Origin of the sequence: Oceanobacillus sp. J11TS1, from assembly GCF_018333215.1 — a bacterium.
Taxonomy (GTDB): domain Bacteria; phylum Bacillota; class Bacilli; order Bacillales; family Amphibacillaceae; genus Oceanobacillus.
Genome location: NZ_BORO01000011.1, coordinates 1 through 57,671 on the forward strand (window position 1 = coordinate 1; position 57,671 = coordinate 57,671).

Annotated in this window: 55 protein-coding genes, 4 pseudogenes, 1 riboswitch and 1 other annotated feature; of the genes and pseudogenes, 9 read left to right on the forward strand and 50 right to left on the reverse strand. The window is 37.7% G+C overall.

Going from position 1 to position 57,671, the window contains the following annotated elements:
• Positions 1–682: 682 nt before the first annotated feature.
• From KI343_RS20700 to KI343_RS10260, 7 genes and pseudogenes are all read right to left on the reverse strand, one after another.
• On the reverse strand, positions 683–877 hold the full coding sequence (locus KI343_RS20700; RefSeq protein ID WP_483874249.1) for a transposase: 195 nt from the start codon (positions 875–877) through the stop codon (positions 683–685).
• Positions 878–1,080: 203 nt separating this feature from the next.
• Positions 1,081–2,726 (reverse strand): annotated as a pseudogene (gene metG / locus KI343_RS10230) (methionine--tRNA ligase).
• A gap of 108 nt (positions 2,727–2,834) precedes the next feature.
• Positions 2,835–3,099: a binding site (T-box leader), on the reverse strand.
• Between the two features lie 96 nt (positions 3,100–3,195).
• Entirely contained in the window at positions 3,196–4,698 is a 1,503-nt protein-coding gene (gene glpK, locus KI343_RS10235; RefSeq protein WP_212926325.1) for a glycerol kinase GlpK, read from the reverse strand.
• Between the two features lie 98 nt (positions 4,699–4,796).
• Positions 4,797–5,609: an MIP/aquaporin family protein gene (locus KI343_RS10240; RefSeq protein WP_212926326.1), complete on the reverse strand. Its 813-nt coding sequence runs from the start codon at positions 5,607–5,609 to the stop codon at positions 4,797–4,799.
• Between the two features lie 439 nt (positions 5,610–6,048).
• Positions 6,049–7,233 carry an AI-2E family transporter gene (locus tag KI343_RS10245; protein ID WP_212926327.1) on the reverse strand — a complete coding sequence of 395 codons (1,185 nt, stop codon included), beginning with the start codon at positions 7,231–7,233 and terminating at the stop codon, positions 6,049–6,051.
• Between the two features lie 83 nt (positions 7,234–7,316).
• A pseudogene (gene abc-f / locus KI343_RS10250) lies at positions 7,317–9,223 on the reverse strand (ribosomal protection-like ABC-F family protein).
• A 113-nt stretch (positions 9,224–9,336) separates the two neighbouring features.
• Positions 9,337–9,495, reverse strand: coding sequence for an RAxF-45 family protein (locus KI343_RS10260; protein WP_212926330.1), 159 nt, complete (start codon positions 9,493–9,495; stop codon positions 9,337–9,339).
• 374 nt (positions 9,496–9,869) lie between these two features.
• Here KI343_RS10260 and KI343_RS10265 point away from each other — a divergent pair, with 374 nt between their 5' ends.
• The gene (locus KI343_RS10265; protein WP_212926331.1) at positions 9,870–10,271 is read left to right on the forward strand and encodes a DUF3592 domain-containing protein; all 402 of its coding nucleotides are present in this window, start codon (positions 9,870–9,872) and stop codon (positions 10,269–10,271) included.
• Positions 10,272–10,381: 110 nt separating this feature from the next.
• A complete protein-coding gene (locus tag KI343_RS10270; RefSeq protein ID WP_212926332.1) occupies positions 10,382–11,224 on the forward strand; it encodes an aldo/keto reductase in 843 nt (280 codons plus the stop codon).
• Between the two features lie 72 nt (positions 11,225–11,296).
• On the opposite strand, the gene KI343_RS10275 is transcribed toward KI343_RS10270, so the two are convergent.
• The 13 genes and pseudogenes from KI343_RS10275 to KI343_RS10335 all read right to left on the reverse strand — a co-directional run bounded on the left by KI343_RS10275 (position 11,297) and on the right by KI343_RS10335 (position 24,196).
• On the reverse strand, positions 11,297–12,238 hold the full coding sequence (locus KI343_RS10275; protein WP_212926333.1) for an AEC family transporter: 942 nt from the start codon (positions 12,236–12,238) through the stop codon (positions 11,297–11,299).
• Between the two features lie 74 nt (positions 12,239–12,312).
• Positions 12,313–13,818, reverse strand: a complete 1,506-nt coding sequence (xylB, locus tag KI343_RS10280) for a xylulokinase (RefSeq protein WP_212926334.1) — start codon at positions 13,816–13,818, stop codon at positions 12,313–12,315.
• A gap of 89 nt (positions 13,819–13,907) precedes the next feature.
• A complete protein-coding gene (gene nadE, locus KI343_RS10285) occupies positions 13,908–14,735 on the reverse strand; it encodes an ammonia-dependent NAD(+) synthetase (RefSeq protein ID WP_212926335.1) in 828 nt (275 codons plus the stop codon).
• Positions 14,736–14,856: 121 nt separating this feature from the next.
• Complete coding sequence (locus KI343_RS10290) at positions 14,857–16,317, reverse strand: nicotinate phosphoribosyltransferase (RefSeq protein WP_212926336.1); 1,461 nt, start codon at positions 16,315–16,317, stop codon at positions 14,857–14,859.
• 39 nt (positions 16,318–16,356) lie between these two features.
• Positions 16,357–17,133, reverse strand: a complete 777-nt coding sequence (locus tag KI343_RS10295; protein ID WP_212926337.1) for an NUDIX domain-containing protein — start codon at positions 17,131–17,133, stop codon at positions 16,357–16,359.
• Between the two features lie 596 nt (positions 17,134–17,729).
• Positions 17,730–18,368: a hypothetical protein gene (locus tag KI343_RS10300; RefSeq protein ID WP_212926338.1), complete on the reverse strand. Its 639-nt coding sequence runs from the start codon at positions 18,366–18,368 to the stop codon at positions 17,730–17,732.
• 120 nt (positions 18,369–18,488) lie between these two features.
• Complete coding sequence (locus KI343_RS10305) at positions 18,489–19,250, reverse strand: MerR family transcriptional regulator (RefSeq protein WP_212926339.1); 762 nt, start codon at positions 19,248–19,250, stop codon at positions 18,489–18,491.
• A 120-nt stretch (positions 19,251–19,370) separates the two neighbouring features.
• On the reverse strand, positions 19,371–19,709 hold the full coding sequence (locus KI343_RS10310; RefSeq protein ID WP_212926340.1) for a hypothetical protein: 339 nt from the start codon (positions 19,707–19,709) through the stop codon (positions 19,371–19,373).
• A gap of 261 nt (positions 19,710–19,970) precedes the next feature.
• Entirely contained in the window at positions 19,971–20,423 is a 453-nt protein-coding gene (locus KI343_RS10315; protein WP_212926341.1) for a GNAT family N-acetyltransferase, read from the reverse strand.
• A 338-nt stretch (positions 20,424–20,761) separates the two neighbouring features.
• Positions 20,762–21,652 carry a cupin domain-containing protein gene (locus KI343_RS10320; protein ID WP_244856883.1) on the reverse strand — a complete coding sequence of 297 codons (891 nt, stop codon included), beginning with the start codon at positions 21,650–21,652 and terminating at the stop codon, positions 20,762–20,764.
• A gap of 271 nt (positions 21,653–21,923) precedes the next feature.
• Positions 21,924–22,682: pseudogene (locus KI343_RS10325) on the reverse strand (class I SAM-dependent methyltransferase).
• A gap of 219 nt (positions 22,683–22,901) precedes the next feature.
• On the reverse strand, positions 22,902–23,420 hold the full coding sequence (locus tag KI343_RS10330) for a GNAT family N-acetyltransferase (RefSeq protein ID WP_212926342.1): 519 nt from the start codon (positions 23,418–23,420) through the stop codon (positions 22,902–22,904).
• A gap of 110 nt (positions 23,421–23,530) precedes the next feature.
• Positions 23,531–24,196 carry a flagellar brake protein gene (locus KI343_RS10335; protein WP_212926343.1) on the reverse strand — a complete coding sequence of 222 codons (666 nt, stop codon included), beginning with the start codon at positions 24,194–24,196 and terminating at the stop codon, positions 23,531–23,533.
• 298 nt (positions 24,197–24,494) lie between these two features.
• Here KI343_RS10335 and KI343_RS10340 point away from each other — a divergent pair, with 298 nt between their 5' ends.
• Entirely contained in the window at positions 24,495–24,698 is a 204-nt protein-coding gene (locus KI343_RS10340) for a hypothetical protein (RefSeq protein ID WP_212926344.1), read from the forward strand.
• 25 nt (positions 24,699–24,723) lie between these two features.
• On the opposite strand, the gene KI343_RS10345 is transcribed toward KI343_RS10340, so the two are convergent.
• The 7 genes from KI343_RS10345 to KI343_RS10375 form a co-directional block, all read right to left on the reverse strand.
• On the reverse strand, positions 24,724–25,425 hold the full coding sequence (locus KI343_RS10345; protein ID WP_212926345.1) for a LutC/YkgG family protein: 702 nt from the start codon (positions 25,423–25,425) through the stop codon (positions 24,724–24,726).
• Complete coding sequence (locus KI343_RS10350; protein ID WP_212926346.1) at positions 25,425–26,849, reverse strand: LutB/LldF family L-lactate oxidation iron-sulfur protein; 1,425 nt, start codon at positions 26,847–26,849, stop codon at positions 25,425–25,427. Before KI343_RS10350 ends, KI343_RS10345 begins: the two co-directional genes overlap by 1 nt.
• On the reverse strand, positions 26,846–27,589 hold the full coding sequence (locus KI343_RS10355; protein WP_212926347.1) for a (Fe-S)-binding protein: 744 nt from the start codon (positions 27,587–27,589) through the stop codon (positions 26,846–26,848). Before KI343_RS10355 ends, KI343_RS10350 begins: the two co-directional genes overlap by 4 nt.
• Before the next feature lie 40 nt (positions 27,590–27,629).
• Positions 27,630–28,343 (reverse strand): FadR/GntR family transcriptional regulator, encoded by a 714-nt coding sequence (locus KI343_RS10360; protein ID WP_212926348.1) that lies wholly within the window; start codon positions 28,341–28,343, stop codon positions 27,630–27,632.
• An 80-nt stretch (positions 28,344–28,423) separates the two neighbouring features.
• Complete coding sequence (locus KI343_RS10365) at positions 28,424–30,013, reverse strand: L-lactate permease (RefSeq protein ID WP_212926349.1); 1,590 nt, start codon at positions 30,011–30,013, stop codon at positions 28,424–28,426.
• 315 nt (positions 30,014–30,328) lie between these two features.
• Positions 30,329–32,134 (reverse strand): methyl-accepting chemotaxis protein, encoded by a 1,806-nt coding sequence (locus KI343_RS10370; protein WP_212926350.1) that lies wholly within the window; start codon positions 32,132–32,134, stop codon positions 30,329–30,331.
• On the reverse strand, positions 32,121–34,193 hold the full coding sequence (locus tag KI343_RS10375) for an efflux RND transporter permease subunit (RefSeq protein WP_212926351.1): 2,073 nt from the start codon (positions 34,191–34,193) through the stop codon (positions 32,121–32,123). The genes KI343_RS10370 and KI343_RS10375 overlap by 14 nt, the downstream gene beginning before the upstream one ends.
• Before the next feature lie 215 nt (positions 34,194–34,408).
• Between KI343_RS10375 and KI343_RS10380 the strand changes: the two genes are divergently transcribed.
• Positions 34,409–34,987, forward strand: coding sequence for a TetR/AcrR family transcriptional regulator (locus tag KI343_RS10380; protein WP_212926352.1), 579 nt, complete (start codon positions 34,409–34,411; stop codon positions 34,985–34,987).
• Positions 34,988–34,993: 6 nt separating this feature from the next.
• A pseudogene (locus KI343_RS20595) lies at positions 34,994–35,118 on the forward strand (acetoin reductase); the annotation flags it as partial.
• Positions 35,119–35,241: 123 nt separating this feature from the next.
• Here the strand turns inward: KI343_RS20595 and KI343_RS10385 are convergent.
• From KI343_RS10385 to KI343_RS10405, 5 genes are all read right to left on the reverse strand, one after another.
• Positions 35,242–35,565, reverse strand: a complete 324-nt coding sequence (locus tag KI343_RS10385; RefSeq protein WP_212926353.1) for a cytochrome C biogenesis protein — start codon at positions 35,563–35,565, stop codon at positions 35,242–35,244.
• Between the two features lie 93 nt (positions 35,566–35,658).
• Positions 35,659–36,243, reverse strand: coding sequence for a histidine phosphatase family protein (locus KI343_RS10390; RefSeq protein WP_212926354.1), 585 nt, complete (start codon positions 36,241–36,243; stop codon positions 35,659–35,661).
• A 380-nt stretch (positions 36,244–36,623) separates the two neighbouring features.
• Positions 36,624–37,733 carry a 5-methyltetrahydropteroyltriglutamate--homocysteine S-methyltransferase gene (locus KI343_RS10395; RefSeq protein WP_212926355.1) on the reverse strand — a complete coding sequence of 370 codons (1,110 nt, stop codon included), beginning with the start codon at positions 37,731–37,733 and terminating at the stop codon, positions 36,624–36,626.
• Positions 37,734–37,785: 52 nt separating this feature from the next.
• Positions 37,786–38,535 (reverse strand): cyclase family protein, encoded by a 750-nt coding sequence (locus KI343_RS10400; RefSeq protein ID WP_212926356.1) that lies wholly within the window; start codon positions 38,533–38,535, stop codon positions 37,786–37,788.
• Positions 38,536–38,559: 24 nt separating this feature from the next.
• Positions 38,560–39,612, reverse strand: coding sequence for a homocysteine S-methyltransferase family protein (locus KI343_RS10405; protein WP_212926357.1), 1,053 nt, complete (start codon positions 39,610–39,612; stop codon positions 38,560–38,562).
• Positions 39,613–39,725: 113 nt separating this feature from the next.
• Positions 39,726–39,827: riboswitch (SAM riboswitch) on the reverse strand.
• A gap of 552 nt (positions 39,828–40,379) precedes the next feature.
• On the opposite strand from KI343_RS10405, the gene KI343_RS10410 reads away from it, so the two are divergent.
• Entirely contained in the window at positions 40,380–40,682 is a 303-nt protein-coding gene (locus tag KI343_RS10410; RefSeq protein ID WP_212926358.1) for a hypothetical protein, read from the forward strand.
• Positions 40,683–40,936: 254 nt separating this feature from the next.
• On the opposite strand, the gene KI343_RS10415 is transcribed toward KI343_RS10410, so the two are convergent.
• From KI343_RS10415 to KI343_RS10440, 6 genes are all read right to left on the reverse strand, one after another.
• On the reverse strand, positions 40,937–41,800 hold the full coding sequence (locus tag KI343_RS10415; RefSeq protein ID WP_212926359.1) for a YitT family protein: 864 nt from the start codon (positions 41,798–41,800) through the stop codon (positions 40,937–40,939).
• Between the two features lie 269 nt (positions 41,801–42,069).
• A complete protein-coding gene (locus KI343_RS10420; RefSeq protein ID WP_212926433.1) occupies positions 42,070–42,441 on the reverse strand; it encodes a GNAT family N-acetyltransferase in 372 nt (123 codons plus the stop codon).
• Between the two features lie 86 nt (positions 42,442–42,527).
• Complete coding sequence (locus KI343_RS10425) at positions 42,528–43,175, reverse strand: uridine kinase family protein (protein ID WP_212926360.1); 648 nt, start codon at positions 43,173–43,175, stop codon at positions 42,528–42,530.
• 85 nt (positions 43,176–43,260) lie between these two features.
• Positions 43,261–43,779 (reverse strand): GNAT family N-acetyltransferase, encoded by a 519-nt coding sequence (locus tag KI343_RS10430; protein WP_212926361.1) that lies wholly within the window; start codon positions 43,777–43,779, stop codon positions 43,261–43,263.
• A 25-nt stretch (positions 43,780–43,804) separates the two neighbouring features.
• Positions 43,805–44,239, reverse strand: a complete 435-nt coding sequence (gene aac(6') / locus KI343_RS10435; RefSeq protein WP_212926362.1) for an aminoglycoside 6'-N-acetyltransferase — start codon at positions 44,237–44,239, stop codon at positions 43,805–43,807.
• 15 nt (positions 44,240–44,254) lie between these two features.
• On the reverse strand, positions 44,255–44,470 hold the full coding sequence (locus KI343_RS10440) for a DUF6366 family protein (RefSeq protein WP_212926363.1): 216 nt from the start codon (positions 44,468–44,470) through the stop codon (positions 44,255–44,257).
• 156 nt (positions 44,471–44,626) lie between these two features.
• Between KI343_RS10440 and KI343_RS10445 the strand changes: the two genes are divergently transcribed.
• A complete protein-coding gene (locus KI343_RS10445) occupies positions 44,627–44,833 on the forward strand; it encodes a zinc ribbon domain-containing protein (RefSeq protein WP_212926364.1) in 207 nt (68 codons plus the stop codon).
• A 261-nt stretch (positions 44,834–45,094) separates the two neighbouring features.
• Positions 45,095–46,330 (forward strand): CynX/NimT family MFS transporter, encoded by a 1,236-nt coding sequence (locus KI343_RS10450; RefSeq protein WP_212926365.1) that lies wholly within the window; start codon positions 45,095–45,097, stop codon positions 46,328–46,330.
• A 211-nt stretch (positions 46,331–46,541) separates the two neighbouring features.
• On the opposite strand, the gene KI343_RS10455 is transcribed toward KI343_RS10450, so the two are convergent.
• From KI343_RS10455 to gabR, 12 genes are all read right to left on the reverse strand, one after another.
• Complete coding sequence (locus tag KI343_RS10455; RefSeq protein WP_212926366.1) at positions 46,542–47,096, reverse strand: DUF1648 domain-containing protein; 555 nt, start codon at positions 47,094–47,096, stop codon at positions 46,542–46,544.
• Positions 47,097–47,562: 466 nt separating this feature from the next.
• On the reverse strand, positions 47,563–47,949 hold the full coding sequence (locus KI343_RS10460) for a hypothetical protein (protein ID WP_212926367.1): 387 nt from the start codon (positions 47,947–47,949) through the stop codon (positions 47,563–47,565).
• Positions 47,950–48,027: 78 nt separating this feature from the next.
• Positions 48,028–48,417, reverse strand: coding sequence for a hypothetical protein (locus KI343_RS10465; RefSeq protein ID WP_212926368.1), 390 nt, complete (start codon positions 48,415–48,417; stop codon positions 48,028–48,030).
• Between the two features lie 80 nt (positions 48,418–48,497).
• Positions 48,498–48,881, reverse strand: a complete 384-nt coding sequence (locus tag KI343_RS10470) for a hypothetical protein (protein WP_212926369.1) — start codon at positions 48,879–48,881, stop codon at positions 48,498–48,500.
• Positions 48,882–49,288: 407 nt separating this feature from the next.
• Complete coding sequence (locus KI343_RS10475; RefSeq protein ID WP_212926370.1) at positions 49,289–49,684, reverse strand: hypothetical protein; 396 nt, start codon at positions 49,682–49,684, stop codon at positions 49,289–49,291.
• A 55-nt stretch (positions 49,685–49,739) separates the two neighbouring features.
• Positions 49,740–50,363 carry a hypothetical protein gene (locus tag KI343_RS10480; protein WP_212926371.1) on the reverse strand — a complete coding sequence of 208 codons (624 nt, stop codon included), beginning with the start codon at positions 50,361–50,363 and terminating at the stop codon, positions 49,740–49,742.
• A gap of 44 nt (positions 50,364–50,407) precedes the next feature.
• Positions 50,408–51,025: a hypothetical protein gene (locus KI343_RS10485; RefSeq protein WP_212926372.1), complete on the reverse strand. Its 618-nt coding sequence runs from the start codon at positions 51,023–51,025 to the stop codon at positions 50,408–50,410.
• Entirely contained in the window at positions 51,001–51,540 is a 540-nt protein-coding gene (locus tag KI343_RS10490) for an LXG domain-containing protein (RefSeq protein ID WP_212926373.1), read from the reverse strand. The genes KI343_RS10485 and KI343_RS10490 overlap by 25 nt, the downstream gene beginning before the upstream one ends.
• A 13-nt stretch (positions 51,541–51,553) precedes the next feature.
• Positions 51,554–51,865: a DUF5344 family protein gene (locus KI343_RS10495; protein ID WP_212926374.1), complete on the reverse strand. Its 312-nt coding sequence runs from the start codon at positions 51,863–51,865 to the stop codon at positions 51,554–51,556.
• Positions 51,858–52,280, reverse strand: coding sequence for a YwqH-like family protein (locus KI343_RS10500; protein WP_212926375.1), 423 nt, complete (start codon positions 52,278–52,280; stop codon positions 51,858–51,860). Before KI343_RS10500 ends, KI343_RS10495 begins: the two co-directional genes overlap by 8 nt.
• Before the next feature lie 260 nt (positions 52,281–52,540).
• The gene (locus KI343_RS10505) at positions 52,541–54,472 is read right to left on the reverse strand and encodes a fructose-1,6-bisphosphatase (protein ID WP_212926376.1); all 1,932 of its coding nucleotides are present in this window, start codon (positions 54,470–54,472) and stop codon (positions 52,541–52,543) included.
• Between the two features lie 258 nt (positions 54,473–54,730).
• Complete coding sequence (gabR, locus tag KI343_RS10510) at positions 54,731–56,140, reverse strand: MocR-like transcriptional regulator GabR (protein ID WP_212926377.1); 1,410 nt, start codon at positions 56,138–56,140, stop codon at positions 54,731–54,733.
• 125 nt (positions 56,141–56,265) lie between these two features.
• Here gabR and gabT point away from each other — a divergent pair, with 125 nt between their 5' ends.
• Positions 56,266–57,582, forward strand: a complete 1,317-nt coding sequence (gene gabT / locus KI343_RS10515) for a 4-aminobutyrate--2-oxoglutarate transaminase (RefSeq protein ID WP_212926378.1) — start codon at positions 56,266–56,268, stop codon at positions 57,580–57,582.
• Positions 57,583–57,671 lie beyond the last annotated feature (89 nt).

The following is a 57,671-nucleotide window of genomic DNA, read 5'->3' on the forward strand; positions in this document are numbered from 1 at the left end:
ACGGGGAGTAGGTAAGAAACGAGCTAATTTTCAGACACCTTCCCCGGGTACCCGGGGAAGGTGTCTGAAAATACATCCCAATAGAGAGGATACCCTATTAATTTACACAAACTTATTGACAGTACCATTGAAAAATAATTATTATTTGTATAAATTGCCATTGGTTATAATGCACTCATACTGATGGTTGTTTTTTTCTTCTAATGAAGTATGTGCTTTTATTAACTTATTATCAGCGACGAGTCTTATATTATTTTGTACAACACTACTGATTAGTGAAATAAGTATGTATTTACCAGAATCAAATTTCTATAAATAATATGGGTAAAAAATAAGGGAATACCATTTGTTTAGTTTACAAAAAGCTCTTCAATTAATTTATCAACTTCCAAACCCAACTATTGTATATATACTATAGAATCATTATATGCAATATTAAAACATATTTTTTAGTATTTTTCAAATATTTTTTCTTAAGAAGGAGCTATCGCAAAAATGTATGGTATATCTTTGATGACAGTTCTTTTTTATGTTGGGTTGCTTATTATAAGGTTAGTCATTTTTATTTTTGGTAATAACGAGAAAAACAATCAATTTTTGAAGCACTTAAATAAGTCTCCCTTTTTTTGAATTTTTTTCAAGCTATCTTTAATGGATGATAGTATAGGTTCAGGCGATTCGCTTAAATTTTCGTATGTGTCACACGCTTTTCAATCGCTCGTGATGAGGTAATTTTTTGCGAAGCTGCGTACGTAATGACCTTAAATAGAATGACTGGATCGACTCCCGGTTTTCTTCTTTTTTGGAGAATATCCCTGTAAGAGTTCTCTATAATCCATCTTTTCAAATAATAGGCAGTGAAGTCGGACCGAATCATCTGCCGATATTATTTCTTCTACATCCATCGGTAAATAAATTGGCAGAAGTTAGCGTATACTGAGTTATTATTCGTTTTTTGTCATAAGTTAATAATGCACGAGAGCAGACCTTTTGTGGTCTGTTTTTTTTGTGTGCACAAAAAAGCTGTTGCAAAATCAGGAAACTGATTTTGCAACAGCCCCTTAATAGTTGTTAAACCATTTAATTCAAAGCAGATTGCTGCACCAGCCTCTGCTTCTCCTTTTCAATTTTTCCTTTATCTATCCTTTCAAAAAGCGGTACTGCCTTCTTCACCTGCTTGGGAAGATTACTTATTTCTTTCCACCCCAGCTCTTTAATCGACAGCATTTCCTGAACCTGTTTTGTGGAATATGGCAAGAAAGGATACAGCAGCTGCGCAGTATTTACAATAATATATACACAGGTGGCCAATGTTTTATCAGCTTCTTCAGGATTTTCTTTCACCTGCTTCCAAGGTGCCTGAAAATCAAAATATTTATTTGCTTCCCGTATAAAATCAAATATTTCATTCAATGCCTGCTTCAGCTTCCCTGTTTCCACAAGCTCCCCAACAACTGGGTAAAGCCTTTTTACTTTATCGACTATTTCCGTTTCTAATGCCGCTTGAGGGATATTAGAATCACTATTCTTCTCAATAAACTTCAGTGTACGATTGATAAAATTCCCATAAGCCCCTAATAGCTCGCTATTATGGCTGAGGATAAATTCCTGCCAGGAAAAATCAGCATCACGGTTTTCAGGAGCATTGATGGTCAGAAAATAACGCAGCGAATCTGGATGGTAGGTATCCAGCACATCCTTGATCCAGACCGCCCAGTTATTGCTTGTTGATATTTTTCTTTTCTCCAAGGTGACATATTCATTGGAAATGATATGAGTAGGAAGCTGCTTCTCTCCAACCGCCAATAAAAGAGCCTGCCAGATGATGGTATGAAAAGGAATATTATCTTTACCATGTACATAATATGCCTTTGTTGAGGAATCTGAATCCCACCACGGTTCAATACTTTTTTGATTAGCCTTTCCCCACGCCTGACTGGCCGTTAAATACCCCGCAACAGCTTCCAGCCACACATAAATTTTCTTTCCTTCAAAGCCTTTTACAGGAACATCAATCCCATTAGGAAGATCTCTTGTAATGGCTCTTTCTCTCAAACCTTCCTGTAAATAACGTTTGGAAAATTGAACCGCATTATCACGCCACCGCTCTTCTTTCTCCGCTTGATTGACAATGGAAGTAAGCTCATTTGAAAAGTTTCCAAAAGAAAAATAATAATGTGCTGTCTCACGTATCGCCGGTTCTTCGCCGCAGAGCTTGCATTTTTTATTCTCCAGCTCAAGTGGGTCCAGAACCGCAGAACAATAATCACACTGATCCCCTCGCGCATTTGCTCCACAAACTGGACATCGTCCTTCTACAAAACGATCCGGTAAAAAGCGCTTATCCTTTTCACAATACGCCTGTTCTGTTGTTTTTTCTTTTAAAAATCCTTTATCAAGCAGGTCTAAAAAGATTTTCTGTACTGCCTGATGGTGGAATGTGCTATCCGTTCTCGTATAATAATCATAGGAGAAGCCTAATTTTTCAAAGGTGTCCACAAATTCCTGATGATATTTTTCAGCAATAACCTCCGTTGTGGTTCCTTCCTGTGATGCGGAATAGAAATTGGCGTTCCGTTACAATCACTGCCGGAAACATACAGCACCTCTTCTCCTTTTAAACGATAATATCTTGCTAAAATATCCCCCGGCAGTAAGCTTGCAATATGCCCTAAATGCAGGGATCCGTTTGCATACGGCCATGCGCCGCCAATAAATACAGCCATTTCCAACACTCCTTTTTGTGTTATTCTTATTCGAAATAGACACAGTCATGAGATAAACCCTCTTTTCAAGGCAATAAAAAACGTCCTAAGCTTTCTATAATAAAGAAAACTTAGGACGAGTATTCCCGTGTTACCACCTAATGTTCGCATACTGCTCACACAGCCTGCCTCCGTCTGTACGTCTGGTGAGTTATCAGCAGATTATACAGTTGCTGTTGTAACGAGTGCCTCTCGTTGCAGCCTACTATCCCTTAAAAGAGTTCAGCGCGCAGCTCAAAGGTCATTGTTCAATTGGGTTTTGCTGCCTCATTTCCACCAGCAGAGACTCTCTTTTAGCGCTTTCCAATCTACTTTTCCTTCTCATTGCCTGTTTAACTATTTGTTTTAGTTTACTCTTATTGAACAATATTATCAACTTTTTATTTATATTTGAGTATCTTGCCCAGACCGTATACGTATTAAAGCGATACTACTCTTCTAGCTTAAACACACGTGTTGCCTCGACAGCTTTTTGCCAGCCTTTATATAATTTTTCACTCTCTTCATTATCCATTTCATCATGGAATGTTTTCTCTATCTTCCACTGCTGTGCAATTTCTTCCGGGCTGTCCCAGAAACCGACAGCTAGTCCAGCCAGATAAGCAGAGCCAAGTGCTGTTGTCTCTTGAATAACAGGTCTTTCTACGGTTACATCCAAAATATCGCTTTGGAACTGCATTAAGAAATCATTTTTTACCGCTCCTCCATCTACACGAAGGGTTTTGATTTCCATTTCTGCGTCCGTTGCCATCGTCTCCATCACATCTCTCGTCTGATAAGCTAGAGACTCTAATGTTGCACGGATAAAATGCTCTTTCTTGGTTCCTCTTGTTAAACCAAACACGGACCCGCGCGCATCACTATCCCAATACGGTGTTCCTAACCCGACAAAAGCAGGTACAACATATACGCCATCGGTAGTATCTACCCGCGTTGCAAAATCTTCACTTTCCGGACTGGTTTCAATCATTCTTAAACCATCTCGCAGCCATTGGATAGCAGAACCAGACACAAAGATACTGCCTTCTAGTGCGTAAGTAACTTTTCCATCCACGCCCCATGCGATTGTTGTTAATAATCCATTCTCTGATTTTACAGGTTTTTCCCCTGTGTTCATTAGCAGGAAGCCACCTGTACCATACGTATTTTTCGCCATCCCTTGCTCAAAACAAGCCTGTCCAAATAAAGCAGCCTGCTGGTCTCCAGCAATTCCGGCAATTGGAACTTCCTCACCAAATAAATGATAAGATACCGTTTTCGCATAGACTTCAGAAGATGAACGAACTTCCGGAAGCATTGACTTCGGCACATCCAAAATTTCTAAAAGCTCCTCATCCCATTTTAAGTCGTAAATATTAAACATTAACGTTCTGGAAGCATTGGAGTAATCGGTAACATGTGTTTGTCCGCCTGAAAACTTGTAAATAAGCCATGTATCGACGGTACCAAATAATAAATCGCCTGATTCCGCTTTTTCCCTTGCTCCCTCTACATTATCTAGTATCCATTTTACTTTCGTACCCGAAAAATACGGATCAATCAAAAGACCTGTCTTATCGCGAAATGTATCTTCGTATCCTTGTTCTTTTAATTCTCTACAAATGGGCTCTGTCTGACGGGATTGCCAAACAATCGCTTTATAAATCGGGCGTCCAGTATTCTTGTCCCATACAATTGCCGTCTCGCGCTGGTTGGTAATTCCAATTCCTTCTATCTGACTTGGTTCAATACCTGTTTTATTTAACACTTCCGCAATACAGCCGAGCACCGATGTCCAAATCTCATTTGCATCGTGTTCTACCCAGCCTGGTTTCTCAAAATACTGCTTAAACTCCTTTTGTGCTGTGTCAACAATTTCTCCCTTGTTGTCAAACACAATCGCGCGTGAGCTAGTTGTTCCTTGATCAATTGAAAGAATATATTTCTCTGCCATCCTTCATTCCTCCATTTCTATTTTTAAGATACACCTGACATTATATCTTAGATAATTTATCCTATTTATTGCATTCCCTTAATTCTTTTTTTCTATTCTTACTTATGAGCAGGAATGCTATTTCTTTTTTGCTCATGTATTAAAGCGATTGCTAGAATGATTACAACTACCACAGTCATAACCCAAAAACCTGCACCCATACTTCCATCAAAAAAGGCATGATAGAAAAAGGCACCGTATACACCACCGATAATTGGACCAATAACAGGTATTGGCGCATAATTCCAATCTGATCCGCCCTTACCGAAGATCGGTAAAATAGCGTGTGCAATTCTTGGTCCTAAGTCCCTTGCTGGATTAATCGCATAACCAGTCGTTCCTCCGAGCGACATCCCAATAGCAACAATTAATAAACCGACAATAGCAGGATTTAACCCCTCTGTGAATTCGTTTGCACCAATGAATAACAAGCCCATAACCAATACAAAAGTTCCAATGATTTCGCTTACTAAATTGGCTGGATAGCTTCTTACAGCCGGACCTGTTGCAAAAACTCCCAGTTTTGCTCCTTTATCTTCTGTTTCTCTCCAATGAGGAAGGTACTGGAAGAAAACAATAATCGCACCAATAATTCCGCCAATTATTTGACCGGATATATATGCTGGCACTTTTGCCCACGGAAATTCACCAATCGCTGCAAATCCTAATGTTACTGCAGGATTTAGATGAGCATCAGAAAAATTACCTACTGCGTAAACTCCCATCGTTACGCCTAGACCCCAGCCTATAGTAACTACTACCCAGCCGGCCCCATTTGCTTTAGATTTCTTTAATTCTACGCCGGCGACAACTCCCACGCCTAAAATGACTAGAATCATTGTACCAATTAACTCAGCTATAAATTCAGACATATTTATATCCCCTTTACTAAATAAATTTTTCTAGATGAATGTAACAAGTTGGAAAAATAAAAGGTCAGAAATAAAAAAGCCCACACTTATGTAACCGTATTCTTTCTAGGGGAAATACGACTTACTGTGTGAACTTTATCTCCTACACAACCTTAACTTGTTAATAAATACCTTATACCAAACATAAAACGCTGTCAATAATTTAAATTTTTACATTTAGCAGGTATGAAATCATGATAAATTTTCCCACTCCTTACAATCCCTAATATATCGCCCTTCAAACGACATTCTTCTTCATCTAGTTAACGAAGGAAATTCCAAAAAATAACTATTTCATGAAATTCCTAATTTTTGTGTTTTGCAATGTGCACATTAAAAAACGTCCTTTGCTTTCTTTATACAGAAAGCGCAGAACGTTCACCTCGTCGTAAATTAATATTCAAACATTTTTTGTATGTCCCCCATCTTCCATACCTTTTTCCTCTTCGAAATCCTCTTCATACAGGTTACTCCGGATTTTGAAGAATTCAAACAGGTGTGAGACAAATACTTTCAGAAGCGCGTAGCCCGGAACGGCTAACAGAATACCAATAAATCCAAATAAATTCCCTGCTGTTAAAATAATAAAGATAATCGTAATCGGATGAACACGAAGGTTTCTTCCCATAATTTGCGGAGAGATAAATTTCCCCTCAATAAGCTGGACAATGGTCCAAACGATAATCAATTTGACAACCATAAACGGAGAAGTCACCATCGCCACGATTAACGCTGGTATAATCGCAATTGCTGGACCAAGATAAGGAACAACCGTGGTAAATGCAGCGATTAACGCCAATACCGGTGCATATTCCAGTCTAATAATAACAAAGCCAATGTACATTAGAACCCCTATGCAAAATGCAACAATAATTTGCCCGCGAATAAAACTGCTAATTTGATGATTCATTTCTTTTAAGATAAGAAGGGTTGGCTTTCTCATCGATATTGGTAGAAATTTAATAAAATACCCTGGCAGCTTTTCCCCATCCTTTAACAAGTAAAACAGAATAAACGGCAGCGTGACAATGGCTAAAACAATCTCTGTTACTGCACCGATGACATTACCGATATTGGAAAAAGCACTATTCATTAAATCAAGCGAACGATCAGATAATTGCGTAGCTAATCCCTGTAAATCAATATATTCTACTAATTGGAACTGATTGATAAAATTTCCACCGACAAAATCATTTACCATTTTCTCAATATCCGAAATAAACGGTGGCAGACTTGTTATAAAACTTGTCATTTGATCTCTTAAAAAAGGAAAGACAGAGCTGATTAAAACAGTTAAAATTCCGATAATAATCAGGTATAACCCAAAGATAGAATAGATTCGCTTCACATGCCTCTTTTCTAAAAAATTAACTACTGGGTTTAATAAATAATATAAAATCGCTGATAAGATAATTGGCAGCAATACCGTCTTTAACAGCACAACGAATGGTGTAAACACAAACGAAATATGGGTAAATATAAGTATATTTAAGCCAATTAACAATAGAATGATTAAAAATACAACAAAGCGATTATTTAAGAAAAAACGTTTAAATAAATCTATTTTATCGTTCACGGATTTCAACGCAGCAGCACCTTCTCTTCTCCTTCTAGATGTGTAAGTTACTCCTATTATATCGCAAAAAACAGCAGGAATCTCTATCTAACTCATCCATTTTCCCCTTCATTCTCTAATTCTAGCAACTTTTCATAGGATTTTAGTCTTTCTTTCTCTTGCGTTTCTTTTTGTTCCTGCAGCTTCTGCAAATCATCTATTTGTGTGGTGGCTGCCATTTGTAATTCTATCGCATAAATTTCCGCTTCGAGTACTTCAATTTGTTTTTCAAGTCTTTCTATCCATATAGACGGGTCCTCTATGCTCCGATATTCCTTCTCCTTTTTGATCGTTTTTTTATCTGACGAAGGTTGCTTTATCTGTTTCTCTAACAGTTGTTCTTTCCGCTTCTTCTTCGCCCATGAATAATTCCCCAGGTATTTCGTTATTCGCTGGCCTTCTATCCAATATAGGTAATCAAACTGCCTATCTAAGAAATAGCGATCGTGACTGACTGCAATCAGACTTCCTTCAAATCTTTCTAACGTCTCTTCTAAGACTTCCCTGGAATCAATATCTAAATGGTTCGTTGGTTCATCAAGAACAAGCGTATTAATATCTTGATGCATCAGCTGTGCTAAACGAAGGCGCATTTTTTCACCGCCGCTTAACTGCGACACTTTCCGAAAAACATGCTCTCCATAAAAGAGAAATTTCGCTAAAATATGTCTCGCTTTTCCCTCAGTAACGGAAATTGCGTCACGAAAGGTATCCAGCACCGTCTGGGTTGAATCTGTATCATGAAACACATGTTGGGACAGGTAACCAAACTTCACATTACTGCCAATATGGACCTCTCCTTGGTCTGGTTCTAAGTTACCGAGCATCAATTGAATAAGCGTTGATTTTCCTGTTCCATTCTCACCAATAATAGCAACACGATCTTGATAACGGATATGCAAATCCACGTTGTCAAACAGCAGTTTCTCTCCAAATTTCTTCCGTACATCTGTCATCACAATAACGTCTGTTCCACTCCGCTCCGCACTATCCAATGCCATTTGCATCTTTTTCCTGTTCCACTGTGGTTTGTTTAATTTTTCCATTCGCTGCAGTGCCCGTTCCATATTTTTTGCACGTTTATGCAGTCCCTCATTTGGCGGATTGGCCCGATTCGCCCACTCTCTCAAACGTTTAATGGCTTCCTTCATCTTTTTTATTTTCTTTTGCTGTTCTTCATAAGCCTGAAATTCCCTTAGTAGCCGTTCTTCCTTTTCCTTCACATACCCAGAGAAATTTGTATGATAAACAGCAAGCTCTCCGTCTTCTAGATCTACAATTCGGCTGACCACTTCATCCAGGAAGTAGCGATCATGGGAGATGACGACAACGGTTCCGTCATAGCTGTTTAAAAATTCACCAAGCCATTCAACTGCTTGTAAATCTAAATGATTCGTCGGTTCATCTAACAACAGCAAATCTGGATCTTGAAGCAGAATTTTCGCTAAACCAATTTTTGTTTTTTCCCCTCCGCTAATTTGTTCAAAAGGCATTGGTAATAAATCTTGGACATTCAATCCTGTCGTAATCCGGTCAATATTTGCTTCTAATTCATACCCGCCAAGCACGGTAAAACGCTCCTGGGCCTCTCCGTAAGCTTGAACAGCTGTTGCCAATTTTTCCTCCGACTGTGGATGCTGCATGGATTTCCCAGCGCTTGTATCTGTTTTTCCAAAGCGACAATTTCTTGATTAGACTGCTTTAAGACATCGAATACGCTTATACCTTCTTCCGGATTAGGAATTTGCTCTAAATAGCCGATCGTTGTCGCTTTTTTCCAATGAATACTGCCTTCATCTTGCTTGGTGATACCCGCCATTAATCGTAGTAACGTACTCTTCCCTCCTCCATTTCTTCCTACGATACCAATGCGTTCTTTCTCTTTTACCCCTAGAGATAAATTTTCAAATATAATATTTCCACCGTACATTTTTTTCACTTGATTTATTTGACAAATCATTCGTTATTCTCCTTTATCTTCTCCGCAAAGATAAAGACAACAAAAAAACACACAAAGAGCATATCTCTCCGTGTGCTTTCAGGCTTCACTTTAATTTACACATAGCCGTATTATTATCTGATGCAGAGATGCTTTTTTGCTTTCGTATTTGCTATTAAATTGCTAAAAAAGGACAGACGTATCCCGTCAGCAGCAAATACCGCAAATTTCGCACGGCAGTAATATAAGAACTCAATCCAGTCTCCGCACGACTTCTCAGCTTGTAAAAACATCTCCACACCTCCTTTTTCTCATAAATTATATTCATTATATAGAATTTTTGTGCTGCATGCAACTTTTCCCAGTCACCTGTTTCATAGAAAACTTCGATGATATTATTTTTGCTAACTTATTCCCAAAAACGGATTCCAGTAGAGTTGCTTTCCTTGAAACCTTATTAATGCAGTCTAATTCATTTACATACGGATATTCTATTGGCACCTGCTTTGTAGTGCAATTAATGTGTTACGGGAAATAGGTAAAGTTAAACTTTTAAAGAGCTTAATGACATAAATTTTAAAACCTTTCCTTTACCAGATTAATTAAAAAATGCAATAATAGATAATAAATACTTTCGGAAATTCACTAAAAGAAGGATGGAAAAACGTTGATTTTTATTGGTTTATTATTTTGTATTATTGCTATCATTATTACTATCTTAAAGTTAAAGATTATTTTAACCGGCGAAGTAGTAGAAGGAAAAATCGTAGGCTATGTTCGTGGTGCAAAAGGGACCTATGGAATGGTTGGTTATAATTACAGAATTTTATTGGAATATAATGATGAAATCTATTATGTAACGTCAATGGATGGACTTACTACCTCGAATGGAGTAGTACCAAATAAAAATTTAGGAAGGTATTATAAGGTCTACTTCAATCCTGGGTCTCCAGATAAAAGAGTAGCCTTGAAAGGTGTTCATAAAACGGAATGGCTTGCTTTCTTTTTATTTTTAGCAGGGGTTTTAATAATTGTCATTGATTTAGCTTCGATTATTCAAAATAATTAATGGTAAATACATCTACGGAACTGCCAAACAGGCATCAAAACAAATTGATTGAATTTTCCTGCGTAGAAAGGTAGGCTTTAAGCATAAATGTAAAAGGAGAGTACATAGAAATGACAAATCAAATTCCAGAACTCACACTACATGATGGCGTTACCATTCCTTCCGTTGGCTTTGGAACGTACAAACTAAAAGGACAAAGCGGTGCCCAAGCGATTAACCACGCAATTACAAACGGCTATCGCCTTCTTGATACAGCTTACAACTATGAAAATGAAGCTACTGTCGGCGAAGCACTACGCAGAAGCGCTGTGCCACGTGAAGAATTATTTGTAACATCTAAACTTCCTGGCCGTTATCACCATTATGAGGATGCGATTGTTACGATTCAAGAATCGTTATTCCGGGCAAACCTTGATTATTACGATTTATATCTTATTCACTGGCCAAACCCGATTCAGGACAACTATGTAGAGGCTTGGCAAGCTTTAATTGATGCGCAGAAATTTGGTTATATTCGTTCTATCGGTGTATGCAATTTCTTACCAGAACATTTAGACCGTCTTGAAAAAGAAACAGGTATTTTGCCAACTGTAAACCAAATTGAATTGCATCCACGCTTTAATCAGGCAGAGCAGCTAAAGTGGCATGAGGATCATAACATTGTAACCGAATCATGGAGTCCTTTGTCTAGGGCAAGTGACCTGCTTCAGGATGACACATTACAAAAGATTGCTGATCAGCATCATAAGACAGTCTCACAAGTTATTCTTCGCTGGCATTATCAGCTAGGTGCCATTGCAATCCCGAAATCCGCAACACCTTCTCGCCAGAAAGAAAATATTTCTATTTTTGACTTTGAATTAACAAAAGAAGAAATGACGATGATTAATAGTCTTACAAAGCCGGACGGAAGAATGAAAAATCAAGATCCTGCTGTTTATGAAGAATTTTAATAGAGATAAAAGAAGAGAGGGCATCCCTACGCGGGTGCCTTCTCTTTTTCGGATTATAGGAGGAGAAAGCCACTAGATAAAAAATAAAAAAAAGAAATAAACAATCGGTATACTGATAACTGATAGAAGCGTAGAAAAAAAGACAACCACCGACGAGAATTCCATGTCTCCCCCATATACTTGTGCATACATACTGATGGTTGCCGGACTTGGTGTAGCAGAAAGTAAACACGCTACCATAAACCACTCAAAGGGTATTTGAAAGAAAAGCAATGGAAGGAAAAAGAGAATTGGATAAATAAACAATCGAATGAGTACAGCAATATAAACGAGTGCATCCTTCATGTACGCAACGGCCCTAGAAAATGTGATGGCTGAAATCATCATACCAATCATAATCATCGATAAAGGCACTGTCATTTGCCCGATAATAGCTATTGGCTCCATGATAAAAGATGGAATTTGAATTGGAAAGATAAATAAAATAAAACCAACCATCGTTGCTAAAAAGCCGGGATTCTTTAAGATAAACATGGCTTTGGAATCTGGGAGCCCTTCAGGATTCATAATATAAATGGCATATGTCCAGATTAAAACGTAATAAATAAGATTAAATACGGAAGCAAACAAGACTCCCTCCTGACCAAAAAGCTGCAGAATAATCACCATGCCTATAAAGCCTTGATTACCGAATAAAATAACATTTTCAAACACTGCTTTGCGATCCATAGAAATAGTTAGCCTTCGAGCGATAAAACGGCTTAAAAAAAGGGTCCCGCTCATAATATATATGGAAAGGACAAACATGATAAGGGCACCATAAGCCTGTTCATATTGGAAAGGCATATGCATGGAGCTTATAATTAAACAAGGCAGGGCTACATATAATAATAATGTTGTAAACGCACGCTGGCCATCTTCAGAGATTAGCTTTTTACGTTTTACTATCCAGCCAATCAGAACAATAATATAGAGAGAACCAATTTCATATGCCAATGTAAATAATGTATCCATGCCCCTTCACCTTTCTCTTTAACATACCATTACAGATTATTCATCAAGAGAAGGGGATGTGATAAAAGACTACTCTAATCTACATTTCTATATGCCATCAATTCCTTATTTACTTGTTTTGTGGAATGATAAATGGATTTATATAATTGATAAAGCTCCTTATACTTTTCTACATTCTCTGGAATTGGCTCTACCGTTTCTGCATCTTTCAGAAAAACGGATGCACATTCCTGCAGAGACGCAAACCATCCCGCACCATAAGCAGCCAACATAGCAGCACCCATTCCCGGACCTTGCTCACTGTTTGGTTTCATCACAGTTGCATTAAAAATATCTGCTTGCATTTGCAGCCACAGCTCACTCTTTGCTCCACCGCCAATCGCGATGACCTTATCAATAACTTTTCCATGCTCCCTGAAAATTTCTATCGATTCATTTAAAGAAAAAGTAATTCCTTCCATAACTGCTCTTGTAAAATGTTTGAGTTCATGAGAGCTATCCATGCCTATAAAACTGCTACGTATGGTTGCATCCACATAAGGTGTACGCTCGCCAACAAGATAAGGCGTAAATAAAAGTCCTTTTGCTCCAACTGGCACCTTACTAGCTTGTTTTAAAAGGGCATCAAATCCCACTTCTTTCGCAAAGGTATTCTTAAACCAGGATAAACTATATCCTGCAGCAAGTGTCACTCCCATCGTGTAATAAGCATTGGGAGCAGCGTGATTCATGTAATGCACTTTTCCGTCAAACGATTTATCTCCATCCGCTTCATAAGATACAACAACACCAGAGGTACCAATGCTGACCATCGTTTTCCCTTCTTCCAACACACCTGCGCCAATCGCTCCACAAGCGTTATCAGCACCTCCTGCAAACACTTTCATTTCTTCTGACAATCCTGTTTTCTCTGCTATTTCCTTCTTGATATTCCCGACCATTTCATGAGAAGGAACCAATGGCGGACACAAATCAGGATGAATATCTAAGGCTTCACAGATTTCTTTACTCCACGAGAGTTTGTTTATATCTAATAAAAGGGTACTTGCTGCATCCGAATAATCTATATGTAACTGACCGGTTAGGCGAAAACGCAAATAATCCTTTGGTAATAAAAATAGCTTTGCTTTTGCGTAGTTTTCAGGTTCGTGTTTCTTAACCCATAATATTTTAGGCAGGGTAAAACCTTCTAGCGCTATATTTTTAGGTATTTGGAGAAGCTTCTCCTTTCCAACACGCTTTGTAATTTCCTGACATTCCGCAGTGGTGCGCGTATCATTCCATAAAATCGCTGGGCGGATTACCTCGTGATTCCCATCCAATAAAATAAGACCGTGCATCTGTCCGGAAAAACTGATTCCTTCAATATCAGACAGATCTCCAGAAAAGCAATCTGCCAGCTCCTTCAAACCAGCTATTGTTTGCGCTACCCAGTCTTCTGGATTTTGTTCACTATACCCTGCTTTTTCTTGTATTAATGGGTATTCCTTCGACACCGTTTGAAGCACTTTCCCCTTCTGGTTAACCAAAAGCAATTTCACAGCACTGGTTCCTAAATCAACACCAATTACATATTTCACTGCTTGACCATCCTCTCCCCTATATAAAGTGCATATTCTTTAACAAAAGAAAGAAAAAGGACGAATCATCCATCCGCCCTCTGTTATTCTTATTTCCACCAATCATTATAAACGGAAGCAATTGGTTCACGCTTATGCATTGTTTTTATATAGTGCCCTTCAATAATCTCTTTCGCTTCTTGTGATACTTCTTTCCCTTCTAAATAAGCATCGATATCTTCATACGTAACACCTAATGCTTCTTCATCAGCCAATGCTGGACGATTATCTTCCAAGTCAGCTGTTGGTTTTTTCAAGTAAAGATGTTCTGGACAGCCAAGCTCTCTTAATAGTTGTTGACCCTGGCGTTTATTTAATCCTTCCAGCGGCACAAGGTCACATGCGCCGTCTCCATGCTTTGTAAAGAACCCGGTAAGTGCTTCTGCTGCATGGTCTGTACCTAAAACAAAGCAATTATTTACACCGGCAATGCTATATTGTGCCTTCATTCGTTCCCTTGCTTTTTCATTTCCTTTTAAAAAGTCCGTAATCGGTACGCCAGCATCAAGTAATGCCTTTTCACTTGCATCGACTGCTTCTTTGATATTTACCGTTACGACCTTTGTAGGCTGTACAAACTGAATAGCATCCTCTACATCATCCGCATCGCCTTGCTTTCCATAAGGAAGCTTTACGCCAATAAATTGGTAAGAATCCTTTCCATCTTCCTCGTTTAATTCATCAATCGCTAATTGAGCTAGTTTAGATAGCAATGTTGAATCTTGTCCGCCTGAAATGCCAAGTACAAATCCATTTGCAAAAGTGAATTTGCGTAAATAATCCTTCATAAAATCTATACGAAGGCGAATTTCTTCTTTCGGATCAATTTCTGGTTTTACATGTAATGCTTTAATAATGGATTGCTGTAATTCACTCATCGAAAACACTCCTTCATAAAAGGGGACTCCATCCTTGGGATGCTGTAAAATATTTGCTTGTATTCACCAAAGTGCGAGAAGTCCCGCTTTGTAATATACATTTTGTTTTGGACCTGAATCGTTAACGATTTTGACCTTCCTTTACTTTTTTCTTCACCTTTTCAATATGTTCCATTTTGCTATTCCATAGTTTAATACTTAGATCAACAGGATATTCTGCTGGATAATTGGTTCGCTTATACTCATCCCAGAAAAGCTGTAGCTGTTTTTTCGTATAATTCTGTATCTGCAGCAAATTTGGGCAGTCATAGACAATTTCTCCATCTACCAAAATATCGTGATGTAAATTCACTGCTTCAAAATTAGAAACCATTTTCTTATAATACGTATGAATCGGATGGAAAAGCATAATCTCTTCTTCTTGATTTGGATCTTCATTTTCCAATGTCAGATAATCACCTTCACTATGATGGTTCCCTTTATTTATAATACGATAAACTTTTTTCTTGCCTGGTGTTGTCATCTTTTCCGGGTTTCCTGATAATTTAATCGTATCAACCATTTTTCCGTGTTCATCTTCAATCGAAACTAACTTATAAACAGCTCCAAGTGCCGGCTGGTCATATGCAGTGATAAGCTTTGTACCGATTCCCCAAACATCAATTTGCGCATGCTGGGCCAAGAGACTCGCAATGGTGTACTCATCCAAATCATTGGAAGCATAGATTTTCGCATCTGTAAATCCTGCATCATCCAGCATTCTTCTTGCTTCTTTCGATAAATAAGCTAAGTCACCGCTATCGATCCGAATCCCCTCAAAATCAATTTTATCCCCTAGTTCTTTTGCCACTTTGATTGCATTGGGAACACCGGAATAAAGGGTATCGTAGGTATCTACTAAAAAGACACATTTACGATGACGCTCAGCATATTTTTTAAAGGCGATGTATTCATCACGGTAGGCTTGAACCATGGAATGCGCATGGGTTCCAGCTACAGGAATTCCAAATAATTTACCTGCTCGAACATTACTTGTCGCACTAAATCCAGCAATATACGCTGCTCTGGTTCCCCATACCGCAGCATCCATTTCCTGTGCTCTTCTTGTACCAAATTCCATCACGGGATTATCTTTGACAAGCTGTCTGATACGTGAAGCTTTGGTTGCGATAAGTGTCTGGTAGTTCACAATATTTAATAAAGCTGTCTCTAGCAGTTGTGCTTCTGCTAATGGTGCCTCTACCCGAATAATCGGTGCATTTGCAAAAACAACTTCTCCTTCACGCATCGATTTTAAAGAACCCGTAAACCGAAGATTACGTAAATAATCGATAAAATCTTCTTTATATCCGAGTTCCTGCAGATAAGTTAAATCCGATTCACTAAAACGGAAGTTGTGTAAGTACTCGATAATCCGCTCTAATCCGGCATAAATCCCGTAGCCATTTCCAAAAGGGAGATTGCGAAAATATAAATCAAATACTGCATTACGATTATGTACGCCATCATGCCAATAAGTTTCAGCCATATTTATTTGATAAAGATCTGTGTGCAGCATTAAACTATCATCTATATAATTCATTTCCGATTTCCTCCTGTGTTTTTTAGTTTCCCATCCTTTTTACCAAATAGATGAGGAAACAACGGTATCGTTAAATTGGTATAACTGAGACGGCCTGAATGAATTCCGCTCTGTTTTCTTTAAGTTTCCATTTTCATCGACAACTTTTTCTAAAAAGGGCAGTTTTGGAGCTTTTCCAAAAAAGACAGATTTATTCGTGATCCTAGGATGGTTAGATACTGTCATTAGTACGCGCTGTAATTCAGATAAGGTAAATTCTTTTGGCAAGAAGTTTCTTGCAACCGTCGAATGAAGCATATCCCATTCAATCAAGGATACAGCGTCTCCGATCACTTTTTGGTGATCAAATGCTAAAGAAAGTCGCCTTATTTCTTCAAGAGAAAATAGTTCCACTTCCGCTGCATCGTCCGCCGCCCGTCTTTTTTCAAGTTGAAACTCTGGTACGATCGCATAATGGGCATTCGAAATAATCCAGCCCCGCGGGTCTCTTCCCCACGCATCATATGTTCCAAAATGTTTCAAGAAAACATCTTCAACTCCAGTTTCTTCTTTTAACTCTCTAGCAGCTGCCTGCAAAGCAGATTCCCTTCTTTGGGCATCCACAAACCCTCCTGGCAAAGCCCACTTTCCCGCTTCGATATTAGGTTTACCTTCTGCATCTATTTTAGCCCGTTTGATTAACAAAAGCTTCAATATATTTTTAGGAGGTTCTTTTTTACGCTGCTCTTTTGCTTCAGCATTTTCGGAAACAATGGTAAACACCGCTATATCACTCGTGTAACCGTCTGGTGTAATATATTTCTTTTCATCTTTCATCGATAAAATTCACCTCCAGCGGATGCTCCCTTTAGTAATTTGCAATTTAATAATTACTAATTATTATAATCAAACGAAACCTAATGTCAATTAAAAACGAACAGCTTTAAAAAAGCAGAAGAAATTCCATATGGAACTTCTTCTGCTTTTTTAAACTTTATATTTATTTTCTTCTTATTGCTTTTATAGCCTTATAAACCAAATAACACACAGCTACAATAACTAGAAGTGAAATTATAGCACCAGTCAAATTAAAAGTCCACATATCCTACCCTCCTTAAAAGGCGTATACATTACAAGATCCGTTTGATGTTTTAATTACAGCAATCGTTTGATATTTTACTGCTATAAGTAATAATTGTAAATGCATTTTGGTATATTACTATAAACATAGCTGATGTCGGAGGAAACTAAATTAGAAGTGTTTCGGTTTTACCGGCGCATATCAAAATTCTAATGATGCGAACAAGTAGAACGGTTTTACTTTGAACAGACGTCCCTTGCCTTTTCAATTCTTTAACCCATTCCTCGTTACTTTCACTTAGATTGATTCGTTTTCAGAGATTGTTTGTTGGAATTTACAATGAAGTTTCGTTTTATGGCTTTTTAGGAAAAATTGTGAACGACCAGGAGTAAATAAAATCAACGATAAAAATAATCCCCCAAACCATGGAAAGTCCATATGCCGTTTCACTTGCATAAGGAGACTGGCGGTAATCATCCTTCCCAACCCATGACAAATCAGATAAACAATCCATCATTCCTTCTGTTCCACCTAGCCCATAAATCCATAATCCAGCTTGAACTCCAACAAAAATAACAAGATGAATCATTGCGCTATAGCGATTTTTTCGAGCGATATATTTTGGATCCTGCTGGCGCTCCATTATCTGTATGTCTTTTTCCGTCAACAGGGATACACCCCGCCAATTACCAATTGTTTTGCGCATCCAGCGGTCAAACCTTTTAAAATCTGCAATTCCAAAGGTGCACGCGTACAGTACAAAAAGGCTAATAATAATCTGGAATGTACTAATTTCTCCAGTTATTTGATAGATGAACACGGCTAAGGCCGCTTCAAATATAAACAGGAATAAAAATATACTGATAAATATGGTGCTCAGATTCTGCTTATTCAGCAGGTATCTGGTTAATCCAAATAATAAGAGCATGACAATCGACAGTACCTCGGCTGTGATAAATAATTCCCATTGATAGGTTAAAAGTGCTTGCATCGCTTATCCCCTTTATAATTAATCCGTTCTATATTTTTACGCATCAGCGGAAAAAAGGTTTCATTCCTATAAAAACAGCGAGATTAAGAATTTCTTTAATCCCGCTGTTTTTCTTATTTATTAATCCTCCGCATATTTGACAATGGCATCACGTAAAAGGGTTACAATCTCTCTCCCTGCCCGATCATTATAATATTTCGCAAATCGCTCATCTGATACATACATTTCTGCCAAACCTTGATGTGCTTCAGCTGAATACGTTGGCCAAGAATACATTAACCATTTTTTGTGGAGTTCGTATACTTCTTTTGCTTCTGGAGCATCCAAATCATTGGCATCTGCTAATTGCTCCAATTTCATAAACAACGCTTCTTCTACACGCTGCATTTCCTGAAAATCTGCTTCACTAAGATTCATCCATTTTTGATTAGATTCATCCACCGTTTCCTTGCCATATTTCTCTCTGATTTCTTTGCCATATAATTTTTCGTTTTCATCCAGCCGTTCTTTCTTAAAGCCTTCAAATTTTTCTTCTGCTGTCATCGTAATCTCTCCTTTTGTATGTCGAATTGTTTTTTCCACTGTGCCCAGTAACTGATCTATTTTCTCCCTTTCCTCTTTTAGTTTTTGCTGGTGCTCTTCTAACGCCGTCAATACGTTAAATGCAGGGTCATCAAGAATCGATTGAATCTGCTCGAGCCTCATTCCTAAAGATCGATAGAGAAGAATTTGCTGCAATCGATTTAACTCCTCATCTCCATACAGACGATACCCAGAGCTGCTATGCGCTACAGGATTTAATAAACCAATTTGATCGTAATAGCGGAGTGTGCGTGTGCTAATACCAGACATATCCGCTACCTGTTTGATAGTATATTTCATTGCTCTTCCCTCCTTCTGTCTTCAGTATAGAGATTTACGCAGCGTCAAGGTCAATGGTTTTTTTAATATATTCAAAAACCCACCTTTAACAGTTTTAAGATGGGTTTATCTTTCCTTATTTTATATAACTTCATTAAAAATTTGTCCGCCATTTAGATCAATAATTTTCAATCGGTTTGTGTCTTTAATGAAAATCGTTTTGTATTTTTTCTGATCTATTTCATCACCGATAAATAGAATACGCTTATGCGGATTGTCTTCCACAACTTGAACAGAATCATTTCCGGATGGAATTTGGTGTTGAATAACTGGCAGTTCCACATGCTCATTTGAAACTGCTTCATTTTCTACAACCATCACCTCATTGTTCTGTGTGATTTCTTCCGCTTCTCCCGCGTTTGCATAAATTCCCGTAAGTAATAATGCTCCCGCTGCTGTAGATAGTAAAATTGTTTTCATTGGTAATAACCTCCTTCACTTCTTAACAATTACCAGTTTAACGAAGTCGTACTTATAACGTCCTTAGAGGAAAATGAGAATTTGCTGAGAACGATTTTAGAATAACGCAGGCTCTTTTTCACAGGAATAGGAAAAAGAATTATATGTATTCTCTTTCATCGAAATGTCTGTAGAGGTCATTTTGAGAACTGCATAACAGAAGACACAATGTGCAGTGAGGGAATGCATCTTTACGGATCTTGTATCTTGTGGCATATTTCCTTAAACCAAATCCATTTCAAGCCTTACCATATCTACAACCTGTATCCCATTTTCAAAAATCGGCTCTTCATAGTGCCGTAAAAAGAAATCACGATCAATGGATACCATACGAAAACCGCATTTTTGATATAGCGCTAGCTGCGTGACCCCCGAATTGCCGGTTCCAATTTCTATCGTACGATAACCCTGTTGTTTTGCTTGCTCAATCGCATGGAAAACTAGCTTTTTCCCATAGCCTCTCCCATGATAATCTTCATTTACAGCGACGTTTACTAGCTCCACTGTATCTGGCCTTGTTGGAAGGAGAACATAAACTCCGATTATCCGTTCTTTTTCTTCCAGTACATAACAAGCTCCTCTTGAAGTATAATCACGGATTAGTCTTTCAGATGGATCAGCGAGTAATAATAACTTTATAGGCAGTGCTTCTTCTGGACGAAGTTGACGAATCATATTTTCTACTCCTTTTTTCAAATAAATAAACTTGTTTCTTCTACTATAAGCAAATACACTTCTAATATATAGTATACCAACTTTTTAGAGTAAAAGGAGAACACCATGGATGTTATCTACCTTTTGGATTGGTTAAATCAAAAGCAAAGCAGATCTGCGTCTATATTGCGGGTCTGTTTTTTCACTTTTTCCGATGATCAAGCCCTTTTTCATACCCATTATACGAACAATATGTAAATCTATTATCCCCGACCTATTTGCAGCTATGTAAAAAGAGCCGCCCCTATTTCGTTTTATGGGACAACTCTTTTTATCTAAAATTATCAAAGTTAAGGGAACTACATCTGTTCTTCTTCTCTCTTATTTTCAACCGTTCCAAATGAATGATGGGGCGGTGCGTATATAGAAAATAATTTCAACGGCTCATCCCCATTATTTGTTATATTATGCCATGTACCAGCAGGAACCATAATCGCACTATCTTCTTCAACTCGTTGTTGAATGTTTAAGTTATTTTGCTGATTCCCCATCTGCACCGTGCCTCTTCCTTCTTCAATACGTAAAAATTGATCCGTATCTGGATGGACATCTAAACCTATATCGCTTCCCACCGGAATACTCATTAAAGTAACTTGCAAATGTTCTCCCGTCCACAATGCTGTAAGATAATCTGTATTTGCTTCTGCTGCATCTTCTATATCAATAACAAGGGGATTTCTTCCATAATCGGTAACTCTTGAAGATGTTTGGTCTTCTTGTTGATTTTCTAAATATCCTGATAAATGATCCGCAATTTGATAATCAATCATCGCCAGCTGATAAAGTAATTGCTGGGAATAGGGTTCGTTTATTTGCTCACTTTTACGATAGTTCTCTTCATAACCCTGTAGAGCATGTTCATAGATTGTTTCTATACTCGCTTCGCCCTCTTGATTATTTTCTAATTGTCTCGTATCTACCTGGTGTCCAGTGAAATATTGATAAACCTGCTCTAGATCTGCTATTATTTGATTCTTAGATTGCACAGCGTACACTAGTCCTTGCTCAGAAGGATCATTTCTAAACTGATCCAACACTTGGTAATACATAGAAAGCGATGTCTTCTCGCGCTGCAGCGTTTCTTCTACAGTTTTGGTTGCCTGTTCATCAAAAACATTCCTAGGATTTAAATTCGGATTTGTTCTATACATCTGCTGGTGATAAAAAGGATTATAATACATATGGTTCATTTACCTACCTTTCCTTAATCTCCAATCAGCATATGACCATAAATAAAAAATGGTACTAATAAAATGTAGGATTGGCTTTATGGAAGGTAGATCACTTTTGAACCAAAAGCGCCCGTTCTAAGGTTGCTATTACTCGTGCCACCAAAAGCGTTATTCACGTATTTAAAAGCATACAGGAATTTCTGTTAAGAACGTCCACATCCTGTGAAAATCCGTTCGTAAAAGCCGCATCGCCTTGACCTTCTTGCTTCAAATTTGGTAACACTCACTTTTAGTGTTTACTGGTTTTGAGATTCTTTTTCTCCGCAGCAACCATTAAAAACATCGGCCGATGCAATTCATGCTTCATTGCCGGTATCTCTTTCAGCATCTGGTCGGATGGTACAGATTCTTCTACACGCAAAATTTCAAATCCAGCTTAGATTAAACCATTCATAAAAGTAGACATGGTACGATGATACTTTACTACAGTTTCATTTAAAAAGATTGCTTCTCGCTTTCCTTCTATCTGATAATTATCCACCGGCCAATATAAAGGTTCCGTTCCTGTTTCATCATATATCCAGTCTTGCTCTTTTCTTGCTGTGAAAATGGGATGCTCTACAGAAAACACAAAACTTCCGCCTGGCTTTAAAAGATAATTTACCTTTTCACAAATACTTGAGAAAGATTCGATATAATGTATTGCAAGCGAGCTAATAATAACATCCATCGATTCTTTAGGAAAATCAACATCCTCAATAGCCTGATGCAGATACGAAATACCTGAATCATTCGTTAATTCCTTTGCTCGGTTCAGCATCCGTTCGGATATATCTACTCCTATGACAGATTCGGCACCTTGTTCTCTTGCGTAACGGCTATGCCAGCCAAATCCGCATCCTAAATCCAAGACATGCTTTCCATTAAAATCTGGCAGCATCTCCTTTAAAATATGCCATTCCCCAGCTGCTTCCAGTCCTTCTTTAGACCGGTCCATTTCAGCGTATGCCTGAAAAAAATGGTCGTCATCATATTTATTTTGTTTCAATCGTTTCACTTCCTTTCCCTTGCAGATGTTATTATAATGCAAAAAAAGCATACTTATAAAACATGCTTTACCTTGAAAACTATGTACCTGACAGCAACCTTATTCAGATAGCAAAATAGATAAGGTATACCGTCAGACAAACTATTTTGAAACATTACTTTTGAAGATGCTTTATAACAGAAGAAGATAAGTTAGAGGACAACGAATAATTACAATATACTATAATCGTTTTTCATATCTGCAATGCCCATGATTTGTACCCTTATAATCATAGCCAAAACCTCTATAAATTTGATTAAGCTTCTTATTGCTCTCCACACAATCTAAACGGATTCGGCGCATTCCCTGTGTTTTAGTATAGGCTTCCATCCATTCGACAATTGGTCTTCCCAAACCCCGTCCAATATGGTCATAATCTACGGACAAGCGGTGCATGTAAAATGCATCCTCACTAGACTGCCCCCAAATATTTTTATCCCAAGGAGTTTGCATTTCATTTAGTGTAAACGTAGCAATAATCTTATCATCTTCTTTAACGATAAACGTAGACCCCTGTTCAATCGATTGGCTTACTTCTGGATCTTCTTCATCCTGATCAAGGAATTCCCACTGTTTTAGACGACTTTGCTTCAGCCATGTTGTAACGCCCTTTAATAGCCGAAGAATAGATTTCATATCTTCCCTTTGTGCAATATACACATGTAAGTCTTGATTAATGGATCCAACTTTATGTGACATAAATCTACCTCCTTATATGCTTAATTATATATTCGACACAAAATTTTAAAATTCCTTCTTTTCATTAAAAAAATTAAAAATCCGGCCCGTCTTTCTATCAAAGACAATAACTATCCCTTGATTTTATTACGAATCTCTATTTGTTTAGAAATACAGTATTTCAAAATTTTTGACCTTTTTCCTTCTCTCATGTCAATAAATTGGATTGCATTTTTATACATCTTATTAGCCTGTTTTATAACATTAACCACTTTGCCCTTGAACTCAATTTTCTGCGTATCCAGTTTTGTTTTCAAATATAATACACCTGTAACTTCATCGCCTACCTCAACTTTTTTAGAGTGCGCAATAAAAGATACTCCGCCACCACTGATATCATGGGTAGTAACTGTTATACTTTCTCCTTCTGTTTCCTCTGTGTCCTTAGCAGGAGGCAGTATCAAATCCATTTTTTCCATTACTTTAACGCGGAAAAATTTTCTTCTTTGCACTACCTCTATCGCATCCATATAGGGTTTCTCAAGTGATATTTTTCCGTTTGAATGATAACGTATTTCTGATTCGAATTTACACAGCCCTTTTTCATCGTTATGAAAATAAACGGTAACCATCATGTCACTTTCAATTAACATAGGTACATTCTGTTTATTTACAGGCTTTTGAATCAGCAACTCAGACTCATTTCGAATGATTTGTGTGAAATAAATTTTTTCTGCGGGTGTTATAATTTCAAATAATTGACCGTTCCAAAATTCCGTAAACTCTTTTCCGCTCATAAAAAAACTCCTCTTCCCCAAGTTTTAAAAAAGATATTATATGACTGTTCATTCATTTTATATAATTTTGCAATAATAAAATGATACTTTATGAAAACTCAATTTTTGTAATAAATTAGAGAGCTAATAAATGATTTTTTCCCAATAATCATTTCTGTAATCTTTTTCTATAAATATATGTAGGTATTTGGGCGTGATTACTATTCCCTAATTATAACGCTTTTATTGAATTTTTGTAATGCTAATTACTGTTTTGTTATTAATCTTTGTAGATAACTTACATGAGGATGGCATTGACATGTTAATCTTTCATTCAGGATATCTAGATGATTATATTTTAAATTATTCTTCCCTGCTCATTCCTCGTACAAAAGAGGTTGTTTTTCTTACAGATAAGCAGATCAAGCAACAACTAAACGAAAAGCATATTGATTTAAAGAGCTTTAAACATAAAAGTAAAGCTTCTTCCACATTTCAATATTGGAAGAAGCTTTTTCTATGAAAGAACAAAGGATATCTCTGCCTAATTAATCTACTACGATATAAGTTACTTTCACTGGTCCATGCACACCGACAATTAAATTCATTTCAATATCAGCACTATTGCTAGGACCTGTTACAAAACAAACACTAGATGGAGCATCAACTCCATTTTCATTATCTTGATGAATCTTGCTCGCTGCTTGTGTCATCCTTGGTACAATGGTTTCTTTTGGGATAATCGCAATATAACATTTAGGCATTAAGCTGATGGATCTCCCATTGTCTTTATTGGTCATTAAAGTTACTGTTCCGGACTCCGCAAGTGTTATATCACTGAAGGAAATTCCTACATCTGTTCTTTCGGCAATGACTTGGTTTTCTTTACCAAGTTTCGAATCCCATAAATGGACATCGATTGTATCCGCAAATTGCTCGTAAGCAACATCTAATCCATAGTCTTGATTTCGTCTATCGTTAGACGCAATAATTGATTTTGCTTCATATCCATCTAGGACTTCCTTCAATGTCTCAGCCAAATCTTTTTTTCTTGTACGAACAAAGTCTGTATGAATCACTTTGCAATGTTCTTTTAACACTTCAATAAGTTCCTCTGTTGAATAATCCTTAAAAACTTCACGCTGTGGTGCCACACTGTATTCAGGTCTTTTTACCCCTTCTCTTTTTTGCGGGCGACCAAGATTTGCAGCAAGGTTGCTTAAAAAAGCTTCACGATTTTGAATAGCCATTATGCTTCCCCTCCTTTTTGACGGTTATTCCACCAAGTGCGAAAGGATTGTTTCCCAGGCGCAGGGAAGTCACGGACATCTGTCCATCCCTTTAACGGCCCTGGTCCATTTTCAATATATTCATCTTTTGTCCAAGGCTTTAATGCTGTTCTCGCTACCTTCGTACTTAATTTATACGCCGCTGGGTTCGACGCCCACTGCGCGAATCCCTTCATCATTATTTTTTCTGATACTGGTGATTTTTTCTCTTCCTCTACAATAATTTCACGGTGGCGGATTAACTGTTCATGTAATGGAATTTTTACTGGGCATGCTTCTGTACAAGCCGCACATAAAGAAGATGCATATGGTAATTCTTTATGGTCTTCATAGCCATCAAGAAGCGGTGTTAACACGGCTCCAATTGGCCCTGGATAAATCGAGTTATAAGCATGTCCGCCAACATGACGGTAAACAGGACAAACATTAATACAAGCTGCACAGCGAATACAATGAAGCGCGGATTGAAATTCTGTTCCCAAAATCTTAGAACGGCCATTATCCACAATAACGAGATGATAATCATCGGGACCATCGACTTCTTCTTCTAAACGTGTTCCTGTGAGTGTGGTAATGTAACTTGTTAATTTTTGTCCGACAGCTGACCTGGTCAGTAAACTAACTAATACTTCCATGTCTTCCCATGTAGGCACAAGTCGTTCCATTCCCATCACACTGATTTGTGTATCCGGAAGCGAAGTTACCATTTCCGCATTTCCTTCGTTTGTTACGAGCGTAACGGAACCAGATTCAGCAATCGCAAAGTTACAACCTGTAATACCTACATCTGCTGTTAAGAAATCCTGTCTCAGCTGTTCTCTTGCAAATGCCGCTAATTCTTCTGGTGTATCTGATTTATTATAGCCTTTTTTCTCTTGAAAAGTATCTCTGATTTGCTGTCTATTTTTATGTAAAGCGGGAGTTACAATATGAGAAGGTGGATCTTCATCCAATTGCAAAATCCATTCCCCTAAATCTGACTCAACAACCTCTGCTCCTATCTTCTCTAATGTCTCATTTAAACCAATTTCTTCCGTTACCATTGATTTTGTTTTGACGACCTTTTTCGCATTTTTCTTTTTTACAACATTTTCAATATATTCATTTGCTTCTTCTGCCGTTTGGGCAAAAAATACATTTCCGCCGCGTTTTTCAACTTGCTCACTCAATTGATATAAATAGTAATCAATGTTTTCTAAGGTATGCGAACGAATCTCAGAACCAAGTTGACGCCAATCTTCCCAATTACCAAGCTCTTCTGCCTGTGTTAGCCGTCCAGTTCGAAATCTTCCTTGTGCTGAAGAAACCGCTTGACGCATAAAATCATTCTCGATGCCTTGTCCAATTCGTTCTTTATAAGGCTTTTCGCTAATTTTTATACTCATGCTATTTCTCCTCCTTGTTCTTTTCCATGTGTGTTCAGAATTTCTGTGATATGCATCACCTTGACGTTTTTACCTTCTCTTCGCATACGACCACCAATATTCATTAAGCATCCCATATCCCCGCCAACAAGATATTCTGCTTCTGTTTCAGAAACATGACGCGATTTTTCTTTCACCATCTCTTGGGAAATCTCTGGATTTTTCACGGCAAATGTTCCTCCAAATCCGCAGCAATCTTCTTTTACTGGAAGCTCTACAAAATCGACTCCCTCGATGTTTTTTAATAGTTTTGTTGGAGCATCTTTTACTCCCAAAATACGGGTCATATGACAGGATGGGTGATAGGTTACTCTTCCCTTAAATGTAGACCCTACATCCGTTACGCCCAATACATCGACGATAAATTGCGTGACTTCATAGGTTTTATTGGCCAAATCAATCGCTGCTTCTTCCCATTCTGGATCTCCTTTAAAGATCTCTGGATATTCTCTTAACATCCCCACACAAGAACCAGATGGGCCAACCACATACTCCGAATCCTTAAAGGCCTTCATCATTTGCTTCATCGCTTTTTTCGCTTCTTCTAGGTAGCCGCTGTTATAGGCAGGTTGTCCGCAACAAGTCTGCGCTGCTGGAAAATCTACTTCACAACCTAACCTCTCCAATAATTCCACTGTATTCTTACCAACGTCTGCAAAAACAATATCACTTACACATGTAATAAACAAAGATACTTTCATTTTCTACACCTCTTCTTTTTATACCAGACATGAACGAGGCTTATTTCTTATCAAGTTCTCGGAATAGCAACTCCTCTACATTTTCTAAATGCTCATACATTTTTTCTCTTGCTTGATCGGCTTGCCTATTTTTGATTGCTTGATAAATACGCTCATGTTCTTTATATAAAATATTTGACCGATCTTCTGTGTACAATAGAATCCGGCGTGTCTCACGGATGGTTTCTGACATTAATTCGGAAACACTTCCCATTAAATGAATTAGTAAATTCATTTGGGTAGCTTGTGCAACAGCTAAATGAAAATCTGCATCTGCCTGCTCAGCAATTTTTTCATTTCCTTTGGCATCAGCCATCAATTGTAAAGCTTCTTCCATTTTCAGAAGGTCCTCTTCTTTATAACTTTGCGCAGCATATTCTGCTGTCCCGACTTCCAAAATTTTACGAACTTGATATAGTTCCTTAACATCATCTTTTTTCATTAAAAATGCTGTGCTTACAGGCAAAGTAAAACGCTCTGCATCAAACCCTTTGACGTAGGTCCCTTCTCCTTGTCTCATTTCTACTAGTCCCATTGAACGTAGGCCGCTTAGCGCTTCTCTGATAGCAGAACGGCCAACACCAAAATTCTGCGCTAATTGTTCAACAGAATCCAGCTTATCACCAGATTTCAATGTTCCATCTTTAATCATATTTATCAATGAATCTGCAACTTGCTCATATATTTTTGCGGTTTTTATACGCTTATATTCCATTTCTTCAGCTCCTCTAGTACGTAAATCTATTTTAATCAATTCCTAGAGGTTTGGAAAGCTCCCTCCTGTAGCTACTGTTGTTACAGCATGAAATGAAAAGCAATAAAACCTACTAATCCAATTGTTAAACCATATAAAACAGCAGGAATCAGTGTTTTTCGGATAATGTCGCCTTCCTTACCACTCAACTCAACTACTGCACTTGCCGCAACCACATTATGCACACAAATCATGTTTCCTGCACCGGCTCCAATTAATTGGAGTGCTAGGACAGTATTCACATCTAACCCAAGCTGGGAGGCCACACTATACTGAATTGGTGAGAATGTTAACGTGGATACGGTTGCGCTACCTGTAATAAATGCACCTAATTCCCCCAAAAACGGTGCAACGAAAGGCCACATAAACCCTAACGAACTAGCAAGGGAATTCGCAATATACTCTGGCATACTTAAGAAATTTTGTGTGTTCATTCCAGAGTTTACAAACACATGCACCATCGCTAATGTTGCAATTAAGGAAATAGCTGTAATTTTCATCGTAGACAAAGAATCCCTCACTGCACTTCCAAACGTACGTAAGTTTTTCCGATGCAGAAACACCGATAAAACAGCAGCAACTGTAAGGATTGTGCCTGGAGAATAAAGGAATTCCCAAGCCGAAGTTACACCTTCCACTCCTAAAATATCTCTCCATGAAAAATCAATTAAAGTTAACGTTAATTCATTTAACCAAGGAATAATTCTTGTCATCAATAATAATGCGACAACGATGATATAAGGAGTCCACGCTGTAACTATCCTCATTTCAGACTTTTGTCGGTTCACGTTAAAGTTTTTTTGTAAAGCACCTTTCCATACTGTTTTCGGAATGAGAAAGCCTTTTTTAGCAGTAAATGTTGCTACCGCTAATGCTGTCAAAGATCCTAAAAGCGCAACAAATTCATGTCCTAAAAGGTGTGCATATAGAATAGCAGAGCCGGTATATGTAACCCCGATTAATAATGTCCAAGGAAGCATCGGTAAAGCATATCTAAACCCTCTCTTCTCTCCAAAAAACATCGTCAGGATACAAACAACTATAAAAGGAATAAAGGTTCCAGCAAAAATATCCATGGAAGTAATTTTTATTCCAACTTCATCAAAAAATACTTTATCTGCTCCTGCAAGGTTACTTAACCCTACTGTGATGGGTGTTCCAACCGCTCCAAAAGCCACGGTTGTACTATCCGCAATTAATGCCAAGGTAACAGCAGCTAACGGTCTAAACCCAAGCGCTAACATTAAAGGTCCTGTCACCATAGCAGGCGTACCATACCCTGCCGCTCCTTCCACAATACCTCCAAAAAGAAAAGCAACAAGAATAGCTTGAACACGCATATCCCCTGAGATGCTTTGAAAACCTTGATTAATTCGATCAACTGCCCCAGTTTTACGAAGTGTATTTAGTAATACTAATGCACCAAATAAAATCCATAGTATGGTTAGGGTTTTATGTATACCCTGAAAAACGGATGATAAAACAACGTTTCCTTCCACCCCCCAAAACAACATAGCTACTGCAATAACAATAACTGCACTTAACGACATCCCTTTCAACGCCGACATGCGCAATAGAACCAAAAACACAAACGGCGCAATAATCGCACTTAGAGCGAATATTAAATACAAACAAATTCCCCCTTTCCCAACCCGGTATAGCGCTTCCACACTATGTATATAAGTAAGGTCATCAGATGACCTTACTTATATATTTTACTTCACAATTTTTATTATGACAAGAAGCAATTTTATGTATGAGTTATTCTATTAAAGTGCATTCTGCTTGGGGTGGAGCGCGTTTTACTTTTTTCCGAGCGCGTTCAGCTTAGGTTGGAGCGCGTTTTACTTTTTTCGAGCGGGGTTCATAGGAATGCTCGAACTATTAAGGCTAAATATCTTTCAAGTCAAAACACCACATGAATGAGCTCATGTGGTGCTTTTTTCCTATCGAAAAAGATTGATTAGTTTTTCAAAGAATCCTTCTTCTTCCTCGTCCTCTTCTGTTTCTTCTGTATCTGCCTCGGGTTTAATACTATCCGTTTGGATAACAAATTGAACAGAGTTTGTTATCTCATTATTTTCCTCAGCTACAAAAGATATTGGATCAAAGTCCGATTTATCGTACTGTGAGATCATCTCATCGATTTCTTTCTGTATTTCATCAGGGATATTTTGTGTAGCGTCATATAGCTGGCTAGTGCCGTCACTTAATTCATTTGCTCCAGCGGCAAGCTCGTCGGCGCCTATTGATGCCTCGCCGATTCCCGTATGAATATCTGAATAAGATATGCTTAGTTCATTGACTCCGTTCGTATAAGCTAGTAACCCTTCATGGAATTGATTGTAATTATCAGCCATCGTATTTACACCAGCAATAAAATCTTCTAACCCATCATCTATCTCTACGCCACCAATAGAGGCTTCCAAATTATCTGCTAGAGTACGGATATACTCAGCGGTTTCCCGAGTTGAAGTTTGAAATTCTGATAATGTCGGCTCGACAGCTTCCAATGACGCTGCAGCTTCATTATAAACAGCCAATGCATTTTGAGCAGCTTCATACGTACCTACTAATTCTTCTATTATCGCTGCATCGACATCACTTTCATATAGAACTTGTAAGTCTTCCTCTGTTAATGTCGCTTCTGGTATTTGACTCATAGCTGTCCCCAGCGCTTCATTGGCATCCTTATAACCTTCTGTTAAAGCATCTAATCCATCAACTAATTCTTCCATTCCCACAGCCATATTTGACGCTTCCTCGGTCAAACCGCTTAATTGCTCCATTCCATCAATGCCTGTGATTTGCCCGACTTCTTCTCGCACCAATTGAAATGCATTATTAATCTCTGCTGATGCATTGGTTAATTCTCCGCTCGAATTATTTAACTCATTTAAGCCGTTTTGAAATTGAGAAGAACCGCTCTCTAAATCAGTGAAGCCACCTGCGAGCGATTGGATTCCAGTTCCTAGCTCACCCGCTCCATCATTGATATCACTGATGGCATCGGTTAAGCTTTGAAACTCCTTTGTTAACGCATCTGTGTCTGGTCCATCTACAGAAAAGGAAGATGGCAATGCAGAAATCTCCATCCCTTCCAACTCAAACTGATCGGTATCTGCGTGAATGGTTAACGTCTCCTCTTCCCCTGGCATTACTGTAAATGCAATCTGCTTATTCTTGCCTGCATTTGCTATGGTTGCATCTTCTGCTTCAATATTATAGAAGTAATCTGTATTCAATGGCTGCGAGATTTGCAACATATAATTATCAAAGAACACTTCCTCTGCATCGCCATTTTTCTCTACTTTTATCTCTATTTCTACTTGACCTGATTCTCCAAGAATCGTATGAGGATCCACTTCCTCATCATCCAAATAATATTTAATGGAAAAATCCCAAGGCAGTTCTTTCGAGAGGTCTCCTTGGTAATAAAAATTATCGGCTGCTGCTTCCATACGAATCGTATCGTCGTCTTGTTCAATCACACTGGTGTCCGTCAAATTTTTCACAGAATTATAGTTACCGTAATCTTCAATAACTCCTGTTTTCTTTAACTCAAATGCATTCACGACATAAACATTTTCCAAAGCTCCATTGGCCTCTAAGTTCGCATAAATGACCTCATTCTTTTGCTCAATTTCCCCTTTTTTGTCTTTTTCTTCGGCAGCTGCAGCTAAGACAGCTGTATTTAAGAAAGGAATAAAGAAGAATGCTAAAGTGAGCCAAATCCATTTAGTTGTCCTCATTTTTTTCCTCCTCGTAAAACTTCATGCGTAACGATGTTTTTTGAAGTAATCTATCACCATAGACAAGTAATGCCGGCAGCAAGGTAACAACGAGAATAAATGCTAAAAGGGCACCTCTACCTAACAGCAGTCCAATGGAACCAACAATTGGATTAGAGGAAGTCAGCCATAAAATAAATCCAACTGTCGATAAAATGGATGCAGAAACAGCAATGGAGAAGATCTTATCATCCAATGTCATTTTCATAGCCTTCCATTTTGGCATATACTTCCGATAATTTTTATATGTTTCTGTCAGTAATATCGCATAATCCACCGTTGCTGCCAGCTGAACCGTGCTGACAATCAAATAGCCGATAAACACTAGCGGTGTCCCTGTAAAATAAGGAATGGCCAAGTTTATCCAAACGGCCGCCTGAATAACAAGCAATAATATAACCGGTAAGGAAATCGACCGGAAATTAAATAAGACCACGATGCCTACTCCTAGAATCGTTAATAGGTTCACAAGCTGATTATCCTTAGAAACAATATGCTTCATATCGTATAATGATGCACTTTCCCCTAATGTCAGCGCATCCTCCCCATAATAAGAAGAAGCAATATCCCTTACATCTTCTACGATTGCAAATGGAAGCTCCCCTTCTGTTCCTGCCTCTGTATTAATAATCACTCGGCTATAATTCTCGGAAAGAAATTGTTTCGTTGCTTCCTCTTCTAAGAAATCTTGCGGGATAACGCTGCCCACCATCGTTGTATAGCTAATGACAGAAGAGACGTGGTTGGCATTCTCTAAAACTTGAACCATTTCTTGTTCTTTCCCAACCTCATTATTTGGAACAAGCAAAACAATCGAAGTGGATTCTCCAAAGTTCTCTTCAATCTGCCTCATATCAGCTCCTAACCTCGTATCTTCCGGCTGTTCTCCCATTCCGTACGTAAATTCTGTACTGCTTTGCGCCAAGAAGCTCGGAACGATGAATAAAAGAATCAAAATGAATACTGGAAGTCTTAATTTTAATAGTTTTTCTCCTGCTCCTGTAAAACGCGTGGGCACAAACACACGGTGCTTCGTTCGGTCGATCCAGCGATAGAATACAAGTGTAAAGGCAGGAAGAATAACAATTACGCTAAGAAAGCTCAAAACAATTCCCTTGACCAAGTTTAATCCCAAATCAGATCCGATCTCAAAACGCATAAACAACAACGCCATAAATCCAAAAATGGTTGTAAAAGCACTTGTACTGATAACTGGCCATGATTCCTTCATAGCCGATTTCATTGCATCCGCAGGCTGATAGTGTTTATTTCGATAATCCTGGAAACTATGTAATAGAAAAATAGCGTAATCCAAGGAAACAGCAAGCTGCAGTATCGGAGCTACAGATTGTGTGACAAACGAAATCTCTCCTACAAAGAAGTTCGTTCCCAGATTAATTAATACAGACACACCAATAGCAGTAAGGAAAAATACTGGTTCCATCCATGAGTTTGTAGATAAGATAAGAATAATGATAATAATCGGAACAAGGAGTGCAGCGGCATACATACTTTCTTTCCCTGTCATTTCTTGCTCGACAGCTGTATTTACAGCTTCTCCGGAAATAGCGTTATCTTCACCAATGAGATCATAAATGGCATTTGTTGCTTCCACTTCTTTTTCATTTGCGACGGTAACAGAAAATAGCGCTTTTTCATCTTTATAATACGTCTCCACCATACTTGCATCAGCTACTTCAATGGGGGTTCGGATATCCATTATATCGTCCAGCCATAAAACCTCTGTCACCCCATTAATTTCTTCAAGTCCTGTTTTATATTCCATGGCTTCCTGAATCGACACATCTTCCACCATGACTCTTGCGTTCGGGATGCCACCAGAAAACTCCGACTCCATCACTTCTAAAGCTTGTGTGGACTCCGCTTCCTCCGGTAAATATTCCTGCATATTATAATTCACATCAACAAAGAGAACACCCACCAAAGAAAGAATAGTGAGGGCAGTAAAAATGGTTACAATCGTCTTTTTAAAACGTATAATTAAATTTGCCAATATCATTTCCCCATTATCTTGCTGAATTCTTTTATTTAATTTAATATTATAAATACACACTGTCAGTTAGACAACAAACAGTTGAATAAAATATGTTCATTTCACAACAAATTATCATCGTTTGTTGGATAACAGACAGAATTTCATATTTTGTTTATGGAATAAGAGGAAGCTCAAAAAGTCCTCAAATTGAACAACCTCTATAAAGGAGATCATTCAAGATGGTTAAAAAACTAGACAGAAGAAAACGCTATACAAGAATGGCATTGAAAAATAGCCTGATGGAGCTGTTGAGTGAAAAGCCCATCTCTTCCATTACGATTAAAGAAATATGTGAGCATGCGGATATTAACCGGTCCACCTTCTATAGCCACTATGCAGACCAATATGACTTACTGACCAATATTGAAGATGAAATTATTGATGAACTCAATCAAGCTCTGCTCCAGTATGACTACACTCAAGCAAAAGAAGTGTTGGCATTGATAAAATACTTGCTCGATTATGTATTCAGCCGCCATGAACATTTCCGAATTCTCTTTAGTGATCATGGCAATAAACGATTCACCCATAAAGTCATGCAAGCGGCACAAACCCATATTATGAGCGACTTTAACGAACCAGAACATAAAATGAGTGAAACGGCAGCAAAATACATGACGATTTATTCTATCAGCGGAAGTATTACTGTCATTGAATATTGGTTGGAGAACGGTATGAAAGAATCTACTGATGAGTTAGCGAAAATTATTACTGAAATAAGTAACAATGGCGCACTTCATGCTAACTTAGATGGATAGAAGAAAAATCAGTTAAATAAGACATTTGCAGTTAATATCAACGGTGCGGTATTCGGTACTCAAGCTGTTGCTGAACAATTTAGTAAACAAGGTACAAAAGGAAAAGTTTTAATGCTTGCAGTATTGCTGGACAAGCTATCATCACAGACGGCGAAATTGTATATAATAATAGATGGCAGGCTATGCATCCTCTATTCGCTAAAAATAAGCATCTGAAATCTTTTAATAAAGGTTCAGATGCTTTAATTATTCATTCACTCTATAATAGGAATAAAATAAATGACTGGATTATTGTCCGGGTGGATGTCATGGATGATTTTCTTTACTTTATCGACTTGATGAATCATGCAACGGAATTCTACCTTACAATCTGTTTTTAAAAATACACTTTCCGATGCCGAAGACATATCCAATGGAGCTAGCTCCAACGGTCGGGAATAATGCCTGCATTTCGTGTACGAGAGAACATTATCCTCGTTGCCATAACGTAAAAATCCATGGTCGTGCAGCTGTTCTCGCAAATCTGCAATATATTCTTCAGAAATGAGTACCTCTACCTTTACATAATTAATTTTCATCCATAACACCCCCTTCAACAAACCTTTTTACTACTACCCTATTTTCTCAATCACATGAGAGTTACAAGCAGTCGCCCCAAAATGATAAAGCCCTTACTCGTTAACCATGGTCAGATGATCTGTATTATTATAATCGATCACACGCCATTCCCCATTTTCGCAGGCAAATTTTGTGATAGATGTATTTTCAAGGAAAGTAACTCCCGTGCCAAGCTCCCCGTTTGAAATAACAGAGAGGAGTGCGTTAATTAATGCTCCGTGGGAAACAATTAAAACACGCTCACCTGGATATTTTTCACAAACTTCCTCTAATCCTTTCATCCCCCTAGCCTTTAACGCATCCAATGTTTCGACGTTTGGAATATTATCACGGTCAGGGAAGTAACGATTTCTATCTTCTATTGTCATCCCTTCCGCATCTCCGTAGGAACGCTCGACAAATAGTTTCATTTCATGTAATGGCAGGCCTACGTGCTGATTAATAATTTCTGCTGTTGTTTTTGCTCGTGCTAAAGGGCTGGTAATGAATACTGTCGGCTCAAAATTCTTTGCAGCCTCACAGCAAGCCCTAGCTTGTGACTTTCCAGTTTCGTTTAAAGGAATATCTGTCTTTCCTTGAATTCTTTTTTCCTTATTCCAATTTGTTTCTCCATGCCGTATCATACAAATCTCTGTCAAAGTCATTTCCCCACTTTCTAAAGAAAATTTAGCAACTCAAGCCTGCAAAGGAGATGGATTGCCTTCGTTAGGACTTTACTCATCCATCCAAAACAGTTGCTCTTTTACTTTATTCTTTAACCTCTATATATTTTAACGCGGAATTATTATTACACATGTATCTATTCTAGCATTATTTCTATCTTTTTATCTATTAACTTGTGCTCATGCCGAGAGAGGTTCGCTACCGCAAGTCAACCTACACGGATCGCTTATCCATTATTATACTTTTCTTACCCATAAAAAGAAACAGGCTTAAAGGTTCCAATCTCCTTCAGCCTGTTTCCTATTTCACTTATTTTCCATACTATGTGAGCTAACGCTTTGTTTTGCTATAAAGTCTAATATTCTCCCCAAATCTCCTTGGCAACATCCACGATATATTTTAACTTTTTCCACTGGTCTTCCTCCGTTAATAGATTTCCATGGTGCGTAGAAGCAAACCCACATTGCGGGCTGATGCATAATTGTTCAAAAGGAACATACTTTGATGCTTCTTCTATTCTAGCTTTAATATTTTCCTTACTTTCTAGTTCACCATGTTTGGAAGTAAATATCCCCAGCACGACACGAGGACCGCCATTGGGAATATAATCTAACGGCTCAAAACTGCCAGAACGATCATCATCATATTCTAAGAAGAACCCATCTACTTTTTCTTTTGCAAATAATGTTGGAGCTATTTTGGCATAACTTCCTTCGAATGCCCATTTAGAACGGTAATTACCTCGGCAAAGATGTGTTGTGATTGTTAAATCTTCTGGCTTGTCTTCTAATACACGATTTAACACATGCAATGCTAAATCAATAAAATATTGACGATCCTTCCCATCTTCCGTTGTTGGGAAATTTTCTACATTTAATCCCGCAATATAAACATCATCCAGCTGTAAATAACGGCATCCTGCATCATAAAAAGCTTTTATCGCATCCCGGTAAGTTTGAATCACATCTTCCGCAAACTCTTCTAGATTTGGATAAATATCTGGATTGACGATTCCTTTAGCAAATAATTGGTTTGGGCTTGGAATTGTTTGCTTGGCAATCGCACGATCTCCAACTATTTCTTTAAATTCAACAAAGTCTTTTACATGCGGGTGATCCGGATTAAAAGAAACCTTTCCTGTTACCCGCACATTATAGCGCTCTGTTTCTTCACCAACAAATATAAATCCTTGGTCTGGCACATATCCTTCTACACCATTTAAATGCTCCTGGAAATCTGTATGCCAGAAACGGCGTCTAATTTCCCCATCTGTAACAGCTTGCAGGCCAACTTCAATTTGCTTATCGACAACACGCTTTATTTCTTCGGTTTCGATTTGATGAAGTTCTTCTTTGGAAATGACTTCTTCTTGAAAATTCTTTCTTGCTTGATGAATTCGTTCAGGACGTAATAAACTTCCTACATGATCTGCTCGAAATGGCGCCTTTACTGCTGTTTTTGTCATATATTTTTTCTCCTTTTTCTGTTACTTCCTTATTCAATCATTTCCTCTACGATTATGGAAGGATAGCAAAAGAACGAACTGGAAAACCACTGGCTTTTTCCGGTTTTGGACTGATGTTAAAGATGACAGCTCCCTTTGCCGGCAGTTGGTCTAAATTCGTTAAAAGTTCTACCTGGAAAGTATCTTGTTCTAACACATAATACTCGCCGATTAACGAACCATTTTTCTGAGCATCAATGGCTGCATCCGTATCAAACGTTTCGTGACCAACTGCTTTAATTTTTCTTTCCTCAAATAAGAACTTCAACGCATCGAGACCCCATCCAGGTAAATGATTATTTCCCTGCTCATCTTTATTTTCAAAAGCCTCTTTATCTGGCCAGCGCTTGCTCCAATCTGTACGCAGCGCCACAAACGTACCTTCTTCAATTTTCCCATGTTCGTCTTCAAACGCTAAAATATCTTCCACTGTCAAAATATAATCATGATTTTGCTTGACTGCTTCTGACTTATCAATAACAACAATCGGAAGAACAACCTCTTTTAAATCTATCTCTTCTAAATAGCGCTGATCACGGACAAAATGAATCGGCGCATCAATATGCGTGCCGTATTGTCCAGAAAAGCTGAACTGCTGCGCAAAGAATCCATCATCATGCGTATATAATGTCTCAATCTCCGCATCTTTAAAAGCTGCAAAATGCGGGGATTTCGGGCCAAATGTATGTGTTAAATCCACCCAGGTTTTTGACTTTAACGTCTCTAACGCTTGTAATAAATCCTTCTCCTTTGCCAATACCATAACAGCTGCCTCCCTGACATATATTTAAGCTTTTGTTTTGTACTCTGTGATATGATCTTGCAATGTTTCATCTTCACCAAATAAGAAGTGTTTATGCATATCTGGAGAATATTTCGAATTAATTGTCTCTACTCCTACCGCTTCTGCTACAGCACGTAACATCGCCGGTGAAGCTCCACAGCATAAACCAATGTAATTAATGCCGATACCCTGCGCTTTTTTCGCCCATTCTGCTAGTTCATAACGGTTATGGTAAAGCGGATCTAATGAAGTCGGGAAAGTTGTTTCTGTTGGTAAATGACAGCTGCACCCTCCATCCGGTAAATTAAAGAATGTTGGATTTTCTTCTGTTGTACGATATGGAATCGGTAGTGCACCAACATATCCATCTACCTTTTCACGGATTCTTTCTAAATAAGGCTGCATGGTATCTGGGCCACGGAAGCAGTTCATTCCAACAACTAATGCTCCATTATCTTCTAGTATTTTACAGGATTCTTCTACTGTGTAGCCGTCACGCAGGATATTTTCACCCATTAACCCTAGTGTAATCACTGCTGGTAAGTCATATTTTTTAATTTCTTCCAGCGCAATTAATGCTTCTTCATGATAGTAGAACGTTTCGCCATTAATGTAATCGACACCTTCGTCCTTACACCATGAAACCATTTCATTAAACATCGCTCTTACTTTATCCTTGGATTCTTGATCTTCTGGGTTAAAGATATTTGTATTAGAGATGTTTCCCGCAACCAAAGCCTCTTCTATCGGATGCTCTTTTGCTACTTCTTTTGCCAGTCTAATTGCATTTCTATTTAAAGGTTCTAACAAGTCTTCTTTACCAATGATACGCATTTTTTCACGGTGTGCGTTATATGTAAATGCCAGCACCACATCCGATCCTGCTTTCATATAATCACGGTATACCGCCTTTAATGTTTCTGGATTATCTAATGCCACTTCTGGCACAAAAGATCCAGCCTGTAAATAACCTCTGCGTTCTAATTCAAATAAGTAGCCTTCTCCTGCAATTACTGTTCCTTGCTGTAAACGTTCTTCCAAACTTCTTTTCGTCATGCTTCATACCTCCAAATTTTTTTATTTATGATTAACTGCAGATAAGGCGATACAACAACGAAAAAACCTCTTCTTTCAGAAAGAAGAGGTTTTGAATGCGTCATCAATGTCTCTTCTTATCTGCTAGCTAAACGCTACTGGAATTGGCACAGTTCTGTTGTAAGTCTGTTGCCGAGGCTTCTAAGGGCCAGTCCCTCCACCTCTCTGGATAAGAAAATGTGTTGCTATTTATTTGTTGTAAATAACTATATATCTATTTCAATTCCTTGTCAATATGAAATTTTTAAAATATTTTCACGTCTTTCTTGTTCTGTTTTAAATTTTCTGTTCTGCACTGCATATACTGAATAAGTATGTATTTGGGATGGAGCGGTTTTTGCTTAGGATTGAGCGGGTTCGGGCTGAGGTGGAGCGAGTTTTACTTTTTTGGAGCGCGTTCAGCCTCGGTTGGAGCGCATTTCTTTTTTTTGGAGCGCATATCACTGGGTTGGAGCGAATTTCTCTTTTTTGGAGCGCGTTCAGCCTCGGTTGGAGCGGATTTCTCTTTTTCAGAGCGTGTTCTGCTTCGGTTGAGGGGTTAAATGAACTTATATCAAAAGTTCATAAAATGTTCAAAAAGTATAGACATCTAGATATAATAAGCTTATAATACAAAGTACATTTATAAACCGTTACATGTCTATTGTAATCACTTATCTATATTTGGTATAATTAAGTTTTTCCTAAAGAAAATATCAATTTCAAATTATAGAGGGGGAGGAACGTAGATGAAGAATAAGTATTTGATGATTGCTTTAATGATTATCATTCTACCAGTAACACAATTATCCTCAGATATAAATCACAGCTACGCTCTCCCCAGCCAGGATATACTTATAGATAATCATGGATCACCTGATTTAAGCTCTGGCGGAAATGATCACCCAGAAAAACCATTTACGCACAATCTATTTTTAGTAATTACTTTATTCTTAATAGGCAGTACATGCTTATTTACTACGATTGTGATGATAGTACGAAATAAACAGCTGCTGGCTCCTGTTTTCTACCAATCCAATTTCGTGGTTTAAGCCTCTTTTGAGATCAATACAAAAACTCAGAAGGAGGCAAAAATAATGATGATTTTCAGATTAATCGTTATTGGATTCTTTTCTCTAACTGCATTGTCCGCTTTCACTTATCAAGGCATTGAAGTATTTCACGCAGTTGCAGATATATTTAGAGCTAGATCGTAAAAATGAAATGCGCCACCTTATATATTATAAAGGGAGCCTATGAAATGTAACTTCATGGACTCCCTTTTTTCTGTTTAAAAGCTTTTGCTTTATTTAAAATTCCCGCCACGAACTGCCGAAACCTCGTAGACTGTTACAAACGCAGTTGGATCGACATCTTGAATAATTTCTTTCATTTTGCTTTCTTCAAGTCGTGTAATAACGCATTTAATTTGTTTAAATTGCTTTTTTGAATAACCGCCCTCTACATGTTGCAGCGTGCTGCCGCGTTCCAGACGCTCGCTAATTTCTTTCATCATTTCTTCAGAGTGCTCGGTTATAATATACACCGCTTTGATGCCGCTTAGTCCTTCTTCAATAATGCTAATTACTTTTGAAGCAATGAAATAAGCAATACCAGACATCAGCGCCCCTCGCAATCCAAATACAGTGGATACAACGATAAATACAAATAAATTAAGGAATAGAATTAAGTCACTTGTTCCCAAAGGCAGCTTGCGGGATAATAATACAGCCAGCATATCAATCCCATCTAGTGCTCCTCCATTTCGAAGTGCCAGTCCCATACCTATCCCAATTATAATCCCGCCGACAACGGTAACGAGCAAGGTATCTCCTTCAATTCCACTAATGGTCGGGACATGATGCATTAAGCTTGTACTTATAGCAAGAGAAGCAATTCCAAGAATAGAGAGGACTGCAAAACTTTTTCCAATTTGTTTAAATCCTAAGTAAATAAATGGAATATTTAAAATAGCAATTAGAATTCCTAGCGGTAACCCGGTCCACTGTGACCCAACGATACTCAGACCTGTTACCCCGCCATCAGAAACATTATTCGGTATTAATACTGCTTCCAATCCATAAGCAGTAATAAATCCGCCAATGATGATAATCAGCCCTCTAACAAAAAGCATCGCCTTTCTTGATTTTTTCGTTTGTGGTTTGCTCATCCAATTTTCCTTTCTTCTTTATACATTCTTGTTACTGTATGAAATGTCAGCTCATCAGGGTTTACTATAACTGATTTGAAGCGACTCTTACAGCGTTATAAATAATTAGAGAAAAACACGTCTACTATGCATAGGTTTCCATACTTCACACAGGATAATCCTAAAAAATAGCCTTTTTCAACATTATTTATTATACGCTTCTCCATTTCAAACTCAACTATTTTGCAGTTAAAAAATGTATAATTCCGAAAGACTTACATAGCTCAAATTCATAGCGCCTTCTTGAAAACATAACTCACTTTGGAATAAGCCATTTTATCTTCGTAAAATCGATGAGCATCTTGACGTTGCAGACCTGATGATAAAGCGACAGAAGAAAAATGATGATCTTCTGCCCATTGATGGACAAATGTTAAAAGCTGTTCTCCGTAACCCTTGGAACGGCTTTCTTCAGCTGTAACTAAATCACAAACCCAGACAAATCTGCCATAATACAGTGTAGTCATGGCTTTAAAGCCGACAACAGCAACTATTTTTGAACCTTCATATAGAGCAACTAAATGGTAGCGGTCTATTTCCACCGCTTCTTTTACTAAGTCCAAATAACTCGTTTCATCAAGATGTGTTCGCAGTTGATGCATGACCTTATATGCAGAACGCCATTCTTTTTCTGTTATTAATTCTTTTATTTTCACGCTATTCCCCTTCCTAAATAAGCAGTGTATACCTAATTTGTCGGTAATTGTTTTTTCTCTATCTGCATACCTTTTTCATCAGTAAAAAGAATAATATCTGCCTGATTTTTATACGGATGCATGAAATGTCTATATTGCACTCTTCTTTCCTGGTGTGATTTTTGTATATTTACCAGATTTTGATTCCGTTCTGTTGTATCTCGACTGGAACGTCTAGCTAGTTCTGTCTTTCCATCTGTATATAGAAAAACCTGTAAGTCGAAATGCTTAGGGTTAATAAATGCAACACTCATGCCTTCCACAACCGTAAGCTTTTTATATGGATTAATCGTTTCACTTGGCAAATAAACCGTATCTATCGTGTTCCATTCCATGTCTAGGCGAGTCATTTGGAGATCACGTTCTAATGCTTCTACATAATGCGCTAAAGGATGGCAAGCAGTCATTTTGGCAGTACGGGTTTCGTTTTGATAGGAATATGTAATCCTTGTGTCCCTTCTCAACGCCGAGTTGACGATATACGGATCCGTACAAATCAAATTCGCATCTTGTCCAAAAGCCTCCTGCAATCGGGCAGCAAATGCTGTTTTCCCAGCTCCTCCATGCCCAGTAACCCCAATAATTACCTGCGTTTCTTGGGAGTGTATCCATTTTATTAATTCTTGTATGACGATATCCAAGCGTATTACCCCCTATTCTTTATTGCAGCCCGTACAAGGCAAAAAAGCTCTTATTTTAAGGAAACTTGCTAATTTTCATTCCCGACTATTTTTGTTTGAGAATATTCCGCCATTCGTAAACAAATAGTTCCAATATATCGCCGGCAATCTGAATATCCCTCTTTTCAACAAGTTCCGCTCCAAAATGTTCATAAAACAATCGGCTGTCATTTGCTGCTAAAACCTCGACCTGAACAGTTTGAATAGATTGCTCTATAAAACGCTTAAAGGATTCCAATAACAAAGCTTTCCCGATCCCTTTCCTCTGCCAACCTTCCAGTAAATAGGCGGATGTAACTTCGCCTACTCTGGCAGAACCTGCAGATTCCTTCTTTATAGACATATTTAGATATCCAACAACCTCTTCACCTGCATCTACAGCTACCAAGGTGGTGCTGCCACCAGCTTGAATGATATTTCTCCATTTCTCCTTCTTAACTTCCATAGAAAGCTGCTGTAAAATCGAATTGGACATAATACCTCGATAAGTTGTTTGCCAGCTCTCTACATTTACTTTGCCAATTCCGCCTGCATCAGAGATCCTTGCTTCTCTAATTAAAACCATCCTAACCCACCCCTCAATTTCGAATCTATAGAGATTTCTTGAAACAAATAATCCGCCCCGCTTCTTTAAAACCAAGACGAAGATGCATAGCAAGACTTTCGTTGTTATCTATCGTGCAATCACTTGCAAATTCGCTGCATCCCATTTCTTTTGCCCACTGCTCACAAGCCCTTACCAATTGCCTTGCATAACCTTTTTTCCTATGCGATTCTTGGACATAGATACCTTCTAAATAGCCAACTGGTGATGTTTCCGTCCCCTCTACATAATCAAATCTTAACTGACCTTGCGCGAACCCGACAGCCCGCTCATCATCCACAGCAAGTAAAATACATGCATGTTTATCCTTTAAATACGCTTCAAATTCTTCTTTTAATTCCAAAAGTTCATTTTCTGGCCATAGCATTTTCGCTAAACTAACGATACTATCTATATCCTGACTGTTAGCTTCTTTCAGCATTCTTTCACCTCTTAATCAAATAATAATTAAAACCATCAACCCAACAACAATCAGTGCTAAAAGAACGAGTAATGCCCCTTTCCATCCCAATCCACCAAATAAATCAGCAAAATTTCCAGAAGAATCTGTTCTATTAAGTGAGTCCCTAATATTCCCAGTCGGATTCCCTTTTAATTCTTCTTGTCTTAGCCGCTCACGTTCTTCTTCAGGAGCCCTTTTCTTTTCACTCATTGTCCATACTCCTTTTCGCTGTATATTATTTAAAATATTCAAAGTTGAGATATAATTATAACAAACATTTCAAGTTGATTGTAAATTGATTCTGTTTAAAATTGGTGAAACCAACCAATACTTTCTTTCGTAAATACGTATCAAGAGGTGATAAAATTGAAAACTGGAGAAGGTTGTGTCAAATGCGGTAGTCGAAATGCGGATAAAAAAGATGTATCCATGACAGGATCAGGTATTTCTAAAATTTTTGATGTACAGCATAATCGTTTCATCGTCGTATATTGTAAGGATTGCGGTTACTCGGAGTTCTATAATAGAGAAAGTTCTAAAGCAAGCAATGTCTTTGATTTGTTTTTCGGATGATGATTCCATCAGAAGCTTTTTAGCTTAATAGCACGATTTATTAATACGTATTTTTTATAATCAGAAAAGAAGCATGGTTCCTATTACGCCATGTTTCTTTTTATGCAAAAAATATATTATTCATTATTATCAGCTGTCCCACTTTTGGATAAGATAACGGCAGCAGCCTGGATAATCAAAATATCTTTACATACACTTCTCCTCTCTGATAGAATAGTTTCTTATCTGTGTTCAAAATACGTTGTAAAGGACTTGTTTTTTATGAATTTCTCAAAGAAAGCTTTTTTAAATAGATATTATATTTTCCTTTTACTCTTGGCCATTTTATTGATTGCAGCAACGTTACGTTCTCCAATTACATCTGTCGGACCGCTTATTCCTTTTTTCCGGGATGAACTGGGAGCTTCCAACGCTTTGATTGGATTAGTCAATACCCTGCCTTTACTAGCTTTCGGTTTATTCTCTCCATTTGTTCCAAGAATATCCAGTAAGTTTGGGATGGAATTCACCCTGCTCATTGCTATGTTATGTCTATCTTTTGGTGTATTTATTAGGGCTAGCGGGGGTATAGAGTTATTACTTTTCGGAACGCTCTTGGTCGGAATGGCCATTGCTGTGGGTAATATACTCATGCCGGGGTTAATTAAATCGACCTTTCCTTATCGATTGGGGCTGATGACAGGTCTTTATTCGGTATCAATGAATTTATTCGGAGCGCTTGCCTCTGGCATTTCTGTACCTATTGCTTCCGTAACAGGATTTGATTGGCGAAATGCAATGCAAATATGGAGCATACTTTCTTTAGTCGCTGTAGTTATCCTATTACTTCGGCTGCCGGCCATGCGCTCAGCTAGAAAAAAAGTGTTTGTTGACGTAAAAAGTCAGCCATCTAAAGCGATCTTTAAATCGAAAATTGCCTGGGCAGTTACTTTTTTTATGGGTTTACAATCTTTAATACCCTATAGTTTATTCACATGGCTGCCTGATATTTTAATTACCAAGGGATTTAATGAAAGTGAAGCTGGATGGTTAATTGCTATCTATCAAGTCGGACTTATCCCAACGACATTTATTGCTCCAATTCTTGCCGGTCGCATGCAGAACCAGCGTCTGATCGGCTGCAGCGCTGGCTTATTATTTTTCTTTGGTTTATTAGGAGTTGCTTTTACTTCATCTCATTTAATCATTATTATCTTTCTTATATTAACTGGGATTGGAGCCGGAACTGCATTCAGTTTAGCGATGATGTTCTTTGTTCTCCGTACCAGCACCGTTATGGAATCGGCGCAATTATCCAGTATGGCTCAATCTGTTGGTTATATTGTTGCTTCTATCGGTCCTCTTTTTCTTGGAACTATCGCCGACAAGACTGAAGGCTGGACAGTACCGTTTATTATTTTAATGACTGCAGCACTGTGTATCGCATTCCTTGGAACAGTCGCTGGGAAGGACCAGAAGATTTCCTTTGAGGCGGCAAAAGAATCAACTACACAATAAAATTCATAAGTAAAATGAGGCCGAAGAAGATTACTCTGGGCCTCATTTTATTTCATATATACTTCACTGTTTATGCCACTCCCACTTGATTGCATGACTCTACTTTTTGATTTCTACCCATTGTAGTTCACACAGAAATTAGCCAGCCGTAATTCAATGAAGCCTATCGTAAACTGGCAGATTATTATATTTGCAGATATGAAAGTAATCCCTATCTATCAATTATATTATCCCTTGCCTGTCTAACATCATGATACATTTTCCAAGTATAAAAAATGGTTAAAATAAGGATTATCCCTAATGTCATCATTACACCTGATCCAAGTCCATCTTGATTCCCCAGACCTGATTGAATTATTCCATAGTGAATAAGCCAGAAGAGAATGCTAACGAATAGATTCATTAGTGCGAGCATTCTTGCTGAATTTTTCTTCACAAGGATGATTTGCTTTTCTGTTAGTTCTTCTTTTTTTATAAATGGGATGTTCACCATTTGCAGACTGTCTACTGTATTATCTGATTTTACGATAAGAAAATAATTAAGTACAAAACAAAGAATTGTAGTATGTATATATAAGATCATGAGACCAATTAACGTACCTTTATTGCTCCACCCATCTGGTTCCCCTTGTAAATTAAAATGAGTTGGTATTTCGTTAGGTAATTTGCCGAATGAAAAAATCACATAAAAAATAGTTATAAATAGGATAGAAAAAGTCAGTACATCAATTAGTGGTGAATAATATTTGCTAATGTTCCTCCACATAGGATTATCCCCACCTTGTTAATATTTAAACTGCAACAGCTTTCATTAGTACATACGATTGAAAAGCCATTTCGTTTCATTTTAAAAATCAAGTATTATCGTCCATTTGCGGCTGAATCCCGAATCCGGTCAGCCAACATACTCTCTTTGAAAATTGACAAGCCTAAAAATGAATCAGGCTAGTACGACCAGTCCCGCAAGCCGGCCGCATATTAAGGGCCACCTAATGTTTAACATCTCTACATGACATCTCACCGTCATTCCAACTATCTTTTGGAGGCTAGATGTTCTCCAATGCATTGGGCCGGCACTAAATAATTTTCTTTTAACATCACGCCTTTATATACAGACTTCTTGCAAATTAGTGAAATTATAGAGAATTAACATAAGATCAGAAACTTTGAAAGCTACTTTTATATTCGGCCATCTTCTTCCTCCGCTTTTGTTTACATAGAAATTATTATTATTATTGGCGTTCTAAATAACAATTCTCTTCTTCTCTGATATCTCCTTTCAAACCAACTTCGTCCTCATTAACTTTTTCGATATAATAACTTCGATAAATGCCAAAATCGAATCCATCAAAATAAATAACAGGTCCTTCTTCACTTTTCTCTATCCAATAAGAAAGTTCTCTATCGTATTCTTCAGAATAAACCGTTTCATTATCTTTAAATTTAATCCCCTTACTAATACTAGATGAACAGTATGGCTCTCCTTTTGGCTTTCCCTCTATATATCCTGCTGTTGCCACCCATTTCCCTTCTATTAAATCATCCTCAGTTACGATAGTACCGCAACCAGCAAGAAAGATTAACAAGATAGGGAGAGAATAATATTTTAGCCAGTTCAATTTTGTACCACTTCCATTAAATGAATAGATTTTCATTTCTGATTTTCTTACATATTATAGCTTACACAGAACTTCATATTATTGGCGTTCGAAATAACAATTCTGTCCCTCAAAAAATAATCTCCCAACCAAACCAAATTCATCCTCACTAATCTTTTCTATAAAAAATGTTCGATGCATACTACCATCAATCCGTTGAAGATTAATAATAACTCCTTCATTATCTTTTTCTAGCTCATATGAAAAGTCACTTTCATATCCTTTTGAATACACCGTTTCTTCATCTTTAAATTCTAGTCCAGGGTCTACACTGGGAGAACAGTAGGACTCTCCTTCTGGTTTTCCATCCTTATACCCTGCAGTTACTACCCATTCTCCTTCTATTAAATCATCTCCCGTAATATCGTCCGTGCTGCAACTGATAAGAAAGATGAGTACGGCAAATAACAAACTATACTTTACATACATCACTTTTTATCCTACTCCCGGTTGTTGTTCGACTCTATTTGTGATTTTTCTTACTCTTTATAGCTCCACAGAATTTTTTATTATTGTCGCTCCAAGTAACAATTCTCACCTTCTAGAAGCCCATTCCCTATCAAACCTATTTCATCTTCACTTATCTTCTCTATATAAAAATTCCGGTATACGATCCCTTCAAGGTAGATAGCACGCTCTCCTTTCTTCCCCTCTAATTCATAGTAAAAGTCACTTCCATACGCTTTAGAATAAACCGTTTCTTCATCTTTAAACTCTAAGCCATAACTTACACTATTTGAACAATACGACTCTCCTTCTGGTTTCCCGTCCTTATATCCTGCAGTTGCTATCCATTCTCCTCCTATTAAATCTTCTTCCGTTATCTCATCTGTAGTGCAGCTGACAAGACAGATGAGTATGGAAAATAACAAACTATACTTTACATACCTCACTTTTTACCACTCCACTTAACTAATAACTCTTCCTTACAAATTTTTTTATCCATTGGTGTTCACATTACAAAAAATCTTATTCACGGCGCTCTAAATAACAATTTGCACCTTCAACAAGCGAATTTCCTATCAAACCTATTTCATCTTCATTTACTTTTTTTCGATATAAAAAACTCGATACACGATTCCTCTAAAATTAATGGTAAGCCCTTCTTTCCATTCCTCTAATTCATAGAAAAAATCCAATGTTCGTCAGTTAAATCATCTTCATCTACTGTGATACTATAGCCAGTAAAAACAGGGATATAACTAAGAAAAATCTATACTTTAATTTATTCATAGATATTTCACCCGTGCCTACACGACAAAAGATATTCTTATCTCATATAACTTAACAGAAGATTTTATTATTGACGCTCCATATAGCAGGATTCTCCCTCCCCAAGATTTCCTTTCCCTGTCAAGCCAACCTCATCCTCGTTAATCTTGTCAATATAATATTTATCATAAATACCAAAGTCTTCCCCTTGAAAATAAATAACAGGGCCGCCTTTACTCTTCTCTATCCAATAAGAAAAATCACTATCGTAAGCTTCTACATAAACTGTTTCTTTATCTTTAAACTCAAGTCCCTTCCATACACTAGGCAAGCAGTACGGTTCTCCTACTGGCTCTCCATTTTCATATCCTGCAGTTGCTTTCCATTCTCCTCCGATTAAATCTTCTTCTGTTACGATAGTGCTACAACTACCAAGACATAGTAATATAACAAAATAGAAGATATATTTCATTCGATCTAACAACATACCACTCCTTATTAGTTCATTAATTATTTATTAATTTAAAATTTTAAAAATGTTACTTCTCTCCGTTTGCCAGACTTTCAATAGACTTCCCATGTTTGGCACCCTCATAAATGTATGAATATGTTTTCCATCCGAATTCATTATTTACTTCTTTCAGTTTCTCACCAATTGCATACCAATCATGCGCATTAATTTCTTTTTCTGGGAAATAAAGATTAGGGTTTTTCTCATGAAGTTCTCTCCATCTCTCTAATTTTATAAATGTTCCATCTAAAGGATAAAGTTGTACATCTAATCCTCTACCATTATTATGCTCGCTAATTGCAACTTCTAAATTTAGTCTTTCTGCTACCAGTAATGCTTCATCAAGTATTATACCTTCCTCATATTCTTTCTTATCAGAATGAAATTCTACAGTTGCTTTTCCAGCGTCTACAATAGCAGTTATACCTGCTATTTTCGCTATCTGGGAAATTACTTTACCCGTAACTTTTTTTGCTACAAAATTTGCTTCATAATCAGCATATTCTTCTTTTAATTCATTCAATTCGCTCTCCCTAATGTTAGTAGATGCTGATGGTCCTACGGCGTATGTTATGCTTGTCTTTTCTTCTTTAGTTGCAACAAAGTAAGTCTGTTCATAATATATCTCATTATGATATTCTACCTTACTCATTATATTATCATCTCCATTGTAATCAGCTGCGTGTACTCTTGAGTTTAGTTATGACCAAAGATGTCCTTATGACCTTCTTCATTTTCAATATTAAATACTTCATATTCCATATCAAACACCTTAATAACTTTATCCTCAACTACCATTTGAGTATGATAATCTTTCAACAACATCAAATAAGCTTCTAACTTAGTACGATCACTATCATGCACATTAGTCTCACTCGGAAGTTTATTCCCAATAAAAACATAAGCCTGAACCATTTCCATTTCTTCTTCCAATCTCCTGTCAGAAATAACAACCTTTTCATTCAGCCTATCGGTTAACTTATCAATATTTTCCTCATCAATATAACCAGCAATTTCCTCAACTTCTTTTCTTTTTTCATCATCCAGAAGTTCATTTTGAAAGTAATCATAAATAATATCTGTTTCCTCTGGGGATAAGGTTTTGCCACCTGCCATTTTTTGCAGTACTTCCTCTAACACCACATTTCTTTCTTCTTCACTTACTCCATTTATAAATAGATTAGTGGGTATAATTACCCCCGCAGCGGCTCCCCTATTAAAATCCCTAACCGTTAAATCGCCATTTTTCGTAGCATTCCCTACTTGGGACAGGTAATCTTTCATTGTGCTTAAATCCGTACGCACCGCTTCCATTGCTTCCACTTGCGCTTCGTCGATTTCATATAACCGTCTACAATGTTCCGCACTTTTTTCTTCCCATTATCTGCATGCTCCAGTACTTCTGTTTCATCGATCTTAGCTAGTGAAACAATATCTGACACACGATCTATAATATCATTCGCCTCTGTTGTAAATTCTTGAGCTCGGTCTTCCACTTTTTCAAATCCTGCGATGACCTTTTCCTCTAAAAACTCTTCACGAATAAATCCATCTGGGGATGATTCAAATTCTTGAACAGACTCTTGCATCGTTGTAATTGTCTCTTTATAATTTTCCAGCCATTGCTGAAGAAAGCTAAGAAAAGGCCCATGAACCTCTTTAAAATAAGTACGGATAGCGTCTCCAGCTTCTCCGCTTAAAACATCTTTTGAATTATAGAAATTAGTAATCGAGGTTTGTAAAGTGCTGACATCCTCCACCACTGTATCAATATCATTTTTTCCTTCTTCCAGCCCTTCCATGAATGCATCCATATCTAAAACCTTCAATTGCAGCACCCCTTTATTTATCTATACTTTTAGGTTTTACCTGTGTTTCTCTTAATGACGAGTCCCTGGCTTGAAGAGCATCTGTCTCTTCCATCTTATCGATTGCCTCTTCCGCCGCTTGTAAATTTTGAAGAAAAGTTTGCTCAAATTGGGATAAAAGTGTATTGAATTCTTCATTTATTTCATTAAACACGTCTGCCATATCCAGGACATTTTCTCCTTCTACCTCTTTTCTAAAAGATGTTTCCATTGCGTTTAAAGCTGCGCGCATATCGGAAACTCCCTGCTTGGCAATTTCAGGATGTATTCTAATTTCCTTACTCATTTTTCCGCGCCTCCTCTTTCTTTTTTTCAAGCTCTTCTTTCCGCGATTCCATTGATGAAATATTACTTTCTAAACTGCTGATTCCTTCTTCAATTTGTTCTATCTTCTCTTCTATTTCCTCGATAACTTTTTTAATCTGCTCTTCTGACATCGCAATAAAGCTTGTCTTTAAGCCATCTTCTCTTATCTCTGTTACATCTTTTGCATTTTCTCCTTCAAAGTTATTTGATGTAAATTCCGGTTTTGAACACTCTCCCTCAACATCCGAGAAATCCCCCTGCACTTCCACTAATTCCGAATGTGCTTTTTCTAATCGCTCCAAATCATCCTGTTTACTAGATAATACCTGTTTACTAATCCCTATACTTCGATCTACCATCATCAATTTGTTTGTGATAACAAAGGATTCAGACACTAATAATCACCTCCACTTTCTAACTATTATTCAAATTTCGCGTAATAACTTTTCCCTCTATTTATCACATCTTAATGGAAATTCAAATGATTTTAAAGAGAATTTTAAGTTTTAACACTTCACCATATGGTTGCGACCAACTGCTCATCCTTTGAAAAAATAAGTATAAATTCCACCACGTTACGAAGTCTTTTTGTGCATAAAAAAACAGGCTACCTAAATGATTTCATTTAGATAACCTGCTCTTGTCCTTGCTTCCCTTAATGAAGATAACGGTACGCCATCAGCTGATTTAACATCTCAATTTCTTCTTGCAGCTTGGCTCCGATATTGGTTTCCCGGACTTTCTTCCGTTCTAGTTCTTTGTCTACTACTCGTCGGACAGATAAAACATCTGCTCCATTTAATACCACATCTTCTTTGGAATTAAAATGCTGGTGGGCAACGAGCTGCATACCGAATGAATTATATAATAAGGTGTATCCAGCAATACCTGTTGTTGATTGATACGCCTTTGAGAATCCTCCGTCGATGACAATCATTTTTCCATTCGCCTTGATAGGGTTCTCCCCATCAATTTCTTTTACTGGGGTATGTCCATTAATGATATGCCCATGCTCAGGGTCCAGATCAAATTCTTTCAGCACTTTTTGGCACATATCCACATCTTCACGTAAATAATAATATGGATTTTTTTGTTCGTGATGCGATGCCTTATCAGAAATAAAGTAACGCTCAAAAGTGGTCATGGCCCGTTTACCGAAGAGCGAAGAATATTCTCCTGTCCATAAGTACCACACCATATCTGTCGCTAAATCATCTGTCGTTTCTTTGTCTGCAAAAGCTTGGCGCAAATAACCTTCAAATTTATCTAGTAATTCTCTTCCTTTATACGCTTTTCCTTCAATTTCCATTCGCTCCATATTTCCATTTTCATCAACTGGAATACAGCCGTGGATTAATAGATTTCCATTATATTTAAGATACAAATTTCCTTTTTTCATTAAGAAATTCATATGTCTTTTTAACTTCTCGGATTGTTGTACAGAGAGTAAAAGTTTGTCGATAACTTCTTCTTCTTCAGGCAATAGCTTCGCAGGATCAGCAGGATCCACCGTAGAGAAACACGTATTTTCCAGTGGATAGGTTTTTCCGTAAATAGTGATTTCCTGTTTCTCGTAATCTACTTTCTCTAAAACGAGTCTTTCCTCCATATTAAAAAAAGGGCGTCGTTTAATAATTGGGCTTTCTAGCTTAAATTGAATCATAGCTATCGCTTGATGAATCTTCGTGATTTGTAATTTTTCTTGAGCCGAAATATCCTTATCTGGAGATTTCTTAGGTCGGAACGCAGGATTATCCCCATAATATTTTGCCGCTAACGTAAGTAATGGACGCAAATTAATCCCATAAGCATCTTCTATGATATCTAAATTATCATAACGTGCACAGATTCGAATAATATTCGCCAGACAAACCTTGGATCCTGCATACGCCCCAATCCACAAGACATCATGGTTACCCCACTGAATATCAACCGAGTGATAATTGATCAGTGTCTCCATAATTTTATCCGGCTCTGGACCGCGGTCATAAATATCACCAACAACATGCAGATGATCGACGACCAGTTGCTGGGTTGTATAAGATAAGCCGGTAATTAATTTATCTGCCTGACCTAAGGAAATAATTTTTTCTACAATTTTTTCATAATATGATTTCTTATTCGTATATTCATCCGTCTTATACAGCAACTCTTCAATTATATACACGAATTGTTCCGGTAATGCCTTTCGCAGCTTTGAACGTGTATATTTAGAGGAAGCATAGGAGATTAAATGAATCATATGATGGATTTTCTCTGCATACCATTCATCCAGCGCCTGCTTTGAATTAAATTGCTCCTTGATGAGCTTCAGCTTCTCTTCTGGATAATAGACAAGTGCAGCAAAATCACTAATGTCTTCCTCTGATAATGTATCCTTAAAAATATCATTTATTTTCTCTCTTACTTTTCCGGAACCATTTCGTAAAACATGTTGAAAAGCTTGATACTCCCCATGTAAATCACTTACAAAATGTTCTGTTCCTTTTGGCAGATCCAGAATTGATTCTAAATTAATAATCTCTGTAACTACCTTCTCTTCACTATCATATTTTTCCGCTAATAAATCAAGGTATTTTTTATTCATCCTCTAGATCCCCCTCGCATGAATTATGTTATATTAATTTAAAATAGTATAACACTTTCGGAGAAGAATTTCAGTTATGAAAAACTGCTGTGACAATTAAAAAGAGGTAAAATAAGCAAGCAGCGAAGGCAAAACAGTACGTGAATGTCCTTATTTCAATCGGTCCATCTTTAGTAATCAACTATTCCATACGATATACACATTGACTCGGTAAAGGCATATTTAAAATCCCTTAGCTAATTCCCTCGTTTGCGTATTTCATCTAATGACCCTATCCAACCTATCTAGCGCTTCAGGGATTTCTTCTTCATCAATATTTGCAAATCCAATCACAAGTTCAATCCAGTTGTTCATTCGTTTCTTTTCTTTAAGCATAAAACGACGCATGGTGTATATTTCCAGTTTCTCCTCTTTGGCTTTCGTTTCGACCTCCTCATATGTTTTATCCGATTTGAAACGTGCTAGAAAATGTAATCCCGCCGGTATATCTTCAATATATACCTCTTGCTTAAACTTAGAATACAGCTGATCAATTAATAATCTTCGTTTCATTTCATAATGATGATTCATCCTTTTAATGTGTCTTGAATAGCTCCCATTTTCGATAAAGTAATGCAATGTGAACAGACCAAGCGAGTTGCTGAATTGCATTATATCTGTAGCATGTTTTCGGTATTCTCTTAATAAATCAGGAGGCAGAACCATATAACTGATCCTGGTTCCGGGTAATAGTGTTTTGGAAAAAGTACCAGTATAAATAACACGCTGATTACGATCAAGGCTTTGCAAAGAAGGAATGCTGTCACTTTCATATTTAAACTCACTGTCATAATCATCCTCGACAATGTATCTGCCCTCTTCTTCTACGGCCCAATTCAATAGCTCGATACGTCTTGAAATCGGCATAATTTTGCCCGTTGGAAATTGGTGGGAGGGAGTCACAAATAAGTAATTTGCTTTTGATGAAGCAACTTCTTTTATATCGATGCCTTTATCATCCAACTCTATCGGTTTAACGTAAAAACCCATCTTGTTTAATAATCTGTAGAAACGAGAATAACCTGGATTCTCAACGGCAATGATCTGTTTTTTATCTTGGATTGACATTAATTGCTGAATCAGCAGTTGTGAACCAGCCCCGATTACAATTTGCTCCGGCTCACAAACAACTCCCCGTGATAAGGCTATCATCCGGCTAATGGTTTTTCTTGTCTTATAAGGTCCTTGAGGATGCCCAAGTTCAGAAAGCTCCTTTTTGTGATTATCAACAGCCTTGTTCTCGCATTTCATCCATTCCTTAAAAGGAAATAGGGAAATATCTGCAGACATATGGGACAATGATACCCAGTCCTCTTTGTTGACATCGGTTTCTTTCAAATCAGCAGGCAGTTGGTTCAGAGTAGCACCTTGAGTGTGAAATTCCGTGCCGCTTTCAACAAAGTAGCCTTTACGTTCAATTGTATATATGTATCCTTCTGCAAGCAGTTGGTCATATGCGTTAGCAATTGTATTAATACTAACGTTTAATTCTTTTGCCAATTGCCGTTTGGAAGGTAATTTTTCACGCGCCCTTAAATTTCCGCGTAAGACATTCTCCTTAATCCCCTCATAAATTTGCTGGTATTTAAAATGATTATTAGAGCTATAACTCAACGTTAAAAAATCCATTAAACCCACCTCATCTGGTACCAAATCTTTTTACTAACTGGTACTTTTTATTATACCAGATAATTGTCATACTATTGAATATAGAGTGTAAATTATTTAAACACCAACGAACGAGGAGGATATAGATGACTACTACAACACATTTATCCAGTACTGAATTACAGAAAAAAAGAGAGAAGTTTATCCCTAAAGGTGTAAGTAATGGTAATCTAAATATAGCGCACAAGGCATCGGGTGCAACAGTTATTGATATCGATGGGAAGGAATGGATTGACTTTGCAGGGGCAATCGGAACATTGAATGTGGGTCATAGCCATCCGAAAGTAACTGAGGCTGTCAACAGGCAAGTAGAAAAGTTTTTGCACCCTGGTTTCAATGTTATGATGTATGAAGGTTATATTGAACTGGCTGAAAAGTTATGTGAAATTACACCAGGTAATTTTGATAAACAAGCCCTCTTGCTTAATTCCGGGGCTGAAGCAGTTGAAAATGCAGTTAAAGTTGCACGCCGATATACAAACAGGCAAGCCGTTGTTTCCTTTACACGCGGGTTCCATGGAAGAACCAATATGACGATGAGTATGACGAGTAAAGTAAAACCATATAAATTTGGATTCGGACCATTTGCGCCAGAGGTTTATCAGGCACCTTATCCCTACACTTACCGTAAACCAGAGGGGATATCTGAGGAAGCATACGTTGATCAAGTGATTGAGGATTTTAAAGAATTCTTCATTTCGACTGTTGCACCAGAGACCGTTGCTTGTGTTGTCATGGAACCTGTTCAAGGGGAAGGCGGATTTGTGATTCCACCGAAAAAATTCGTTCAAGCTGTTAGTGCATTTTGTAAAGAACATGGAATTGTATTTGTAGCTGATGAAATTCAAACCGGATTCGGGCGGACAGGAACATTGTTTGCCATTGAGCAATTTGATGTAGAACCCGATCTCGTGACCGTTTCCAAATCATTGGCTGCCGGCTTACCATTAAGCGGCGTTGTCGGAAAAACAGAAATTATGGATGCTGCAGATCCTGGGGAATTAGGTGGAACTTATGCAGGAAACCCTGTCGCATGTGCCGCTGCATTAGCTGTAATTGACATTATTGAAGAAGAAAATCTAAATCAAAAATCAGAAGCTATCGGCCAGAAGATTGAAACAAAACTTCATGAATTAGCGGAAAAACATGGATTTATCGGGGAAATCCGCCGCCTTGGATCTATGGTTGCTGTTGAAATCATTGAAGACCGTAACAGTAAAACACCAGACAAAGTAAAAACAGGCAGCATTACGAAATACGCTAATGAAAATGGATTACTGCTTCTATCTGCAGGTATTAAAGGGAATGTAATCCGCTTCCTATCGCCACTTGTCATTACAGATGCCGAGTTGGAAAAAGGACTAAACATTCTCGAAGATGCTTTTGCTGCAGTTTCACAATAATAAAGACTCCAGGCACATTGGCATAAGTAATGGCGAGAACCAAAAGTTACGAAAGCGGAAATACGTTTGATCCGTAATCGCGTAATAGG

Bases quoted from the DNA above. Each gene is read 5' to 3' on its own strand.
- KI343_RS20700 (WP_483874249.1), bottom strand. From the start codon at position 877: ATGATTCGGTCCGACTTCACTGCCTATTATTTGAAAAGATGGATTATA.
- glpK (WP_212926325.1), bottom strand. From the start codon at position 4,698: ATGGCAGAGAAATATATTCTTTCAATTGATCAAGGAACAACTAGCTCA.
- KI343_RS10240 (WP_212926326.1), bottom strand. From the start codon at position 5,609: ATGTCTGAATTTATAGCTGAGTTAATTGGTACAATGATTCTAGTCATT.
- KI343_RS10260 (WP_212926330.1), bottom strand. From the start codon at position 9,495: ATGTTTTTACAAGCTGAGAAGTCGTGCGGAGACTGGATTGAGTTCTTA.
- KI343_RS10270 (WP_212926332.1), top strand. From the start codon at position 10,382: ATGACAAATCAAATTCCAGAACTCACACTACATGATGGCGTTACCATT.
- KI343_RS10275 (WP_212926333.1), bottom strand. From the start codon at position 12,238: ATGGATACATTATTTACATTGGCATATGAAATTGGTTCTCTCTATATT.
- nadE (WP_212926335.1), bottom strand. From the start codon at position 14,735: ATGAGTGAATTACAGCAATCCATTATTAAAGCATTACATGTAAAACCA.
- KI343_RS10290 (WP_212926336.1), bottom strand. From the start codon at position 16,317: ATGAATTATATAGATGATAGTTTAATGCTGCACACAGATCTTTATCAA.
- KI343_RS10295 (WP_212926337.1), bottom strand. From the start codon at position 17,133: ATGAAAGATGAAAAGAAATATATTACACCAGACGGTTACACGAGTGAT.
- KI343_RS10300 (WP_212926338.1), bottom strand. From the start codon at position 18,368: ATGCAAGCACTTTTAACCTATCAATGGGAATTATTTATCACAGCCGAG.
- KI343_RS10305 (WP_212926339.1), bottom strand. From the start codon at position 19,250: ATGAAATATACTATCAAACAGGTAGCGGATATGTCTGGTATTAGCACA.
- KI343_RS10310 (WP_212926340.1), bottom strand. From the start codon at position 19,709: ATGAAAACAATTTTACTATCTACAGCAGCGGGAGCATTATTACTTACG.
- KI343_RS10315 (WP_212926341.1), bottom strand. From the start codon at position 20,423: ATGATTCGTCAACTTCGTCCAGAAGAAGCACTGCCTATAAAGTTATTA.
- KI343_RS10320 (WP_244856883.1), bottom strand. From the start codon at position 21,652: ATGAACCATATGTATTATAATCCTTTTTATCACCAGCAGATGTATAGA.
- KI343_RS10330 (WP_212926342.1), bottom strand. From the start codon at position 23,420: ATGTCACATAAAGTTGGATCCATTAATCAAGACTTACATGTGTATATT.
- KI343_RS10335 (WP_212926343.1), bottom strand. From the start codon at position 24,196: ATGAGCGGAAAAGAGTTTACGGAATTTTGGAACGGTCAATTATTTGAA.
- KI343_RS10340 (WP_212926344.1), top strand. From the start codon at position 24,495: ATGTTAATCTTTCATTCAGGATATCTAGATGATTATATTTTAAATTAT.
- KI343_RS10345 (WP_212926345.1), bottom strand. From the start codon at position 25,425: ATGGCTATTCAAAATCGTGAAGCTTTTTTAAGCAACCTTGCTGCAAAT.
- KI343_RS10350 (WP_212926346.1), bottom strand. From the start codon at position 26,849: ATGAGTATAAAAATTAGCGAAAAGCCTTATAAAGAACGAATTGGACAA.
- KI343_RS10355 (WP_212926347.1), bottom strand. From the start codon at position 27,589: ATGAAAGTATCTTTGTTTATTACATGTGTAAGTGATATTGTTTTTGCA.
- KI343_RS10360 (WP_212926348.1), bottom strand. From the start codon at position 28,343: ATGGAATATAAGCGTATAAAAACCGCAAAAATATATGAGCAAGTTGCA.
- KI343_RS10370 (WP_212926350.1), bottom strand. From the start codon at position 32,134: ATGAGGACAACTAAATGGATTTGGCTCACTTTAGCATTCTTCTTTATT.
- KI343_RS10375 (WP_212926351.1), bottom strand. From the start codon at position 34,193: ATGATATTGGCAAATTTAATTATACGTTTTAAAAAGACGATTGTAACC.
- KI343_RS10380 (WP_212926352.1), top strand. From the start codon at position 34,409: ATGGTTAAAAAACTAGACAGAAGAAAACGCTATACAAGAATGGCATTG.
- KI343_RS10385 (WP_212926353.1), bottom strand. From the start codon at position 35,565: ATGAAAATTAATTATGTAAAGGTAGAGGTACTCATTTCTGAAGAATAT.
- KI343_RS10395 (WP_212926355.1), bottom strand. From the start codon at position 37,733: ATGACAAAAACAGCAGTAAAGGCGCCATTTCGAGCAGATCATGTAGGA.
- KI343_RS10400 (WP_212926356.1), bottom strand. From the start codon at position 38,535: ATGGTATTGGCAAAGGAGAAGGATTTATTACAAGCGTTAGAGACGTTA.
- KI343_RS10405 (WP_212926357.1), bottom strand. From the start codon at position 39,612: ATGACGAAAAGAAGTTTGGAAGAACGTTTACAGCAAGGAACAGTAATT.
- KI343_RS10410 (WP_212926358.1), top strand. From the start codon at position 40,380: ATGAAGAATAAGTATTTGATGATTGCTTTAATGATTATCATTCTACCA.
- KI343_RS10415 (WP_212926359.1), bottom strand. From the start codon at position 41,800: ATGAGCAAACCACAAACGAAAAAATCAAGAAAGGCGATGCTTTTTGTT.
- KI343_RS10420 (WP_212926433.1), bottom strand. From the start codon at position 42,441: ATGCATCAACTGCGAACACATCTTGATGAAACGAGTTATTTGGACTTA.
- KI343_RS10430 (WP_212926361.1), bottom strand. From the start codon at position 43,779: ATGGTTTTAATTAGAGAAGCAAGGATCTCTGATGCAGGCGGAATTGGC.
- KI343_RS10440 (WP_212926363.1), bottom strand. From the start codon at position 44,470: ATGAGTGAAAAGAAAAGGGCTCCTGAAGAAGAACGTGAGCGGCTAAGA.
- KI343_RS10450 (WP_212926365.1), top strand. From the start codon at position 45,095: ATGAATTTCTCAAAGAAAGCTTTTTTAAATAGATATTATATTTTCCTT.
- KI343_RS10455 (WP_212926366.1), bottom strand. From the start codon at position 47,096: ATGTGGAGGAACATTAGCAAATATTATTCACCACTAATTGATGTACTG.
- KI343_RS10465 (WP_212926368.1), bottom strand. From the start codon at position 48,417: ATGTATGTAAAGTATAGTTTGTTATTTGCCGTACTCATCTTTCTTATC.
- KI343_RS10480 (WP_212926371.1), bottom strand. From the start codon at position 50,363: ATGAGTAAGGTAGAATATCATAATGAGATATATTATGAACAGACTTAC.
- KI343_RS10485 (WP_212926372.1), bottom strand. From the start codon at position 51,025: ATGGAAGCGGTGCGTACGGATTTAAGCACAATGAAAGATTACCTGTCC.
- KI343_RS10495 (WP_212926374.1), bottom strand. From the start codon at position 51,865: ATGAGTAAGGAAATTAGAATACATCCTGAAATTGCCAAGCAGGGAGTT.
- KI343_RS10505 (WP_212926376.1), bottom strand. From the start codon at position 54,472: ATGAATAAAAAATACCTTGATTTATTAGCGGAAAAATATGATAGTGAA.
- gabR (WP_212926377.1), bottom strand. From the start codon at position 56,140: ATGGATTTTTTAACGTTGAGTTATAGCTCTAATAATCATTTTAAATAC.
- gabT (WP_212926378.1), top strand. From the start codon at position 56,266: ATGACTACTACAACACATTTATCCAGTACTGAATTACAGAAAAAAAGA.